Here is a 44,656-nt window from a genome sequence, read left to right as displayed (position 1 = left end):
AACCAATATTTTTTAGTGAAGTATTGTTCTATAATTAAAGAAAATTATATTTATAAAAAGGCATTTAAAACCTAACGCTTTAATCTTGCCATGACTATATTTGAGGTAAGATGATGCCCCCTACTAAGTCATTTTTAATGTGATGAAAAAGTCGGTTTATCAAAAGATAAATGCAAAACTAAGGACAGATTATGATAACGGAAGAGCACGTTTTGGCTTGTATTGATGGTTCAGCGGTGACTGGCTCAGTCTGTGATTATGCCGCGTGGTACGCAAGCAAACTGGACATCTCAGTAGCTTTATTGCACGTGAGCGACGTAGCAGCTTCGGTCAGACGCGATTTATCAGGTGCTATTGGCATTAATAGTCGCCAGTTTTTGCTCGATGAGTTATCGGAACTCGATGAGCAAAGGGCGCAAGTGGTCAACAATTACAGCAATGCCTTGGTACAAGATGCAAAAAGTCATATTCAAAATGGCTTTCAAGACATGAAGGTTTGCATTTATCAACGCCGCGGTAAACTGCTGCCAGCGATTGAGCATTTTCAGGAAAAAAATCGCGCCATAGTCATGGGACGGCGCGGTGAGGACCATAAAAACAGCCGTATCAATATCGGCAGCCAAATCGAAACGGTGGCCCGCGCCTCGAACATACCGGTGTTGATTTGTTCAGAGAAATTTAAAGAGCCGCAGTCATATATGGTGGCATTTGATGGCAGTAAAACGGCGATAAATGCCATACACGTGCTTGCAAAGAGCAACCTGTTAAAAGGCTTACAAGGTCATATCGTCATGGTCGGCCATCATAACGAAGCCTCTAAAAAAAGCCTTGATAACGCGGCTGCACACTTACAGGCAGCTGGTTTTAGCGTCGATACCCATCAGCTCTTAGAACTTGATGCCGTTGAAGGCTTACTCAGCTTTCAATTTAAAAATAACATCGATATCATCGTCATTGGTGCTTATGGGCGCTCTAAGCTTCAGCATTTATTTTTGGGCAGTACCACGACAGAAATCATTGCCAGCACCTTATCGCCTGTTATTTTGGTACGCTAAACAGTTGAAGTCATAGATTTTAATATCACTAATTTTACTTTTATTAACTTCATTAAATGCTCGTCTGTTTCAATCAAATTTCATTCATAAAAAAAGCAAGACATCTCGTGCCTTGCTTTTTTACTTTAATCATTCAATGACTATGTAGCTTTATTTAGATTAATTTGGCCGGATTATCTGGCCAGCTAATCAAAGTGGAAACCTGCACCGATTGCACCCCCTACGTTACCTTGGGTATCCGCTGTGCCGTTTAACTTCATGACCCAGCGTCCATCGTTAGACATTTTAGAGAAGCCAATCGCGACGGCACTTTCACCGTTGAATGTCGCGATACCGCCACCTATCATAGGTTTACCGATGATATATGCTTGTGGCAATGAAGACATGGCCATCGCTGCCGAGATACCGGCGTTGGCGTCATCTTCGACTTCGCCAATTTTATAGCCAAGCTCATTAATGCTGCCGCCTAAACCTCTAGTAACGGCCTCTAACTGCCCGTAGTTCACAGCGTCTCTAGGCGCCATGCCATCCGCCACATTTGTCACCTTGGTACCAGCGGCATTGATACCAGCGGCAGTCATGCTAGGTGCAGTCTCGGTATTACCTGCATAGATACCAGCGGCGGTCATACTTGGGCCATTTTTAATAGTCACACCACTGTTATTAACCGTCGTATTGCCGGTCGTGACGCTTTCTACATTAATATTACCGTTCAAATCAAACTTGATGCTACTGCCTTCGGCGGTGGTCTTGATGTTATTACCGCCTTTGAAGCTCATAACACTACCATCACCGATCGGTTTATTGATGACAGCACCGCTATCGGCTCCAAAGTTAAGACCAGCATCAATTTTGTCCGTGTTGGCTTTGATGTTGGTGGTATTGGTGCTGATATTCGCAGTATTCGTTGCGATATTGGCCGTGTTTTTGGTGATGTTGCTGGTATTGGTTGTAATATTGGTCGTATTGGTTTGAATACTTTCAGTCATTACCGCCTCGCCACGCTTGATAGAAGCAATCGCACCATCAATACTAGCTTGGCCAGTACCTCCAATATTGCTATTGGTAAAGGTGCCAGTTACAGGATCATAGGTCGTGTTGCCACCTATGATACTACTAATACCTGCACCTTGAGCATAGAGCTGACCGCCGTTGATAGCGTCCTTGCTATTTGCCGCAACTTCACCATTCACAACGTTTGTAACCTTAGTATCAGCAGCGTTAATGCCAGCTTTTGTGACACTAGGCCCCCCTACGATAGTGAGGCCTTGGTTATTTATAGTGGTATCGCCTGTTTGTACACTATCTATCGCAATATCTCTATTCAAATCAAAGGTCATATCATTTGGGTCAACAGCTCGGGATACTCGACCAACACTGCTAGCAGCGGCCGTTCTAGAGATCTTGATATTACCATCTCTACTATTTAGATCAAAGGCACTTCCTTGCTTCACCATAGTAGCTTCATCATCTTGTGCACTTAAAGCCCAACCTTTATCTAACGCAAAGGTTGCAGCACTTAACTGTCCAACAGTTGCAGCGTCAGTAGGAGCAAGACCAGCAGCGACGTTTGTGATTCTATTAAAGCCGTTGTTCAAACCACCAGCGCCTAGAATAACAGTTCTACCGGGCTCATTACCTACAAAGGTGAAGCCGGTGTTATTCATGATACTATTGCCCATTTGCATCCGGCCGTCGTCGCCTAAGTTCAACTGATTATTGAGCTTAACTTGGACGCCAGTTGCCGATGCAGTGGTAGTGATATTACTATCACCTGTCACATTGATGGTGCTTCCTAAAGCAAACTGTTGATCATTGGCGCTATTGCCATCACCAATCTTAATGCCGAGGGCGATGGCATCTTTGTTGGTTTTAATACCAGCTGCATTGGTTGAGACATTGGTATTGGTCAACGAGAGCTGATCAAAGTTTACAGCATCTTTACCTGTGGTTCCTTGTGCCACGTTAGTAATTTTATTATTGCCGTTATTTAAGCCATTGTTGGTCAGCGCTACTTGGTCATTATCACCACGATATAGGGTAATACCAGCATTATTGACTTGTGTATTTCCAGTAGTCAGGCTACCTGTATTACCAAGATTAATATCCTTGGCCAATCTGACGGTTAAAGTATCTTTCCCATTGGCCGTGACACTAATGTTTTTCGTTGCTGGATCAGCATTGATAGTATCGCCGCCTTTGACAGTGAGAGTCTCACCAAGTTTACGGTTAACAGGGTCACCACTATCACCACCGAAACTTAAGCCTTTATCAATGGTAGTATTGGCTAGATTTAACTGTTTAACGTTAACCGCATCTGTATCTTGCGTACCGGCTAGGACATTCGTAATCTTATTACCGCCATTGTTTAGGCCAGCGCTACTGAGTACGACTGTTCGAGCTACAGTTGGGGCGACTATGGTCATACCGTCTTTGCTGACTGTGGTATTACCCATTTTCACGCTGCCAGTCTTACCAAGATCAAGGTTGTTATTTAAATCAACCGCAACCTTACCATCGATAACTTTGGTTGTGATGTTATTGTTAGCGCCAACCACTTCAACCTGATCACCAAGTTGTTTGACTACCATCTGACCGTCAGCAGCTTTTAAGCCAAAGCCTTTATTAACCTTAGTATTGGTTTTAAACAACTGGCTACCATTGACCGCATCACTACTGTTTTCACTGATGTCACCTTCAGCGACATTGGTCAATGTCACAGGTGCAGTTCCACCGCCACCTAGGGTGACACGGGTACGAGCTGAGCTGTCGTATTGTACTGAGTTGTTTGCTTTAACTAAGCTGTCTTTAGTATCTTGGCTTAAATCAACGGTATAGTCAGTGATGTTGTCGCCTACGTCATTACCATTAACTGTTACTGCTGATGAACCTGCCGCTGCTGTTGAGCCTTTGGCATTGACGGTATAGATGTCTTGGCCTTTATCACCGACAGTTTTCTCAACGTCAGCAATGTTTGTACCGGCTTTTACTTCTGTTCTAGATCCGGCTGCAGCACTCTTAACATCACCGATGTTGGCCGCGTTGGTGAGCGTTGTGCCACCACTAAGAACGCCAGTTACTTGTTTGTTGCCATTATGTAGACCGGCGTCCGACAATCTAACCGTATTGCTAGGACTACCAGTACTTAGGAAGGTGAACCCATTTTGGTTGACTAAGGTGTTACCAACTCTTAACCCATTGGTATTTATCACGCTACCACCAATGTTGGCACTATTAAGACCGGTTAAGTCTTTGGCAAGTTTGACGGTTAGAGTGTCACTGCCATCAGCAACCACACCAATGTTATTCCCAGAAGCAAGCTTCGTCGCATTACTCTCACCACCTAAAACATTAAGTGTCTGGCCAAGAGGACGTTTGACAGTTGTACCTGTGTCACCATCGAATTTGAGTCCTAGGTTAACAACACTTGATACGCCGCCTTTTAATTGAGACACGTTCACCGCATCACTGTCGGCACTACCCGCTGCAACATTGATGATCTGACGAGTTCCTTTTTCACCACCAGGACCTACTGACACCGCACCAAGCTCCGCTCTTCCTATAGTGCTATTAATAGCAGTAAGCGCATTTCCTGTGGCGCCGCCTGTATAAGCAGCAATACCACCTCCAGCACCAGCACGATCAGCCACTGACCCAGCTCCTATTGCCACTGAACCTTTTTCTCTTGCTGAAGCGGCCACGCCAAAGGCAGAAGATGCTGTACCAAATGAGCTTGAATGGACGCCAACGGCTGTAGATAGATCACCTCCAGACAACGATTTTGAACCAATCGCAATTGAGGCGGCACCTGCTGATTCAGTGTTTATATCATACTTATTTGTCTCAACAAGGTTCTTATTACCAGAGTAAGCTTTGAAACTGGCATTAACTGTCCCAGCATTGAGGTCACTAAGTATGTCACTATCGATGTTGGTTTGAGAAGCTGCATCTAAGTCATCACCACCAATGGCGATAGATGATGCACCGAGTGATTGAACGTTGGCGCCAATGGCGATAGATTGTTGACCTTTTGCAATAGTGTGCTTACCAGTGCTGCCTACACTACCAATAGCAATGGCTTGTCCACCTTCTGCTTTAGCATTACCCCCCATGGCCATGGCATTTGCACCAGTTGCACCCAAGTTATCAGCATTACCGACCGCGTCGGATTTAACACTGTAGTACTTGGTCTTGTTAGCTGCAACTGCTGTGTTTAAATCTACAATAGACTCATTGGTGGCATGCAACTGGCTACCATTAATCGCATCAGTACTGGCACCGTTAACACGTCCAGCAGCAACGTTGATTATCTGGCGCTCGGCACCAATTGAACCAACACTAACCACGCCTTTCGCAGCAGAGCCTTGACCTGCATAAGTGTAAGTTGTCCCATTAATCATAACCCCAGTTTCAGTCGTAGCAGCACGATCAGTAGATAAGTTACCCAACACAACACTATTATCTTGTGTTGTGCCAACATTATTACCTAGAACAAAACTATTGTTATTAGCAATATTGTTGTTGTTACCAATCGCATAACTACCTATACCACTGACAATATTGGGGTCGCCAAATGCACCTGAGTTGTCGCCAGTTACTTTACTACCTGTGCCCATAGCGATACTATCTTTACCGCTTGCCTCAGCGCCGTCACCGATAGCCACGCTCGACTCACCACCAGCCTTAGCTAGAACGCCGATACCTGTGGCATTTTTGCCAGCAGAAATAGATCCACGTCCAAGCGCCATGCTACTGTGGCCTTGAGCTGAAGAGTTAGTACCTACTGATATGCTGTTTTTACCGATCTGTCCGTTCTGGATATTGCCGGCATTATTACCAATGGCTACTGTCAAATCATTACTGATGCCAGCGCCTGCACCAGAACCTAGAGCAAGGTTATACTCACCTTTAATATTTGAACCAGCACCGTTACCAAATGCTGAGTTGACTTTACCTTCAACGTAGGCTCCAGCGAAGTTACCAATCGCCGTATTTCTGTCGCCCTTAACAATGACACCGGCATTAGCACCCATCGCAACGTTAGCACTACCAATTACATTGTTACCTGAGAATGCACCAACAGATGTATTGGCGTGACCATCAACTTCACGACCTGCACGCTCCCCTAATGCTGAGTTAGAGTTTCCATAGACATCTTTACCAGCAGCTGCACCTATCCCAGTATTTTGTCCAACGATCGTAAAGGGATTATATGCAGGCTTACCATCGAATGTAGTTCGTGGCGTAGAGTCTATATTTGAACCGGCATCGACTCCTAAGGCGGTGTTACCGTTAGAAAGTACGTTTTGGCCAGATCGATTACCAACCGAGACTCCTTCCGACTGAGTTGAACCAACACCAGCGTTTAAACCTACGGCTACTGTTGTCATGCCAGCTGCAGAGGCATTCTTACCAATTGCAATGGCGTCTCCACCGCTAGCACCTAAGTTGTCTTCGTTAGTGCCACCTGTAGAGTGGATACTGACATATTTAATTTTTCTTGCTTCTGCAGCTGCTGCTACAGTCTTTAACTGGCTAACGTTCACTCCGTCTGTGTCAGCAGCACCCGCAGCAAGGTTAGTAATACGACGATATACAGATCCCCCTGTATACTGTCCGGAACTATCACCACCTATCGAAACTTCACCAACTGCATTCTCGCCTGCAACAGCAATACCCACAATAGGTCTATATGCCTGCGCACTTAAATCACTGTCGCCTGCGACAGCCATTGCACCTAAAGCAACGTTAAAAGCTCCACTAGTTACTTTTGAGTCATCACCCAAAGCGACGTTACTGGTCGGTAAGAAGCTTAAACCTGGCCCAGCATCAGCATGCATACCAACTGCTAACCCACCATTACGAACAATAGCACCCGACCCGACTGCAGTACCATTTTTTGCATCAGAGTTAGCACCTAAGGCTAGAGTGTTAGGTCCTTTAGCCTTTGCTGTTTTACCTATTGCAGTAGAAGCCGTTCCACTAGCACCAAATCCGAATGTAGCATCTGCGATAGCGCCTGAACCAATTGCAATGCTGTCCAAACCTTTAGATAAAGTCTGTTGATTAGTTTGGTATTTAACACCTGGCTGAGTAGCACCTGTACCCTGCGCACCATCAATATCTGCAGAGCCAATAGCAATCGAACGGTACCCTTCTGCTCTAGCAGAATGACCGACTGCTAAAGAACCTTTGCCGGTAGCAGACGCTACGTTACCAATCGCTTGTGCAAAGTCAGCGGTTGCTGCAGATTGACGCCCTAAAGCAAGAGAAGTATTTCCTTTTGCTAGAGCGGCTGGTCCAATAGCAACAGCTGCTACATTTTCAGATTTTGCTTGGATACCTACAGCAATACCTAAATTACGTGAGGAAGCGTTCATCCCCAATGATGTGCCCGCTTCAGTTGCTCTTGCTCCCGTACCAACTGCTGTAGAATTAAAAGCTGTAGAAATATCAATAGCTAAATTGTCAGGATTACCTCTTTGGTAAAAATTTACTGCTGGATCAGCTGATAAATCTGCAACAGAATTACAACCAACTGCGACACTGCCAGTTTTACCTGCAGACGCATTAGTACCACAATTAGTTACTCCAGTATCTACTGCACCACCAACACCAGTTACCGCAAACACTTGCGGTGACATCGTAAGTCCAGCCGCCATTAACCCCAGCCCTATAGCGGTCAGTCGAAAAGCATTTGTAGATGAAAGATTGGATGTGGTATTGATAGTAGCGTTTGCGCTCACGCTAGATTTTGACGATTTACCACGCGCTTTGGCGTACTCAGAAACTGCCATAAAACAGTTTAAAGACGCATTCCATATCACTTTATAATTCCGGTTCATAGCATGTACTCCCTTACCGACTCATCAGATTTGAAAATCAAAGTTAAAATCCATGTTTAGAGAGTTAATACGACAAGATAAAACGGGTTATAAATTAATAGGAACGCACAATACATTTAGAAATGTTACTCAGAGCTATACTTAAGAAATAGTAGGTCTCGTTTTGTAAAATCATTATAACTCTCTGTATATGATTATTAATGAATATAGAGAGAGTAACAATGCCGTTCGTCGGAGATTTACTACCGTTCGTCCGATATATTCATAATTTTGAATATAAACTAGATGGTAAACTTCTCTTACTGATTTTTTCTTATTAAAGCTTGTCCTCCATGCTAAAAATAATCATCTACATAGGCTAAAAATGGCTAGATAATATCTCGAGATTATCTGTACTACTTCCTTTATTCGACTGCGATTTATCTCATATTCATCCTCGTTTTTAACATGAGGACATATCCTAATCGTTGTTATTGAACAGGTAACACAATCTGCACCACCAAGCCTTGAATACCGTCTTTGCGGTTATAGACATTGATTTGACCTTTATGAGCGATGATGACCGCATGAACGATGGCCAATCCCAACCCATAGCCACCTGTTTCCCTGTGGCGAGCACTATCAAGGCGTACAAAGGGCTGAAAAATACGCTCTAAGTCTTTTTCTGCTACCCCGCCGCCCTCGTCTGTGATGCTAATTTGAATGACATCTCCTTTATTTTCGCCCCTTGTTTTTGTTACTTTAGCGGTGACAGTAAAGCCTGACGATGTGTGCATAAAAGCATTTCGAATGATATTTTCAAGGGCGCTATGCAACTGTTCTTGATTACCAAGCACAGTTAAAGACGCATCAGATGACGATGATAAAGCATCTGGCGGCGTCCATTGCCAGCGCACATCTTTATGCTGAAACTCAAAACAAACGTCTTTGCCAATTTCGGTGATGAGATCAACCACGTCTACAGCATCACTCTCTAAATTATCGATGGTATATTGCTGCATTTGCAGAGATTGAATATGAATGATTTGCTCAATCAGCTCATTCATGCGTGTCGACTCTTTATCGATACGGTCAAGGTAACGGCTAGCATCGGGTGCAAAGTCACGCGTCAGTTCAGTAGCCACATCAAGGCGCGCCAGTGGCGAGCGCAGCTCATGCGAGATATCACTGAGCATCTGCTTGCGCGCAAGCTCACTCTCAGCCAATCGAGTCGATAATAAAGCCACATCTTTTGCCAATAAACCTAGCTCGTCAGAGCCCAATGTTGATAACTGCGGATTGGCTTGATAATCGCCGTCGATCATACGGTGCACGGTATCTTGAACTCGACCAATGCGCTGCGTCAGCGTACGACTGAGCCAAAAGCAGACCAACACGCTAAACAGAATAATGAGAAGCAAACGCACGGTAAAATTACCGCGTTGCAGCGCCAAGACATCAGCAAAACGCAGGTGCGGGCGCAATTGTATAATGGCCGTTTGCCCGTCTGGCAAATCTACGGTGATATCTGCCAGTTCTGGGCGATTATTAGGGTCAAAAATTACTTCTCTATTCGGCATCGCTGGATGCAGGATTGCATTAATAAAAGAGGGCTTTTCGTAGGCGCTATCATTTTTATCATGATGCGCTCTACGATTGCCAGAAATGGGATGCGATGGTAAGTCACGCTCTACTTCCTGCCCGTTTGTTTGACGCTCTTCTCTATAACGATAACGCGGAAAAATAATGGCGCCCTGCGCATCATAGATTCTGATTTGACTCATCAGCCGTCGGTCTTGCCGGTAAAGCTGCCTGACGGCCAATAAATCACCCGCTTGTAGCGCCGCAACCACTTCTTGCCGCTTGAGTAAAAGACTGTCAATTTGTACATCCATCCGAGCACTTAACTCTTTGCCATTGAGCCGACGTTCTACCATGACAGAGATGATAGAGGTGATGAGTACCGTCAATAATAGACTGAGAAATAGCCGCCAAAATAGCGTGATTCTTGGCTTGAATGTCGAGGTAAGCATCGATGCGTCCGTCATTACAGCACCAGCTGATAACCTTTACCACGAATCGCCTTGATAGGCTCGTCATGAAAAGGTTGCAGTTTTTTACGCAGGCGCGATACATGCACATCAAGGCTGCGATCAAACGGCTGCAACTCACGCTGTAAGACATGTTGTGACAGCCACGCTTTGCTGACCACCTCGCCTTTTTGTTTAAGTAACGCCACCAACAAGTCAAACTCTGTTCCTGTGACTTGTAACTCAACGCCATCTATTTGACAGATACGCTGATTTTGGTCCAAATGCAGGCGACTCTCTGGCAGTGGCGTGTGCTCGGAGGTGGCCGCACCCGATACGGTAATACGGCTACGTTTAATCACTGCGTTAATACGTGCCAGCAGCTCACGCGGATTACAAGGTTTGGTAATATAATCATCGGCACCAAGCTCCAGCCCAATAATACGATCAATCTCCTCACCTTTTGCCGTCAACATAATCACTGGAATATCGCTAATCGCTGGTAGCTGACGCAGGACACTGAGCCCATCTATCTTTGGCATCATAATATCGAGCACCAATAAATCATAAGGCGCACTATCATGCATGGCTGATTTTAAGCGTTCGATGACCGCCTCGCCATCATGCACACAGTCACTTTGGATGCCATGATTATGCAAATACTCTTGCAGCAGTTGGGTCAACTCTTCATCATCATCACCCAATAAAATATTTGCCATCCTCCTCCTCTCCTTTCTACTTTATTGCTGTTCAGTCAAATGATTCTAAGCATGCCATAGTATGGCTGATATTATCAGGCAAGCATCCATCAATGCGCCACAAACGTTACCTTTCTTAATATTTCATAAATGTTCGCAACTTCTAGCTGTCGTATGATAGCGGCTATCAGCAACAAATACTGATGGCAATTAATGATTCATAGTGGCTATCCGGGACACTTGCTAATCATTAATTATCAGATAAAAAACCTCTTTTCGTAATAATTAACGTTTGATCCATAATTTAAGGTAACTATTAAGGTAATGATAATGAAAAAATTAATCATAGGCTCAGTACTCGCGATATCTAGCGTCTTAACGGTTACAGGCTGTACCAGTGTCAACGCCACCACCGATACGACGTCAGTAACGCCAAAAACGACCAACATGCAAAAGCAGCATAAAGTTGGCATGAGAGGCCCTATGTCGCAGTTGGATTTGACAGCGACGCAGCAGGCACAAATCAAAGCTATTATGCAAGAAAAATATAGTGGCAACAAAAAAGATCGTAGCAAATATCAAGCAGAACGCGCGCAAATGCAACAACAAATGCAAGCGTTGACCAATGCCAAAACTTTAGATGCCGCAGCAGTTAACCGCCTAGCCGATCAACAAGCGGCAAAGACCAAGCAGCGCGTTATTGAACGCGTGCAAACTGAGCATGCTATCTCGCAAGTACTAACGCCTGAACAGCGTCAAAAAATGGCACAATTAAAATCAGAAAGAAAAGCAAAAGGTCATCATGGTTCAAAAAACCGTCAGATGCACAGCAAACACCAGCAGTAAGGTCAGTACTGGCAGTAAGATGTGTCATTAACGGCCACTCTTAATGAAAAATATTATATTTAAAAGATATATTCTAAAAAACGCATCGGTTAACCGGTGCGTTTTTTTTATTGTTTCTATAAGTACTTCACTCATTTAAATGGACTATAAACCTAAAATTTAGCGCCCGACACTTATTCTACCGAACCAAAACGCTGTTGATACATTGGTAGCATGTTAAAGAGCATTTTGCCCATTGCGGTACCATTACCTTGACGATAATACTCGCCAAGCTCAGCGCTATATTCTTTTAAATCAATGCTGTTATTGGCGGTTGGTATCTGACTGTTACTCGGTAAGTTGGGAAACGCCTTATCTTGAGCACGGATAGGCATATATTGCGTAAGGGCATCGACAATGAGACTGCTCTTTTTTGTGGTTTCCATACTCAACTCACCATTTGACTCACCACTTGTTTCATCACTGGCATCGGTTGATAGGTAATGGCGACTGTGCTGCCATTGCAATTGACCGCCTTTACTAAAACCGTATAGTTTTTGCACAGGCAGATTTGCAGCTGCAGATAAAGTCGGTGAGTGTGTTTCGAGTAAACCTGTTTCTTGTGTTCTCAGCATTTTATCATCAGCAAAATCTTTCATTTTTACTAAAACTTGTTTGACCATCGATTTACTGGTGATTTTACTGTCCGTAGGATAAAGGTCATCTTGCGTATCAGAAACATTTTGGGTTATCAGCTCAGGATATTGCTGAGTGATGAGTTTATAGAAGGTGCCCATATAGTCTTTATATGCCTGTTCATCGCTCGCACTACTTTGGACACGGCGAATGATTTTGGCACTATTGAGCATGGGTGCTAGCTGCTTTTCAGGTAATTTGGGTGATAGCGACGTCAAAATATTTGGGGCAATAAAATCAAACTGGCTCACATCAGCTTTGACATAGATGCTGTCTTCTGCTTGAATGTGGCTTTTTATTACGGCACGACCAAAATCTTTCGGTAACGTACCATCATCAAGGGCTATTTTTAGCCATTTATTTTGCCATTTGGTGCCCAACTTATCATCGGCCAGCTTTGATGTCAGCAAAGCAAAATTGTCCGCCCACAGATAGAGGCTACCAGTTTTAAAATCGATATAAATAGGTTGATTGATACTACTATGATGGTTACGCGCCGAATACTGCACACTACCCAGCATGGTAAACTTGCCTGCCAGCGGCTGATAAACACCCTGCGCATTCATAGATAATGGCTTTAGCAGATAAGCATCCAGTAATTGCGATTTTTTGATATCTAGTGTAGATTTTTTGCTGTCATATTCATTAAATAGCTTTTGGTAATAAGGTGAGATGGTAGCGGCGCTAGCAGAATCTATAGCAGATGATGCTGACACCGCGACCTCGGCCGCCGCGTCTACCACGTCCTCCGCTGCTTCCTCAACGCTATAAGCCGTACTATCATAGTGGACCTCAGCCCATGCTTCATAGGCTGCTGAGCAGGCTAGGTACGATTGCTTAAGTGCCTCACGCTGGGGCGCGTAATCAATCGACGCAACCTCTTTTTTCTGTGCTTCTGCCTTTGTTAATAAGGCTGCATAAGCTTGATCGTGATTATCTTCGCAATAGCTATCAACATCGTCTGATGCCACCAGTTTTGTGCTATCGATAGCTGTAAATTGATGCTCATTACTAATCTCAATATTACTATGATAAGCAAAAGACTGGCGGCGCTGCTGTTGTAATGCGCTGGCCAATGCGTTTTTTGCAACGCTTGGCGCATTATCTGCCTGTAAATTTTTTGATTGACCAAGATTGTTAGATACATTGGTAAACTGGCAAGCCGTTATCAATAATGTACTGGCAACTAATGTACTAGAAACCAATGCACTAGAAAATAAAGAGCTTATCGTCATCATTGATTTAGAGCACAAGGGATTTATCTGCTTTGCTGTATTAATGGATAAGGCCACATTTAATTTTTTCATTTTCTCTATCCTTGAAAGGCGTTATATTTTGCTAACCGTTATATGTTGCTAAGCGTTGGGCGACGATGATGGATACTGAAAATATATCAGCGTATCAGCGCCTATCATCAAACGAGGGGCTTAAAACAAGGTGTCTTCTGCTGTGTCTGTGGCATCATCATCAGCATAATCCACACTTTCCTCAGTTACTCCTGCCTCAGTTGCTTCCACATAATCATAACGCGCATAACGTGCTTTCTCTAACCTCTCTTTTTGCTGACGCTGTGCTGCAAGCCAAGCATTGCCATCGATAGCGACCGGTGCCTCTGCGCCAAAAGACTGTGCCAACAATGTCGCTAATGGGTGTTTATTAAAGCTGGCATTATCATAGCGCGTCTGATTCAAGACCGTGTTTTGTGAACCAAAAAAGTCACTGCCGATATTGGTTCGTTGCTGTTTTGCCAATAAATGGTCTGAGCCATCTAAATAATAGTAATTAATATGATTAAAAGAAATAGGACTCACCGCTTCTATCAGCTGTAGCAATCCGCCAACATCTGCACTTTGATAGCCTTTGTTATATAATTCCATCTTAGCAATCGCAGCTTTCAACACATGATCATCAGGATAGTTTTGTGGATTTTGGTCAATATGCTTTTGCAGCGAGCGTGAGATGTTTTTAAATATTTTGCCTATCATCTCGCCGCTTTGACGACTGCCAAAATAGACTTTAACCGCCCTATCAGCGCCTACCTCTTTAGCAAACTCATCATCCCGTATATCTACAGCACTGAAATATTCTGGCTCTAATTCCGCCATACTGTTTTGTACGGCGTTAATGACCGCATCATAAATAACGCTTGGCGGTATTTGAGCAATAGAAGTAACCGCTTCAGGTAAACCAAAATTCACCGTATGGGTAGTCATTTGCTCGGGTAACGGCGTATGCTCAGGATTGGCTAGCGCCAAGATAGGCATCAATGCCGATGGATCGATCGTCGCTGCCCCTTTGTTAAAATCAAGAGCAAGCGGTAGTTGAATCGATGAATGGATGGTCGGCGCAACATAGTCGTAGCTGTAGACACTCTGTAGCTGCTTTTGTTTGGGCTTATAATGACTGACGCTATTGAGAGTCAGGTATTGATAATGGTAGGCATTCATTGCCTGAACTTGTTCAGGGGTACGGATAAACATATTGATAAGATTGGTCATTAACCCCGGATAAGCACGAACAGCGTTTTCATCTTGAATACCCTTTGCCGTTTTACTGGCTTGCATGTCTTCATAGTTACGTAACCAATCTTTTGATTTGACGCGACTTAAATTAGATAACAAACCACCAGCGTCGCTCTCGTATGGACTATCATCTCTCTGATTGCCGTATTCATTGTAGCCATTCTCGTCATAGCCCTCTGTATCGTAACCATACTTATCGTGACCATATTCATCATAACCTTCACTATCATAGCCATATTCGTCGTAGCCGTTTTGATCATAACCTTCCTCATCATAGCCATTTTGATCATAGCCATACTCATCGTAATGACGCTCTTCTTCGGCAGTGCGCGCAGCGACGGCGGCAGCCACCGCTTCAAAGGCAGAATCGCCACTATAAACCTGATCGTTATCCTCAATATCATTATAGCCGTCAATGTCTTCTTCGACCGCCGCCTCATCTGCTTCTGCTAGATTTTCATACTCATTAATATCTTCATCAGTAGCACTGTTATAAAGATACAGCTCGAGCAATGTTCTAAAAAAACTGCTTGAGCCAGCGTCAATACTATCGGCTTTAATATAGGGAGTTGAATGATAATTAGCCTGCGATACTGACACGTGCTCCGTCGCTAAATGCTGACGAATAGCGCTCAGTAGACGTACCTTAGCTTGCACTTCTGGGTTTGGGCTTTTAGTTTGGTCAAATAAACGCTGATAACGTTCAGCATTCTTATCCAATTTGCTATTAAACATTTTGCCCTGAGTTTGGTTTTGCTGAGTATCAGCAATACTAAAATCTATGCCTGTCATGGATAAATTGGACTGTGATGATAAGCCTGTCGTCGTTTGACAACCCATTAACGTCACGGTGGCACTTACAGCAGTAAGCGTATAAAGCACGCAGACAGCAAACTTAGTAGAAGACTTTTTATAATTTGTGAATGATTGAGCTACCAAGCTTTGAAAATGAGGCAGCAAGGTGCGTTTAGAAGAGCTAAGCGATGACATAAAAATCCCTTTATCCAAGCTGACAAACAATTGTGAAGGCAGTATTAAGGCTGCTATTTATAACACAATATATTACAGATTAGTAACGCAAAGGAATTATTTTCAGCAAAAATGATAAGCTGCTTAGATAAATATTGAAGCGCTCTCAATTCTCTAAAAGCTAATGCATTGTTGTTATTGCAAAAATTAAAAAATCGCCATCAAATATGCTCTTTCTGTATACAAGGGTCTTTACCACAAGCAAATATGCGCTTTATAGTTTTCATTAATAATGTCTAAGCCTTTGGTACAATCTAAAATTTGACGATTGGTTTATTCATAATAACCTCTAGAGATTTTGCTAAAGTAAAGCTCATAACAAATTTTCGTTGTCATACAATGATGAATATTTGCATTATTTTTAGTTGAAGCAATTTGTGTATTTCATGAATAGCAAGCACAATAAGACCTTATCTTTTTATCTACGTAAAAAGGAATTTACGATGCGCCAATCACTCTCAAAAATCCATCAAAACGTTCACGGTGATACTTCTCGTTATAAAACAAAAATCAAAACTGCTATCTTATTGATAAGCAGCACTCTATTAATTTCTGTCTCTGCTTATGCCGCAGAAACCAAACCTACGACCGCAAAAACCACTATTAATCCAACCTCGATTAATACCAGTGCGATTAATTTAGCGATTATGGCTGATAATCCGACTGTATTGTCCGAGACTCAGCGCATTACAAAATCGAAATCCTCTACTCTAGCGCCCACTACCGCCACAGGCACAGCCGTCGTTAGTGGCGAGACAGCCAAAACCGATCAAGCTATCTATTCTCAAGACGCCATTCATCACCCTGTTTGGGCAAAGAACGGCATGGTCGCCACCCAAGAAGCCCTCGCCTCTGATATCGGCTTAAAGATTTTAAAAGATGGCGGTAATGCCGTTGATGCCGCTGTCGCCGTTGGCTTTGCGTTAGCCGTGACGTTGCCGCGTGCGGGCAATATCGGCGGTGGCGGTTTTATGATGGTCTATGATGCCAAGCAAGGCAAAACGGTTGCACTCGACTATCGCGAAAAAGCGCCGAGTAGCGCCTCGCGTGATATGTATCTCGATAAAGACGGCAATGCGGTCAGTGATTTATCCCGCTATCATGGCTTAGCGGTTGGCGTGCCGGGCACCGTAGCAGGCTTGCTTAAAGCGCTAGACGATCACGGCACCATGAGCCGCGGGCAAGTTATGGCACCAGCGATTGCACTGGCAGAAAACGGTATTGAAGTCACCGCTGGCTTGTCCGAATCATTAGAAGCGTTGAGTGACCGTTTACAAAAATGGCCAAGTACCAAAAAGATATTTTTTAAACCAGATGGCAGCGCCTATCAGCCGGGTGAGCTACTACGTCAACCGGAGCTGGCAAAATCTCTGAAACTGATTGCGGCAAAAGGGTCTGATGGTTTTTATAAAGGCGAAACCGCGCGTAAATTGGTCAAAGCCGTCAATGAAGCAGGCGGCAATATGAGCTTGCAAGACTTAGCCAATTACAGGGCGATTGCTCGCGTGCCCGTTAAAGGCGATTATCGTGGTTATGAGATTGTATCCATGCCGCCGCCGTCCTCTGGTGGTATCCATATCGTGCAGATTTTAAATATCTTAGAAGGCTATCCACTAAAAGACTACGGACAAAACAGCGCGCAAACCATTCACTTGATGAGCGAGGCGATGCAATTAGCGTATGCCGATCGCGCAGAATATTTGGGTGATTCTGATTTTATTTATGTACCTGCCAGCGGCTTAACCTCACAAGCTTATGCCGATAAATTACGTAGCTTAATTAATCCTAATAAAGCCACGCCAGCGGCAACCATTAAAGCCAATAACCCACTACCATACGAGAGCGATCAAACCACACACTTCTCTATCGTCGATAAAGATGGCAACGCGGTGGCCAATACTTATACGCTGAATTTCTCTTATGGCACAGGGCTTGTCGCTGAAGGTACGGGCATCCTACTCAATAACGAGATGGATGATTTTTCTGCGAAACCCGGCGTGCCCAATGGTTATGGTTTAATTGGCGGCGACGCTAATGCGGTCGAGGCCAATAAACGCCCGTTGTCTTCGATGAGCCCGACGCTGGTATTCAAAGACAGCAAACCTTATATCGTTACCGGCAGCCCCGGTGGTAGCCGCATTATTACTACCGTCACGCAAGTCATCTCCAACGTCATTGATCATGATATGAATATCGCTGAAGCCACACACGCGCCGCGTATCCATGACCAATGGCTGCCCGATGAAATTCGTATCGAAAAAGCCTTAAATGTTGATACGATTAAAAAACTAGAATCAATGGGACATAAGGTAAGCCCGCAAGCAGCGATGGGTTCAACCCAGTCGATTATGATTACCCCAAATGGCGTTTATGGTTCTTCTGACCCACGTATAGTCGATGCCGCGGTAGTGGGTTATTAAAGTTTGATAGTTTGTTTTAAAAGTTAATCTTTTAAAAACGATAGCAAATAACGCCGTTCTCTAGCCTTTATCTTGTCCTCTATTCTTTATGCTTAACCCTATAGAGGGCATTTTTGGCTAAACTCACTAAAACTGTTTAATCCTGATTAAACTTGCTTTTTCTACCCTCGCCCTCTCTCTTATACGTTTGAATCGGTGGCTGTCTGCGCCAAATAATGCTATTATTGACGACCAGCTTTAAAAGCTCAAAATATCAATTTTCGCGTCCTATCACTTCTTAAAAAACCATAAGGCATTGATAATAAAAAATTTATTATCATACAGCTTATTCCCTTTTGATTGCACCAGTAAGAGTCTTCTATGGCATTTGTACACCTTGGTATCCACAGCGAATATTCCATTACCGATTCTATCGTGCGTATCAAGCCGCTAATTAAAGCCGCGGCGGCGGACAATCAGAGCGCGCTGGCATTGACCGATTTATCCAACCTTTATGCGACGGTGAAGTTTTATCGTGCCTGTTTGGGCGCTGGTATCAAGCCGATTATCGGCAGTGAAATCATTATGGATAATGAGGACACGCGCTTGGTGCTACTGGCGATGGACAATGAGGGCTATCAAAATATCACCCGTATCGTCTCTCTTGGCTTTACCGAGGGACGCGCCGATGCTGCCAATCATGGGGTGCCAGTCGTTGAGCGTCGCCATGTTTTAGAGCACGCCGCTGGTGTCATCGTTTTATTTACCGAAAAATCCGATGTCGGCCAAGCGCTCGTTAGTTCTATGCCAGAAAAAGCTGACGAGCTGCTGACAGAATGGCAAGCACAGTTTGATGATCGCTTATATTTCGCTATCAAGCGCACCAATCGCTCGGGCGAAGACGCTTTTATAAAAGCGGCTATTCATGCCGGTGCCAAGCATCGTATTCCTATTATTGCTCACAACGATGTGCGCTTTTTAGAGCAAGATGATTTTGACGCTCACGAAGCGCGCGTTTGTATCGCAGGCTCGTATGTCCTTGCCGACCCCAATCGTCCACGGCTGTATTCAGATGAGCAGTATTTAAAAACCCAGCAGGAAATGACGGCGCTGTTTGCTGATATTCCGCAGGTCATTGATAATACCTTACGTTTAGCCACGCGCTGTAATGTGACCTTGACCCTTGGCATTAATGTCCTACCTGAATTTCCCGTGCCCGAAGGTGAAACGATTGAATCGTTTTTCCGCGCAGAATCAATACGCGGTCTTAATCATCGATTGGATAAGCTCTTTCCGATTGAAGCACGTACTGACAATTGGAGTGAATTTCGCCAAAAGTACGATGAGCGCTTAGAATATGAGCTTGAAGTTATCTTATCGATGGGCTTCCCAGGTTACTTCTTAATCGTCATGGACTTTATCCGCTGGGCAAAAGCCAACGGCGTACCGGTTGGACCCGGTCGTGGTTCTGGTGCCGGCTCGCTGGTCGCTTATGCGCTTAATATTACTGACCTTGACCCGATTCACTACGACTTACTCTTTGAGCGCTTCTTAAACCCCGAACGTGTCTCTATGCCCGATTTCGATATTGACTTTTGTATCGAAGGTCGTGACCGCGTGATTGATTATGTGGCGCAAACTTATGGCCGTGAAGCAGTCTCGCAAATTATTACCTTTGGTACCATGGCAGCAAAAGCGGTGGTACGAGATGTAGCGCGTGTACAAAGCAAATCATACTTTTTGGCCAATAAAATTTCCAAATTGATTCCAAAAACCCCAGGAATTACGCTTAGCCAAGCTCTTGAGCAAGAGCCGCAGCTAAAAGACTTAATCTCTAATCCCGATAATATGGACTATGAAGATGCCATTGAGATTTGGGAGATGGCGATTAAGCTCGAAGGTGTCTGTCGAAACGTCGGCAAACATGCAGGCGGGGTCCTAATTGCCCCGCATAAAATCACTGACTTTAGCGCGATTTATTGTGATGACGAAGGTCACCGCGTCAGTCAGTTTGATAAAGACGACGTCGAAGCGGTTGGTTTGGTTAAGTTTGACTTTTTGGGTTTACGTAACTTAACGGTGATTAACGCCGCGGTAGAAAACATCAACCTACGCCGCGCCCGCGAAGGCAAAGAAGCTCTAGTGTTAGAGGACTTGCCCTTAGATGACAAAAAAGCCTATAAGCTGCTGCAAGAAGCCAAAACCACGGCTGTCTTTCAGTTAGAAAGTATGGGTATGAAAAAATATCTATCAAAATTACAACCAACCAATATCGAAGACGTCATTGCCATGTGTGCGCTCTATCGTCCGGGTCCACTCGATGCAGGCATGGTTGAGATGTATATCGACCGTAAGCATGGCCGCGAGGAAGTCATCTATGACCATCCTAACCTTGAGCCAATTTTAGAAAATACCAACGGTGTTATTGTTTATCAAGAACAGGTGATGCAAATCTCGCAGGTTATGGCTGGTTACAGTTTGGGCGGCGCGGATATGCTACGCCGTGCCATGGGTAAGAAAAAACCTGAGGAAATGGCCAAACAGCGCGATATTTTTGTCACGGGTGCGACCGCGCAAGGCATCGATGAAGCGACATCGGGCGGCGTCTTTGACTTGATGGAAAAGTTCGCCGGTTACGGTTTTAACCGCTCGCATTCTGCTGCTTATGGCGTCCTTGCTTATCAGACTGCTTATCTAAAGCAGTACTACCCTGCCGAATTTATGGCGGCGGTACTGACCTCTGATATGAACAACACTGATAACGTGGTGTTCTTTATCAATGATTGCCGTGAAAATTTTGGTTTGACCGTCGTTAATCCATCGGTAAACCGTAGTGAGTGGCATTTTGTCGCCGATACGCCGACCAATATTATTTATGGCTTGGGTGCGATTAAAGGTGTTGGTGAAGGGGCGGTTGAGTCTATCGTTGAGGCGCGCCGACGTGAAGGACCGTTTAAAGATTTATACGACTTTTGCCGCCGCGTTGATATTAAAAAAGTCAATAAACGTACATTGGAAGCCTTAGTCAGTGCGGGCTGTTTTGATGATTTTGCGGCGACCTTACGTCCAGACTTGCCAAGCGACGAAGCTTACGAGATTCGCGGGGCGCTGATGAGTCAACTGCCAAGCGCCGTACAAGCTGCGGAACAAGACCGCCAAAACAATGAGCTTGGCATGATGGACTTGTTCGGTGAAATGGATGGCGTGGTCGCAGCCCCGCCACTGATCATGACACCAGAGCTGATTTGGGGGGATAAACATCGCCTGAAAGCGGAAAAAAATACCTTAGGTTTATACTTAACTGGACATCCTATCGATGAATATCGCGATGAGCTTAAACGTTATACCTCCGGCGCTCGCCTCGATAAGCTGGCAGACACGGGTTATAACGGTAGCTGCTACTTTGCGGGTTTGATTATCGATATAGCCAATTTCGGTACGCGTAACGTCATCACTTTAGACGATGGCACCTCACGTCTAGAAGTCAGCTGTTATGCCGAGCGCTTTAATCGTGTCAAAGAGCAGTTGAAGATTGACGAAGTTGTCGTCATTAAAGGCAGTATCCGTGAGCGTGACGGGCGCATTTTTGCCCGCCTTGATAATGCCATGAGTATGGTTGACGCGCGCCTGCGTTGGATGAAAAAAATTAGCATTAAAGTTCACGGTAGCGATATTAATCTGCTCACGCGTATGCAGCCTTTGCTAAAATCCGCTCAAGCAGACATCATACCAGCGCCGCGCTTGTCTTATAACGATGAGCAGGACGAGCAAGGTAATAATGGTGGCAGTGGTAACAGCGCTTATGACCCAGCGATGGGTGGCAGCTTATACGATGAAAACGGCAATGATTTATTAGCGTTAGAAAATGACATGCAGCAAGATGCGCTGCAAAACGGCGGCTATGCTAATAATGCCCTTAGCAACACCGATGCTTCTATTAATGATAACTGCTTGCCGCTTGGGCTGAGCATTTATGAAGAATACGGTATTGCCAATGTCGGGCTATCTGAGCATTGGCGCATCTACCCTAACGATGACAATTTACAGCAATTAAAGAGCATGGTTAATGAAGACAATTTACATTTTCATTATAGCTAATACTTTGATAGTAGCTAATCTGAGCACTTTAACTTTTAAAATATTGGACACATGATTATGACTGAACATCCTAACAATACAAATACGCAAACTGATGACGAGATTATCAACGACGAACAGTTTGATGATATGCGTGAGTTGTTAGAAGAGGACTTTGTTGATTTGATACAAGTGTATTTTACTGACAGTCACGAGCGCATTGTCAAACTAAGACGCGCACAACAAGAGGATGATAACGCCAACGGTTATGAGCTTGCTCATGCGCTAAAAGGTGCCAGTGCCAATTTGGGCGCAACTCAGTTAACTCGCCTTAGTAGCCAATTACAAGAAGCGTGCCGCGAGCGCCTTATTGGTGACCAAGCTGGATTAGTTGAAGACGTCGCCGTAGCATTACAACGGGTTGAACAAGAAATCAAACAAAGACTGGGGCTATAATGCGTAACGACTCTGCCTCAACTTTGATGCCATCGAAAAAATTAGCGCCTTCAACCGCCCGCCATACGGTAAGCGATTATCTGTCTTGCTTACAAATTGTCATGGTCAATACCACTTTACCTGCCAATATTGGCTCAGCGGCGCGCGCCATGCACACTATGGGTCTATCGCGTCTGACTATCGTTGACCCTAAGCTACCCATTGATGAAACCAGTATTTCGCATGCGGCAGGCGGTAGTGAATTATTAACGTCAGCCGCCATAATGCCGACGTTAGAATCGGCGATAGCGGATTGCCAGCTGGTATTTGCTGCTAGCAGCCGTAGTCGTCACATGCCGCGCCCTGTTGTCACGCCGACGCAAGCGGCCAACATCATGTTTGACTTTATCGATAAGCAAACTGCGCTTGATTTAGCAAATAATAGTGAAAGCCCGCAATCGAATAAAAAACCTAACATAGCCATCTTATTTGGCCGTGAAGACCGCGGTTTGACCAATGAAGAGCTGGCGTACGCCGATTACCATATTCAAATCGATGCCAATCCCGCTTATCCGGTGCTCAATGTTGCCTCTGCCGTGCAAGTGATTGCCAGCTTTATCTTTGCGTATGGGCAAACCCATGCTCAAACAGCGAATGCAAGCTCAGATGATTTAAACCCAGTTCAACCCATATTAGACGTGCATTTACGTCAACAATGGGATGAACCCGCCATCACCCAGCAGCAGCTGCAACAGCTCGTTCAGCGTACCACCGACTTGATGGTTCAACGCGGCTTAGCAGACAGTGAACATTTAAAATCCTTGCCAGCGCGACTGTCGCGACTTGGCTCACGCGTGCAGCTGGATCAAAAAGAGTATCAGCTATTAAGCGCACTGATTGCTAAGCTTAGCAAACATTAGAAAAATGGTTTTATCATTACGTTTTTAGCGCCATTTAGCATTTATTTGCGGGACTTGTCTTTGAACAGATAGAAGCCTGAGCCACACAGATAAGACAACACTGTATTTTACAACTCAAAGCTGTTATAACTTTAAAATATGTCATTGTGATTTTTCTGACACTATTTTCCCGACAGTATTTTTCTGACAATCGATAGGACGCTTTATGTCATTGCCAACCTCCTTGTTCAAATCGCTTGCCCGTATCAAAAAAGACCTACAAGAAGATGTCGAAGCGGTATTCAATCGCGATCCTGCTGCGCGTAATAGCCTAGAAGTCATCTTGACCTACCCTGGCATTCACGCCCTGATTTTACATCGCGGCGCGCATTGTCTTTGGCAAAATGAGCAAAAACTGGCGGCGCGCGCCGTCTCTTATGGCTCGCGTATCATCACTGGCATTGAGATTCATCCTGCCGCCAAAATCGGCAAGCGTTTTTTTATTGACCATGGCGTCGGCGTAGTGATTGGCGAAACGGCTGAGATTGGCAACGACGTTACCCTTTATCACGGCGTCACCCTTGGCGGCGTTTCATGGAATAATGGCAAACGTCATCCTACTTTAGAGGACGGAGTCATTGTCGGTGCTGGTGCTAAAGTATTAGGACCATTTACGGTTGGTAAAGGCGCTAAAATCGGCTCAAATGCAGTGGTGGTCAAACCCGTACCCGCAGGTGCAACGATGGTTGGTAGCGCCGCCCGTATGATTTCAGACCATCATGACGAAAAAGGCAATCCTATTACAACCAAAGTACAAGACGCCAAACAACAAGAAAAAGCCGCGCAAGCAGGTGCAACTGCCAACCAGCAAGAAACAGACCCTACTTCTAATACTGCACGAGCGACGGCGTTTCAGGCTTATGGGATTGACCCTTCTTCACAAGACCCAGTGGCTGAAGCCTTTGCTAAAATGCTCGAGCACATTCAACAATCAGAAAATCGACTCGATCAACTACAAGCGGCCATGTGCAAGATAGACCCAAACTTTTGCAAAAAAGAATACGATAAACTGTGCTTAGAAGACTTAGATGTGATCGGTCGTGCTGATATGGATGCAGCTGGCACTGAGCAGAAGTAAATTACTCGCTAGCTTGGAGATTAAATAAAAAGAGAAATAGCGCTTTAACGACTAACTATCGTCAAAGTATTCTAAAAACGCGACGGTATTGCTGATAGCAATTTTTTGTAGCCTCTGTCTGCGCAGGCACAGCAAGCAAGAAAAATTGATATTAGCAGTGCGTGATGTCTCTATAGTACTTTTTTCTCACTATAGTTAACAGACAACATTTATAAAAATGACGAGTCAGGCTGGGTCAAAAACTCTATTTCCTCGCTACTTGACACCCGTCCTAAAATGTCATTACGATGCGGATAACGGCCAAATCGATCGATAATTACTTTGTGTTTGAGCTCAGCATCTATGGTGTCTGCATTGGTATATTGTTTAAATAACTTTTCTGCTTGCTGATGAATCAGTTTTGATTCACTGTGCATATAAGGCATCAATACAAACTTACGTTCATCCACCGTTTCAAGCGCCTCTAATACTCCGGCAGCTACCGCCTCTTGCGCAAGTACAAGGCACATCGCATCTTGGGCAAAAGCCGCTGGCGTATTACGGTAAATATTGCGCGAGAACTGGTCTAATATAATAATTTCTGCTAAGCGCCCTTGTATGCTGCTACGCCACGCATAAAACTCTGCCGCCGCTGCTTGCTCAAGTATATCGCTGTAGCGCTCTATTAATAACTTATCAAACGCTAAGTCTTTTTCAAAAAACTTCTCACTACCTGCCTCATTAAAACAAAAATCCAATATATCGTTGTACATCGTTTTCTCACTATCATGATTTAAAGCTATGCTTTAAAAGCATTGTTTAAAAGATAAAATATGCAGTCAAGACTATATAACTGTTAATGAATATTTAGTCATTTTGTCTTATACTCTTTTATTATTCATAATTAAAAAAAGGCACTATCATGGCGCGTTTACAAGACAAAGTTATCATCATCACGGGCGCAGCTCAAGGCATGGGCGAAACTCATGCGCGTTTATGTATGGCGGAGGGTGCTAAAGTCGTCTTGACCGACATCAATTCTGATAAAGGCGATGCCTTGGCAAAAGAGCTTGGCGCTGATGCGCTATTTATCAAACATGATGTCACCAATGAAGATGATTGGGAACAAGTCGTTAAAGAAACACAGGTAAAATTTGGTCAAATCGATGTCTTAGTAAATAACGCGGGTATTACCACGCACAAATCTATCTTGGATACTTCTTTGGAAGACTATCGCAAGATTTTAGAGATTAACCAAGTATCGGTCTTTTTAGGCATGAAAGCGGTTATTCCAACCATGAAAGCCGCTAAGCAAGGCTCTATCGTCAATATCTCATCGATTAACGGTTTGGTTGGCGGCGCTATCGGCTATACCGATTCTAAATTTGCGGTACGCGGTATGACCAAAGCGGCGGCATTAGAGTGCGCACCTCATGGCATTCGCGTGAACTCCATTCACCCAGGTGTCATCGCTACCCCGATGATTATGCAAGGCGATACCAAAGATGCAGTTGAAGCTTTTGCCAAAACCATTCCGATGAGACGTGTGGCGCAGCCCGAAGAAGTCAGCGGTATGGTGCTATTTTTAGCGTCAGATGAATCGAGCTACTCAACAGGTGCAGAATTTATTATTGATGGTGGTTTGACCGCGCAGTAAGAATTTTTGCGCCAAACCATGTGAATTAGATAAAAGCTGGGTAGTACCCAGCTTTTATTTTGAGATTTTTTAAGAAAATAACAAGCCTTAGAAAACTTTCACTTATTCTTAATAACAGCTCAGCCACTGCATTTAACTTCTTCAAAGCCCACTCAAAATCAACTCTTCAACCCCTGCCCTTTCATGGGCCTTAAATGGATAACGATCTGCCATGATTATCCATTTTTTGCTTAGGCTATTTTTTTTATCGTCTAATTTTATTAATAAAATATCAATATCCATAGTGACTATTTTTATAGGATATTTTATTGATTCAGAGCAACGCTGTCTACCGCAATCACTTTCAAGTCTCTTAAAGCTTTGCTGCAACTGCTGCAGGGTCATAGCAGATGTAAGGGTTAAATAAACACACTGATTGGTATAGTCAGGTTTTGGTAGCTCAGGTGTCGCGGTAAAATCAGGATTTTGAAATGCCGTTGATAGCTGTATTTCACCTAAAGCCGCAAGCTGTTCTCGAGCGCGTGGTAAGTATTTCTCAGCTTGATAATTACTACCGAGGGCGAGCAGCACTGCCGATACAGAATGCGTTTGCAGCTGTTCAGGCGCGCACTGTTTTAAGTCTTCAAGATTCAAATTAGTCAGATTTTTATGCATTATTAGATTGGCTATTGTCGTTTGCCACTGACTCAGTTGCTGCTACTTTAGCATAACGGGTGATCTGCACCCCGACCGCATCCGCTTGCTTGATAGCAGTGGGCTTGGCAACGCTTAATGTTATTTTATGACAGTTGTATTTTGCCAGTAGCTTATCGGCGATTTGACCAGCCAAATGCTCAAGCAACTTTGCTTTAATCGCTTGGCACCATGCGCTCACATCATCGCAGACCGCTTTGTAATTGAGCGCATCATTAACATCATCTGACACAGCAGCTTTACTAATTTCCGTCTCAAGCGCTATGTCAATCAGGAGCGGCTGCGTAATAGCGCGCTCCCATGCATAAACACCAATCACCGCCTCTACTGTTAAGCCTTTGACAAATACCACATCAGATTCGGTATGAAACATGCACTTATCCTTATTTATTATGCTTTTATTTTAAAACGATTTTACGATAAAGCCTCTTCACGTAGGCGCGCAGCTTTTAATACTTTACTCGGTCTATGGCGCCACAAGTCAATGCTAAATAATAATAGCCCAAGCCAAATCAAACCAAATACCGCCAGACGATGTAAATCAAAAGGCTCGTTATAATAGAATACCGCCAAGAAGAAAATAAAGGTCGGGGTCAGATAATTCATAAAACTTAGAATACTAAAAGCAACCATCTTAGTCGATTTATTAAACAACAATAATGGTATCAGCGTAATCGGACCTGCCAGCATCAGCAGCCAAATGTTTGAGGTAAACCAAAAACTTAACTGACTACTCACCACGTCAGCTTGCCAAAACCACCATAAACAGATCGGTACTAACATGGTGGTTTCTACAAACATGGCATCGACCGCCGTGAGCGGTGTTTGGCGCTGGATGGTGCCGTAAGTACTAAAACTAAAGGCTAAAATCAGCGATATCCATGGCAGGCTACCAATCATAACGACTTGAATCAGCACCGATAATAGCGCAAAACCAATAGCAACCCATTGCAAGGGGCGCAAACGCTCTTTAAACAAAATCATCGAGAGGGCCACGCCAACCAACGGCCCGATAAAATAACCCAAACTGGCTTCAAGAATGCGGTCGTGGTTGACCGCCCATACATAAGTTAACCAGTTGGTAGCAATAATCAACCCCGATATAAAAGAAAATGCTATCCATCTTGGGTTATGTTTTAGCGTATCAATCCACTGCCAGCGCTTGGTCAGCACCAATACTATAAGCAAACAGGCAAAGGTCCATATAATGCGGTGACCGATAATCTCGGTCGCATCATAAGCAGCGAGCTGCTTAAAGTATAAAGGAAATGCACCCCAAATAAAGAACGCTGTTAGCGCGGTGGCAATACCGCGTCTGGTGGTTTGAATAGGAGCAACGGGTTTTTTGACAACATTTTGAGTGGCCATAAGACGATACAACTTTTTAGAGCAAAGCGCGCCCTTACCTATTTTTAAACCATTATCAAATGATAAAAGTAAGGGCGCCGGGTTACTACGTAGAGGGTAGAAAGTAAAAAGCAATGCGTTGATACCAACTAAGTATCAACACATTGCTCACGACAACAACTATTATTAAATAAATTTTATAACAAGTTTAAAAATTTAGCTTTTGGACTTTAACAGATCCAGAAGATAAAGCTTTAAATTTTAGAAGTTAATAATATTTTTTTCAGGTAAATAACAACTTCAATATTAAGCCGCTCCATTATCGACCTTGATAGACATACCGATTTGATTGGCAAGCTCAGCAAATCCTGGGAAACTGGTATTGACGGTTTCAACGCCTTCAATGGTAATCTGCTTCGCTGCACGTAAGCTGGCAACCGCAAAGCTCATGGCAATACGATGGTCATGATGCGAGGTGATATGCCCGCCGCCAAAGACAGGCTGGCTGTTATTCACTTCATTAACGTTACTGCCCTTACCTTCGATGCCTTTACCTTCAATAATCATGCCATCTTCAGTCACCGTACAATCAATGCCTAGCGTTTGTAGACCGTCTGCCATCACGGCGATACGATCTGACTCTTTCACACGCAACTCTTTTGCACCGGTTAACACCGTACGACCTTGGGCACAGCTGGCAGCGATAAACAATACGGGAAACTCATCAATCGCTAAAGGTACTAAATATTCTGGAATCTCGATACCTTTTAGGCTTGAGCTGCGAATAGTGATATCAGCGACTGGCTCGCCGCCGACATGGGTTTCATTGCTTAGGCTAATATCAGCATTCATCAATTTTAAGATATCAATGATACCTGTACGCGTCGGATTGATACCGACTTGCGTTAGCGTCAACTCGCTACCTTGACTGATGGCTGCGGCTACCATAAAGAATGCGGCTGAAGAGATATCAGCAGGAACGGCGATATCGCCGCCTGTAAGCGTGCCGCCACCTTTGACGCTGACACGATTGCCATCAACTGTCACAGGATAACCAAAGGCTGAGAGCATACGTTCGGTATGATCGCGGCTAACTTCAGGTTGAATAACGGTCGTGGTACCTTCTGCCCAAAGTCCCGCCAATAATAAGCAAGACTTAACCTGTGCAGAGGCAACTGGCATATCATATTCCATACCTTGGAGCGGCTCACCAACATTCGCACGACCCGTAATGCTAAGCGGTGCGGTACCATTATGACCGGTACTTTGAATGACGGCACCCATTTCACGTAATGGTGCGGCCACACGTTCCATCGGACGCTTATTTAGACTGGTATCGCCTGTCAATACACTATCAAATGACTGCGCTGCTAATATACCGGCAAGCAGGCGCATACTGGTGCCTGAGTTGCCCATATATAAGGGCGTTTTGCTTGGTTTTAGACCGTTCATACCGACGCCATGAATGGTTAATTTACCTTTATCAGGGCCTTCAATACTCACGCCCATATCACGAAATGCTTGCAAGGTAGCCAGCGCATCCTCTCCTTCCAAAAACCCTGTGACGTTGGTGACACCTGTGGCAAGGCTACCAAGCATGATACTGCGATGCGAGATAGATTTATCACCAGGAATAGTAATGGTGCCAGAGACGGTGTTGCTAGGAGTAATACTATAAGAAGCTGACATGGCAGAAGTATCCGTATAAGGGGTGCTGGCTAACATATGGCCAAAATGTCGCCGTGCGGCTTGCGCGCGGCCCAAAAGCCCCATGAGGGCGGTCGAATCTTTATCAATGATAAGCTGGCGCATATTCTGTAGATAAACGCCATACTCGTCAAGAGCGCTTATAATCGCGCTTTGGTTGGCAAAAAATATATCATGCCACATTTTAGGGTCGCTGGCGGCAATACGGCTAAAGTCGCGAAAACCGCCTGCGGCATAGCGAAACATATCTAAATTGTCATCATGACTTGCCAGCTGTTCAACCAAATTAAACGCCAGCAGATGCGGCAGATGACTGGTATGTGCCAATATTGCGTCATGACGTTCAGCCGCCATCGGCATGACCGTCGCACCAACTGCTTCCCATAACTGCCGCAGCTTAGCAATGGCGCTATCATTAGCCGTTGGCAGCTCGCAGATAATCACGCTATGATTGACGAATAGAGTGGCGCGCCTGGCATGATAGCCTGAATTTTCCGCCCCAGCAATCGGATGCGCAGGGACAAACCCCGTTGGTAGCGAGCTAAAGACCGCTTTTGCCGCCTCAATGATATTAACCTTGGTACTACAGACGTCGGTAATGAGGCAATCAGCAGCAAGCTGTCCGTTATCCATCGCGGTTTTGATATCGACAAACACAGCCTTTACCGCTTGCACTGGCACGGCAATGATAATTAGGTCGCTGCCCGATACCACTTCACTTAAGACGGCACTACCCGCATCTAGCAAACCATATTCCATGGCTTCATCGATGCTTGGTGCATGTCGATCAACCGCCACCAAGCGCGCACTTAAACCAAGGTCTTTGATGGCTTGGGCAAGACTCGCGCCAATCAGCCCTAGACCGATAACACAGACTTGCTCAAATAATGGCGGCTGAGTATATATAGACGATTGCATATGATTGTTTTGGTTGGTTATGGGTTGATTGCTTAGGTTTTGATTACTTATATTTTGATTGCTAAGATTGTTTTGCTGGCGACTCACGGCGTTTCTCTTTCAACAAACCAGCATCAGTAGGCATAAAACATACTGATATCGGCGTCGTAAAATTATTTTATTTTTTGTTTAAAATAGGGATAACTACTTTTTTATTAATCTTCAGTCAATATTGAGCGCAAGGTATCAATCAGGCGCATATTATCTTCTGCAACCCCTACCGTAATACGCAACCAATTGGGCAAACCATAACCTGCTAATGGACGCACTATCACGCCCTGCTCTAGCAATGCTTGATAAATGGCAGCCGCGTTTATGTCTTCCATCTCAACTTCTATTTCAACCATGATAAAGTTGGCATGCGACTTAATAAACCCTAGCCCCAAAGCATCAAACTGCTTTTCTAACCAGCGCATTTGCTCTTGGTTATTAAGTCTTGTTTTTTCAATAAAGTCTTGGTCTGCAAGCGCAGCATTGGCAGCAGCTAAAGCGACTCTACTAACGTTAAAGGGCTGACGAATGCGATTGAGTAAATCGGCGACAGCGACTGAGCTTAGCGCATAACCAACACGCAAACCTGCTAGCCCATAGGCTTTTGAAAAGGTACGTACAATAACCACATTCTCAAATTCATCGAGCAGCGCTCTATTATTACTCTCAGGACTATATTCGTTATAGGCTTCATCTAATACCACCAACACTGAGCTTGGCACACTAGCGACAAACGCACGTAACTCTTGCTGCGTAAGCTGCGTACCCGTTGGGTTATTAGGATTGGCGATAAAGACCATTTTGCTATTAGGATTGTCCGCTACCGCCTGACTCATCGCCTTTAAATCATGACCAAAACGATTGGCTGGCACTTCCACGCCTTTTGCGCCTTGCATTTTGGCCAGCATCGGATAAACGATAAAAGCATACTGACTATAAATAATCGCATCATCGACGCCAGCAAAACTACGCGCTAAGATATCAAGCAAATCATCAGAGCCATTACCTAAAGTAATCTGCTCAACACCAACATCGTTAAAGTCAGCAAGTGCTTGTTTGAGATAATAACCATTGCCATCAGGATAACGTGCCAGCTGACCCAGTTGCTCGGTAATCGCAAGCGTGACATGCGGTGAGCAGCCCAGTGGATTTTCATTACTAGCAAGCTTGACCACATCTGAGACACCGTACTCGCGTGTCAACTCTTCAACCGGCTTGCCCGTCTGATAAGGCATTAGCTCTAAAATACTGTCATAGGCCGGCACTAGCGGTGATAAATTTGACTCTGTCGACTGAGATGACTGCATGATTTATCCTTGGATGTGATATGGCATTTACTGTTGATGAATCCCTACTGTTAAAACCATTCTATTAAGCCAGCTTTATAGCACGGCTTTTGGATAAGAACCGAGGATACGCAAATCTTTGACCAATGGGCGGATATCCGCAATTGCTGCACTCACATTTGCGTCTTCGATGTGGCCATCCATATCGATAAAGAACACGTAAGCCCATTTATTTGGACGTTCAGGACGGGTTTCGATACTGGTCATCGACACGCCATGATAAGACAAGGGCTTTAAGATTTCGATCAGGGCGCCCGCTTTATCATGCGCTGAAACCATAATTGAAGTTTTATCTTGACCCGATGGCGCAATCGCTTCGTGACCGATAATTAGGAAACGCGTGGTATTACTAGGATTGTCTTCGATATTTGAATACAGCTTATGTAAATCGTACTCTGCCGCTGCCACATCACCGGCGATTGCCGCTGAATGCCATTCGTTTTTGAGACGGCGGGCCGCTTCACCATTGCTCGATACCGCCACACGCTCAACATTTGGGAAATTAACATCGAGCCAATGACGGCACTGCGCCAATGACTGCTGATGTGAGTAAATACGGCTTAAGCCATCAATTTTGGTGTGTTCAGCAACCAAAAAGTTCTGATGAATAGGTAGCTCAACTTCACCGATTATCTTTAAGCTAGAAGATAAAAAGCCATCTAAGGTATGGTTAACCACGCCCTCTGATGAGTTTTCAACTGGTACCACACCATACATCGCCGTACGCGCTTCAACTTCACGAAAGACGTCAGTAATAGTATTTAGTGGCACAGTATCGGCAGCTTTACCAAAGTGCTTTAAAGCGGCGGCATGGGTAAAGGTGCCGACAGGGCCCAAAAATGCAATACGCTGCGGTGCTTCCAAGTCAAGGCAGACTGACATGATTTCGCGGAACAAACGCGCCATTTTTTCATCGGCGATGGGCCCGGTATTGCGCTCCATCACCGCCTTTAACACTTGCGCTTCACGCTCAGGACGATAAAAAATAGGATTGGTTTTTTCGGTATCAGGACTATTGGCAACGTGGTCTTTTTTTACCGTCGCTACTTGCTGCGCCAATTTGGCACGGTTATTAATGAGCGTTTGAATTTCGCAGTCAACTGCATCAATACTTTGGCGCAATGTGTTTAAAAACGCTTTATCAGTTGCAGCCCCATCAACACTTGCAGGGGTTTGGCTTAGATTGTCTACATTTTGCTCTGGTGACTGCTCACTCATTACCGCCCATCCTTTTTCTAATATTATTGCTAAAGTTATTGCTAAAGTTTATGACTGTTGTCTACTAGCTAGGTAACCTGCTTATTTTAATAATAAATGCTCGCTTAGTTCTCATGTTTAGCGAGCCAAACAGTGGATCGGCTCTACTATAGCAAAAACTATCGACAGTGCCCATTCGTAAATACGCGCAAATAAGCAATTTGCCATAAATCTTAGCACAGTTATGCACGATAAACGCTATACCCTATAAAACTATCAGGCTACAACCGTCCAAATATATGATACAGTTTAAAGATAGCCGTTAAATTCACCATACCGCCATGATAAATCGCTTTATCAATGAAAATTCATAAGCAACTAACTGAAATAACCAATCTAAATAACACGGCTAAATAAAAACATCAAAACGTAAATTAATCATAGGATATCTGATGAGCGCATTACAACAGCTTCGCACCATGACCACTATTGTCGCTGATACGGGCGACCTTGCCGCCATTGCGCGTCTAAAACCCATCGATGCCACGACCAATCCAAGCCTTATTACCAAAGCGCTGATTCATCCGGACAATGAAGCGCTGATGTCAGAAACCATGAGTCGCCATCGCGGTGATGTCGATGCAGTGATTGATGAATTAACCGTTCAAATCGGCTGTAATATTTTAGCATTGATTGAAGGTCGCGTTTCAACCGAAGTCGATGCACGCTTATCTTATGACACTCAAGCCACCATTGATAAAGCGCTCAGCTTTATGGAAGCCTACCAAAAAGCAGGTATTGATTCAGAGCGCGTCTTAATTAAGATGGCCGCAACGTGGCAAGGTATTGAAGCGGCGCGTTACCTTGAAACGCAGGGAATTCACTGCAACTTGACGTTATTATTCGGTCAGCATCAAGCGATTGCTTGTGCCGATGCGGGCGTGACCCTAATCTCGCCTTTTGTAGGGCGTATTTTAGACTGGCAAAAACGTCAGCAAAACCGCCAAAATGTCCCTGCTTCAGATGATATGGGTGTGCAATCGGTCAAGCTTATTTACCAATACTACAAACAACATGGCTATAAGACCCAAGTGATGGGCGCAAGTTTCCGCTCGACCGAGCAAATATTAGCACTGGCTGGTTGTGATCTATTGACCATCGCGCCCAATCTGATTGATGAGCTGGCAGCCATGGATGTCGAAGTGACACGCCAACTGTCACCAAGTATGTCAATGGATTTGCCCGACATGGCGAAGGTCAGCTTAACCCATGACGAGTTCAGTGCCGCTTATCAGCAAGATATCGTCACCCAAGACTTATTACCCAAGGGTATCGATGGCTTTATCGGTGCGCGTGATGAGCTTGCGCAAATGCTCGCGGCGATGCGAGATTAACTGCGATATTTATATATTTTATGCGTTTGCCTGCTAATCACGAGTGCTGAGATTGTCTCAGTATGAACCCCTTGTCATAAAAGTAATTTGCCTGCTTCTATCAAGTTGGCTATGATAAGCGACTTTATATAACAACAAGCAAGGCTCGATTATGAAACGGCTAGCAGTGATATTAGCAGGTAGTACGCTTGCAATGAGTGGCTATGCGGCAAACTGGTTAGAGGTCTCAAAAAGCCAAACTGGCTCTATTTTTAGCTTGGATGTGGATTCTATCGAACGCTCAGACATTCATATTATTGATGAAAAAGAAGTCGAAAACATTACTGTCTCGATTCGTAGAACCTATCCTGCGCCAAAGGATAGCGCAAAAGACGCTAAAGAAAATGAGGCGAAAGCAAAAGAGAGTAAAGACAAAGGCGCTAATAAAACAGTGAAAGAAACCAGCATTCATCATAGCGACCAGCAATGGCTTATCTCATGTAAGGACGCAAGCTACTATCAGCGTGCTTACGTCAATTATGCAGCTGACGATAAAGTATTAAAATCTTGGCAATCTGATAAGCCGATATTAACGACCAAAGACTTTAAGCTGACCAAACCAAAAACGATCAGTCGCTTGCTCGTCGAACAAGCGTGTAAAAGTTATCAGCAAGCTAAATAGCGTAAAGTAAAACGAATTAAGACAAACAAATAGCATTAAAAAAAGCGCGCTGAACTATAATTATCCAGCGCGCTTTTTATTATGCTAAAACCATTTCTCTAAGCTTTTAAAACGGTATAAATAGGTACAGGAAACTCGCCATGTAAAGCAACTAAATCTAACAATACCAAGGCGCCAACCACCGTATGCTGTGCAGATTTACAAAGCTCATAAGCGGTCATCAGCGTGCCGCCTGTCGCCAAGATATCGTCGACCAATAATACCCGCTCAGGCGGCAAATTATTTTGCATCTCAAGCGTGTCTTTGCCGTATTCTAATACATAAGCTTTATTAGCAACCGGCGGCGGTAATTTACCGGGTTTACGCAGCAAAATCATGCCTTTACCCAAACGTCCCGCCAGCAAACTGGCAAATACAAACCCACGCGCTTCTACGGCGCCTAAGCAATCCACTTCATCAAGCAAACCTTTAGGCAAAACCGCCAACATCTCATCAATCACCGCATTGATATGACTGCGTAGTAACGGTGTAATATCATAGAAATCGATACCAACTTTTGGGAAGTCTGGTACTGTGCGAATGATTTGCCAAAATGGATGGTCAGTATTGAGCATATTAGATGAATCGGTTGTGGTCTTAACTTCAGCTGATGTAACGGCGGCATTCGCGCTCATAGTAACCCTTAACTTATAAAACTTAAATAATGATATGACGGTGGTAAATGAGGTAGGTGATAAATGAGATGACAATCGCTAAAAATAGCGGCGAGAATTATAGCATAATCGGCTTTATCGTGACGGCAAAATCGGCAATGACAGCCCAGCTAAAACCTTGAAAGTGACGCATAAGCACTTGATAAAAGCTGGTGAATCTCAATATACAAGTGTAAACTTAACTATGAAAATAACCGCTATATGCTAAACTACGTGCGTTTTTACATGCTAAATGTTGGCTAGAATACTTAATAATTGCTTTAAAAACGCCAATTAATCTAATTAACGCCACTGGTAATAGCAAAAACGCTGGTAAAAGAAACATTGGTAATCGTAATACTGGAAATAATCGATAGGACTATTTATGAAACGTTATGAATGTATTGTCTGCGGCTGGATATACGACGAAGAGCTTGGCTGCCCTGAAGAAGGCATCGCGCCTGGTACCAAATGGGAAGACATTCCAGACGACTGGACGTGCCCAGAATGCGGCGTTGGCAAGCTTGATTTTGAGATGCTCGAATTTTAAGCCAACGACCATCTAAATAGGATACTTCATGACAGAATCAAACCCCACCAATCACACAAACGCGTCTGTAAATTCAGAAGAAACCGACAATGCTTTAGTGCTTAATGACAAAATGACGAATGATACAGTGCTCAGCTCTTCACCATCTAATTCTTCAGCACTTAGCGCTGCGATAATCGACTCTCCAACAATCGATTACCCGACGCCTGAATGGCAAAAGTTTGGCGATCATGCTTGGTATCCGTCTGATTTGAGCGAGCATCTTTATCAATCGATGATCGATATCGGCGATGGCATTGAGCTGTGTGTTGAGGCAGGTGGTGATCCCAAGAATCCGCCGTTACTTATGATTATGGGGCTTGGCTCACAAATGGTGTTTTGGCCCAATAGTTTCATAAAGCGCTTTATCGATGCCGGTTTTTTTGTAATTCGTTTTGACAATCGTGATATCGGCTTGTCGTCCAAAGTACAGATTGATGGTTTGCCGCGTATCAGCCAATTAAAAATGATGATGCGTCTGCAAACGGGACTGTCGAATAAAGGCGCGCCGGTTGCTTATAATTTAACCGACATGGCAGAAGATACGGCGCGTTTAATCAAAGCCTTAAAGCTTGGTAAAACGCATCTGCTTGGCGCTTCTATGGGCGGGATGATTGCGCAAATCGTTGCCGCGCGTTATCCAAGTTTGGTACAGCGCATGGCCTTGATGTTTACCACCACCAATCGTGCTTTTTTAAAGCCGCCCAAACCCAAGCAGTTATATACCCTGATCAACCGCCCTGAGAGCCACTCTGAGCGCGATATCGTACGGCATAGCGTCTGGTTTATGAAAACCGTTGGCACACCAGGGCACGTCAATGTGCGCATGGTACGTGACATCGCCAAGATACGTTATCAGCGTAATTTTCATCCGCTTGGTACGGTACAACAGCTCAATGCTATCTTAGCTTCTGGCTCGATTAGCAAATATAGCAAACAAGTTAAAGCACCGACGATTGTGCTGCATGGTAGCGCTGATGGTCTGTTACCCGCCTCACAAGGTCGAGTGGTTGCAAAGACCATTCCTAATGCAAGCTTTCATTTAATCGAAGGTATGGCACACGATATTCCCGAATACTATCAGCCCTATATGGTCGATTTAATTAGCAAGCATCTATTAGACAAGTAGTACTTCAAGCTTAAAATTAATGATCATTAAGTATAAAAAAAGAGTGTCAGAAAGATGAATGATCTATCGCTCTGACACTCTTTTTTCGCCGGCAAATTTAAGCGTGATATTAAATGATAAGTCTTAAGTATCAATCACATCCAATACTATCACCCTCTTTATCAATACACATTTTATTGCCATTTTCTAAATTGCCAATCCAAGCTTTGCCATTCGTAAATACAAATGCAGGTTGGTCTTTATAATGATCGCTCGCATTCACACCGTTATTATCAAAGCGAAAAGGAATCACTAATTCACCGCCTAAATTGACAAAGCCCCATTCATTATCGATACGCACGCCCGCCAAACCTTCAGAAAATGGTCGCACTTCATCGAAAGAATAGGTAATCATAGACACATTATTATCATCAACAAAACCCCATTTGCCGTCTTGTTGCCGTGGCTGCAAGGTGGTAAAACTACGGGACGGTGGCAACTTTTGCGCAGCTTCATTGCTGCTAACAAGTGTACTTTTCGAATTTTGACTAGCAGCCTTGCTATTTGGGTCAGAGGTAGGTTTGCCGTTTTTATCCAACCAGCTGATAGCTTGATTTTTACGTACGCGCGTCATGCCGCTACGATAATCGTCAATATCACTAATTGCAGCGGAAAATGGTATGACTGTCTTGTTGGCAGTATCTACAACCCCATAATGACCGTTTTGCTTGACCACAATGCGACCTTCAGAGACGGGACGCGCCCAACTTTGTCCTTCTTTGAGCATATCGTACATCGCAGGAATAACCTCGCGACCTTGCATATTGACGTAGCCCACCCGACCATTACGCAGCACTGGTAGCAAGCCGCCCGATATTTTGTCAGCATCTACTCTTTGATAGCGGGTTAAATCAAGCACACTTTTGCCTTGCTTATCAATCAAGGCAACTGGTGCTCCGTAATCTTTTATGGCTAAAAAATAGCCGCTACTAGAGGTACAAGAGACATTTTTATAATAGCTTTTGGGTATTTTGCAGCTGGCGGCTTGTGCATTTGACATCCCAAAAAACGTAGCAGCTATGGCGCTCATGACAAATAGACGCGCAATGAAACTGCGACGTGGCAGCAGTGTAGATAAGAAGTCTATTTGTCGTTTCGATATAGAACGTTGCAGCATAAGCAAACCTAGGCTAAAAGTAATAGAAGCACTGTAAATATATGGTGAGTTCATTGTAAAAACGATATAGCGGAACTGTCATAGATTTTTTGAAGCCTCTGGAGAGCAAAGCGCACAACAAGCGAGGAAAATTTACGACAGTTTCGCGCAAAAATATCATGTCTTTATTTTATATAAAATTCACTATATTAAGTTAAGTATTTGAAGAGTATCACTATTTTAAAACAGGATGTGATTCAAAATACAAATAGATGATAGAGTAACAAATGGCAGCTTGTGCGCCAATGCTATTACTGTAAGAAGGTGACCGCTTTATTTATCTATGGTGAGTGATAAGTCATTATAAAATAAATTGCACCAAAGCATTCCAATTCAAGAGCAAAACACTGACAATATGGCTTGTCTATACAAATCAACTCTTTAGCAAACCACACTTAAAAAGCATTTTAAAAAAGTAACATAGTAATGAGATAAGGATATTGCATGGCTATCGCCTCTTCACGCTCCGCCGCTACTGGCTTGGTCATTGGTTGCGTTATTTTTGGTTTGGGCAGCTTAATTGTCGCCCATGTCGATATCGGTGGCTGGGCAATGTCATTTTGGCGACTGGCTATTTCTGGCGTGGTGTTTGCTATATTGGCTAAAATGACAGGGCAACGACTTCCGCGCTCAAAGCGTGCTGTTTTTTACGGTCTATTATCAGGCGCGTTTTTAGGACTCGATTTAGCGCTATGGCATGAGAGTATTTATGCGGTCGGTCCCGGTATCTCAACCTTACTTAATAGCTTGCAGATTTTCTTTTTGGCGGCCATTGGCTTTTTATACTTTAATGAGCGCCAATCTATTTTGCAGCTCATCAGTTTATTTTTAGCCATGCTAGGCGTGGCAATGATAGGTAGCCCTGAGTTTGCGCAAAATACCGCGGCGACTTGGGGGTTCGTCACGGGTATTGTTTCAGGCGCTATGCTTGCCGCGTCGATGACCTTTATCCGTAAAACCCATGATACTGAGCCAACGCCGATATTTATGCTGATGCAGCTGGTGAGTATCGGCGGCGTCATAGCAATGATTCTGCCAATGTTTATCTTTGATATGGGTAATATCTTACCCAATACTTGGTATGAGATTGGTTGGATATTGATTTATGGCACGGTGATGCAATGCTTGGCGTGGGGGCTTATCGCCTACTCGATTCCTAAGCTGTCTTTAGCATTGACAGGGCTGCTCTTATTAACCGAGCCCATTGCGGCCTTGGTGATTGATTATAGCTGGCTTGATAAACCGATTAATACGCTGCAATGGAGCGGCGCGCTATTGACGATGTTTGCCATTTATTTAGGGTCGTTAAAACCTAAGCCACGCGCACTACGCCGTTATCGCTTTTTTGCCAGATTTTATAAACGAAATTATAAATAAAGCGGTAATGAATAAAAGTTATAATAAGTAAGAGCCGTAATAAGTAAAAGCCACAATAATCATTGTGGCTTTTTTTACGATGAACAAATCAATCTTTTTGACGGTTAATCTTTTTGTCGATTAAATAAAGCATTCAGTACAATCGCCGCTAAAGTCGCGGTGCCAATTCCGCCTAAATCAAAGCCGCCTAGATGCAAGCTAAAATTACCCGTACCCATAATAACGGTAACCGCGGCAATGATTAAATTGCTATTTTTGCTAAAATCGATATGACTGTCTATCCAAATTTTTGCCCCAGCAATGGCAATCAAACCAAATACGACGATAGAGGCGCCGCCCAATAAAGCCGCCGGTATGGTCTGAATAATAGCACCAAACTTTGGCGACAAGCCGAGCAAAATAGCAACCAAACCCGCTATCACAAAAATCGTCGTGCTATAGACTTTGGTCACGGCCATGACACCGATATTTTCTGCATAAGTGGTCACCCCTGTGCCACCAAAGCCTGCTGAAAACGTCGTCGCCAAGCCATCAGCAAAAAATGCTCTGCCCATATAAGGCGTCACGCGCGCTTTAGTCATGCCTTCGACTGCTTTAAAGTGCCCTAAGTTTTCGGCAATTAAGATAAAGGCCACGGGCGCAATCAAAATAATCGCACTCATCTCAAAATGCGGCGTATGAATACTTGGCAGACCAAACCATGAAGCCGCCGATACATTGCTAAAATCAATCGGTACGCCATAACCGAGTATATTGGTCGTAACAAAATAAGCAATATAAGATAGGATTAAACCAACCAGCAACAACAGACGGCGCAGCATACCGCGGGTAAATACTGCAACCCCACTGATAAGCAATACCGTCAGCGTCGCCATCCATGCATCAAACTGGTTGGCAGACACCCCTTGAATGGTCACAGGCGCTAAATTTAGACCAATAATCATCACAATAGCACCGGTGACAATAGGCGGCATCAAACGCTCAATCCAGCCTGTACCCGTCTTCATTACCAACAAACCTATCAAGGCATAAATGATGCCGCAAGCCATGATACCGCCCAAGGCGACATTCAGATTGTCATTGAATCCCACACCCGCATAAGCAGTAATCGCAATCACAGGACCGATAAAAGCAAAGCTTGAGCCCAAATAACTGGGCATGCGCCCGCCAGTAATGATAAAAAACATCACCGTACAGATACCGGACATCAAAATGGCCAAATTGGGGTCAAACCCCATTAATAATGGCGCGAGCACGGTCGAGCCAAACATGGCAAACGTATGCTGCACCCCTAATAACACACTCTTGCCAGGCGGTACATATTCATTAATGCCGACCGGATCGCGATCCAAGTTGCCCTTATAAGGACGCCACGTTGGAAACCAACGACCATTATCAAAGTCTGGATTGTGCGGATAACTCACCGCAGCTGTATCGATACCAGCCGCTGCTAATGCATTATGAGGCTCTGAGTGATTGCTCTCCGGTGCTGGAGCGTGAGGTTCAGGTGTTGTCATGCGCTGTCCTATTTGAGCTAAGAAAATACCAATCAGCTAAAAACTGTTAAAAAGCCACTGTAAAAATACAACTGTGAATTGAGTCAAAACGATAATAGTGAAAATATATTTCCTTACAGTAAATATAAATCGCTACATAAATAGCATTAAAAAACATGCTCGACTGTTTGCGCCATTCTCTACACTATAGTGATGGCTGAATTACAGGATGTTACAAGGATATTGGTTGCGAGCATGATAACGGAGTTCTATGATAAATAAAAGTTATTATTCAGCTGCCTTGTGTCCGCTTATACTGACAGGTATTCATAGATAACGTCGCAAATTTTTAAATGCTTAGCTTTTTTATTTAAGTAAACATCTAAAAAAACGCTCTGTATCGTCATAGTACGGTATTTATCAGAGGTTTTTGGACGGCTATCTATTATTTTTTCACCCCAGTACTAAGCCCCTTCTACAACAGACGCTGATGCACTGACAATTTCTTGGTATTTTTATGATTAGTGTTTTCGACTTATTTAAAATTGGTATTGGGCCATCAAGCTCTCATACCGTTGGGCCTATGGTGGCAGCCAACTTATTTTTGACGTCATTGCTTAAACAAAGCGCATTGACAACGATTAAGAATATTGAAATCGAGCTTTATGGTTCTTTGGCTGCTACTGGTAAAGGGCACGCAACTGATACGGCGATATATTTAGGCTTACTTGGCCATACGCCAAGCACCATTGATACGCGCTTAACGGATCAATACTTGGCGCCTATTTTCGCGGACAAGCTGCTTAATTTGTCTGGCAAACATGTTATCGAGTTTGACACCGAGCGTGATGTGTATTGGTATGATGATACGGTATTGCCTTATCATCCGAATGCTTTGACCATCCGCGCTATATTGACCGATGGTAGCAAATATCAGCAGACCTATTATTCGGTTGGCGGTGGCTTCGTGATTAACGAAGATGACGCCAATAATCCCGATGAGGACCATGCCAGCCCAACGATTGATATCGTTCCCTACCCTTTTAATACTGCCGCAGAGTTACTTGAGCAGTGCCATAAGCATGGACTAAGTATCAGCGAGTTGGTACTTGCTAACGAATGCCATTACCGCGATCAAGCAGATGTTTTTAGTTATTTAGATGCTATTTGGCAAGTGATGCAAGACTGTGTAACCCAAGGCTGTAAAAACAGCGGCGTTTTACCCGGTGGCCTTGACGTTAAACGCCGTGCCCACGATTTACACAATCAATTATGTGCTGAAAAAGGTCTGCCTATCGCCAAGACTGACAAGCTGGCAGCAATGGATTGGGTCGATTTGTATGCCCTTGCCGTCAATGAAGAAAATGCCAATGGCGGTAAAGTGGTCACCGCCCCAACTAATGGTGCGGCGGGCATCATTCCGGCGGTCTTGCACTACTATCGTGATTTTCTGCTTAATTATAACCAAGCTGGCGTGCGTAACTTTTTATTAAATGCCACCGCTATCGGCAGCTTAATTAAACAAAACGCTTCTATTTCGGGTGCGGAAGTTGGCTGCCAAGGCGAAGTCGGTTCAGCCTGTGCGATGGCAGGTTCGGCATTGGCCGAAATAATGGGTGGCTCGCCAGCGCAGTGTTTGAATGCCGCCGAGATTGGGATTGAGCACAATTTAGGTCTGACTTGTGATCCGATTGGTGGTTTGGTACAAGTCCCTTGTATCGAGCGTAATGCGATGGGCGCTGTCAAAGCCATCAATGCCGCGCGTCTTGCCTGCCGCGGCAATGGGCAGCATTTTGTTTCACTAGACAAAGCGATTGAAACCATGAAGCAAACAGGCGCTGATATGTCTGATAAATACAAAGAAACCGCACGCGGCGGTCTGGCTATTTATGCTGATAACCGCATTCCCACTGCTACCCGCGGTGTCAGTGTCAATTACAGTCAATGTTAATTTGACTTCCTCCCCTCTCTAAAGTGAGGGGATTCCTACTACTAGACGCTCAAGCCCGAGCGCGAGAATGTTTTTTGCCGCATTAATATCACGGTCATGAGTGACACCGCACTCGCAAAGCCATTCTCTTATTCCTAAGTTTGCTCTACCTTTCGGACTGTTTTGGCGTGAGCCACAACACGAACAAGTTTGGGTGGTGTAACTTTCATTTACCTCATCATAGTAGCAACCTGCGTTCTCGCACTTATAGGTCAGTTGCCGCTTAATCTCAAACCAACCTGCATCATAGACGGACTTGGCGAGTTTGCCCCTAGTGAATGATTTTGATTGAAGTTTGCCAATGATGATTATTTTATTAGTCTTGGTAAGGTTGGTGGTAAATTTATGAATCAAGTCTTGGCGTGTATTTTTAATCTTGGCGTGAATCGCCTTAACTCTTTGTTTGTTTTTAGCCCGCTGAGCAATGCCTAGTTTTTTAGCGTATTGCTGGGTGACTTTGGTTTTTAGTACCTCACCATTACTTGTCGTTGCTGAGTCCCTGCAGCCTAAATCAATACCAGTTTCGCCTGTACCGCACTCAATTTTTGGGTACTCTTTAATGGTGATACAGGCATACCAGTGGCCGCGACTGTCTTGCACAAGCTCACAGGTGTTGATGGTGTAGAGTGCTA

Annotated in this window: 30 protein-coding genes; 14 read left to right on the top strand and 16 right to left on the bottom strand. The window is 44.2% G+C overall.

The annotated features are described in order from the left end of the window. Positions 1–191 precede the first annotated feature (191 nt). Positions 192–1,055 carry a universal stress protein gene (locus JMX70_RS12350; RefSeq protein ID WP_201592564.1) on the top strand — a complete coding sequence of 288 codons (864 nt, stop codon included), beginning with the start codon at positions 192–194 and terminating at the stop codon, positions 1,053–1,055. A gap of 185 nt (positions 1,056–1,240) precedes the next feature. Here the strand turns inward: JMX70_RS12350 and JMX70_RS12645 are convergent, their stop codons facing one another. From JMX70_RS12645 to JMX70_RS12335, 3 genes are all read right to left on the bottom strand, one after another. Next, the gene (locus JMX70_RS12645; RefSeq protein ID WP_201592562.1) at positions 1,241–7,900 is read right to left on the bottom strand and encodes a YadA-like family protein; all 6,660 of its coding nucleotides are present in this window, start codon (positions 7,898–7,900) and stop codon (positions 1,241–1,243) included. Between the two features lie 470 nt (positions 7,901–8,370). Further along, positions 8,371–9,912 carry a sensor histidine kinase gene (locus tag JMX70_RS12340; RefSeq protein WP_227671268.1) on the bottom strand — a complete coding sequence of 514 codons (1,542 nt, stop codon included), beginning with the start codon at positions 9,910–9,912 and terminating at the stop codon, positions 8,371–8,373. A gap of 14 nt (positions 9,913–9,926) precedes the next feature. Further along, positions 9,927–10,628, bottom strand: coding sequence for a response regulator transcription factor (locus tag JMX70_RS12335; RefSeq protein WP_201592550.1), 702 nt, complete (start codon positions 10,626–10,628; stop codon positions 9,927–9,929). 309 nt (positions 10,629–10,937) lie between these two features. On the opposite strand from JMX70_RS12335, the gene JMX70_RS12330 reads away from it, so the two are divergent. Further along, on the top strand, positions 10,938–11,453 hold the full coding sequence (locus JMX70_RS12330) for a Spy/CpxP family protein refolding chaperone (RefSeq protein ID WP_201592549.1): 516 nt from the start codon (positions 10,938–10,940) through the stop codon (positions 11,451–11,453). A gap of 173 nt (positions 11,454–11,626) precedes the next feature. Here the strand turns inward: JMX70_RS12330 and JMX70_RS12325 are convergent, their stop codons facing one another. Both JMX70_RS12325 and JMX70_RS12320 read right to left on the bottom strand, forming a co-directional pair. Beyond that, a complete protein-coding gene (locus JMX70_RS12325) occupies positions 11,627–13,435 on the bottom strand; it encodes a hypothetical protein (protein ID WP_201592547.1) in 1,809 nt (602 codons plus the stop codon). Positions 13,436–13,555: 120 nt separating this feature from the next. After that, positions 13,556–15,640: a hypothetical protein gene (locus JMX70_RS12320; protein WP_201592545.1), complete on the bottom strand. Its 2,085-nt coding sequence runs from the start codon at positions 15,638–15,640 to the stop codon at positions 13,556–13,558. A gap of 482 nt (positions 15,641–16,122) precedes the next feature. On the opposite strand from JMX70_RS12320, the gene ggt reads away from it, so the two are divergent. From ggt to cysE, 5 genes are all read left to right on the top strand, one after another. Beyond that, positions 16,123–18,099, top strand: coding sequence for a gamma-glutamyltransferase (ggt, locus tag JMX70_RS12315; protein ID WP_201592542.1), 1,977 nt, complete (start codon positions 16,123–16,125; stop codon positions 18,097–18,099). Between the two features lie 360 nt (positions 18,100–18,459). After that, on the top strand, positions 18,460–22,176 hold the full coding sequence (dnaE, locus tag JMX70_RS12310; protein WP_201592539.1) for a DNA polymerase III subunit alpha: 3,717 nt from the start codon (positions 18,460–18,462) through the stop codon (positions 22,174–22,176). 57 nt (positions 22,177–22,233) lie between these two features. Further along, complete coding sequence (locus JMX70_RS12305; protein ID WP_200662024.1) at positions 22,234–22,611, top strand: Hpt domain-containing protein; 378 nt, start codon at positions 22,234–22,236, stop codon at positions 22,609–22,611. Between the two features lie 26 nt (positions 22,612–22,637). Beyond that, positions 22,638–23,510 (top strand): RNA methyltransferase, encoded by an 873-nt coding sequence (locus JMX70_RS12300; protein WP_406947883.1) that lies wholly within the window; start codon positions 22,638–22,640, stop codon positions 23,508–23,510. Positions 23,511–23,754: 244 nt separating this feature from the next. Next, positions 23,755–24,627, top strand: coding sequence for a serine O-acetyltransferase (cysE, locus tag JMX70_RS12295; RefSeq protein ID WP_406947882.1), 873 nt, complete (start codon positions 23,755–23,757; stop codon positions 24,625–24,627). A gap of 209 nt (positions 24,628–24,836) precedes the next feature. Here the strand turns inward: cysE and JMX70_RS12290 are convergent, their stop codons facing one another. Beyond that, the gene (locus JMX70_RS12290; protein WP_201592522.1) at positions 24,837–25,379 is read right to left on the bottom strand and encodes a DUF924 family protein; all 543 of its coding nucleotides are present in this window, start codon (positions 25,377–25,379) and stop codon (positions 24,837–24,839) included. Between the two features lie 149 nt (positions 25,380–25,528). Between JMX70_RS12290 and JMX70_RS12285 the strand changes: the two genes are divergently transcribed. Next, a complete protein-coding gene (locus JMX70_RS12285) occupies positions 25,529–26,263 on the top strand; it encodes a glucose 1-dehydrogenase (protein ID WP_201592519.1) in 735 nt (244 codons plus the stop codon). Positions 26,264–26,404: 141 nt separating this feature from the next. On the opposite strand, the gene JMX70_RS12280 is transcribed toward JMX70_RS12285, so the two are convergent. The 6 genes from JMX70_RS12280 to pheA form a co-directional block, all read right to left on the bottom strand. Further along, entirely contained in the window at positions 26,405–26,917 is a 513-nt protein-coding gene (locus tag JMX70_RS12280) for a 2-amino-4-hydroxy-6-hydroxymethyldihydropteridine diphosphokinase (protein ID WP_201592517.1), read from the bottom strand. Next, positions 26,910–27,329: a dihydroneopterin aldolase gene (gene folB, locus JMX70_RS12275; RefSeq protein WP_201592515.1), complete on the bottom strand. Its 420-nt coding sequence runs from the start codon at positions 27,327–27,329 to the stop codon at positions 26,910–26,912. The genes JMX70_RS12280 and folB overlap by 8 nt, the downstream gene beginning before the upstream one ends. Before the next feature lie 41 nt (positions 27,330–27,370). Beyond that, positions 27,371–28,324, bottom strand: coding sequence for an EamA family transporter RarD (gene rarD, locus JMX70_RS12270; protein WP_201592505.1), 954 nt, complete (start codon positions 28,322–28,324; stop codon positions 27,371–27,373). Between the two features lie 285 nt (positions 28,325–28,609). Then, positions 28,610–30,928 (bottom strand): bifunctional prephenate dehydrogenase/3-phosphoshikimate 1-carboxyvinyltransferase, encoded by a 2,319-nt coding sequence (locus tag JMX70_RS12265; protein WP_201592571.1) that lies wholly within the window; start codon positions 30,926–30,928, stop codon positions 28,610–28,612. Between the two features lie 194 nt (positions 30,929–31,122). Beyond that, entirely contained in the window at positions 31,123–32,265 is a 1,143-nt protein-coding gene (gene hisC, locus JMX70_RS12260; RefSeq protein WP_201592503.1) for a histidinol-phosphate transaminase, read from the bottom strand. A 75-nt stretch (positions 32,266–32,340) separates the two neighbouring features. Further along, the gene (gene pheA, locus JMX70_RS12255; protein ID WP_201592501.1) at positions 32,341–33,522 is read right to left on the bottom strand and encodes a prephenate dehydratase; all 1,182 of its coding nucleotides are present in this window, start codon (positions 33,520–33,522) and stop codon (positions 32,341–32,343) included. A gap of 431 nt (positions 33,523–33,953) precedes the next feature. Between pheA and JMX70_RS12250 the strand changes: the two genes are divergently transcribed. Together JMX70_RS12250 and JMX70_RS12245 are read left to right on the top strand one after the other, a co-directional pair. Further along, positions 33,954–34,895 carry a transaldolase gene (locus JMX70_RS12250; RefSeq protein ID WP_068406916.1) on the top strand — a complete coding sequence of 314 codons (942 nt, stop codon included), beginning with the start codon at positions 33,954–33,956 and terminating at the stop codon, positions 34,893–34,895. Positions 34,896–35,046: 151 nt separating this feature from the next. Next, positions 35,047–35,556 (top strand): hypothetical protein, encoded by a 510-nt coding sequence (locus JMX70_RS12245; RefSeq protein ID WP_201592499.1) that lies wholly within the window; start codon positions 35,047–35,049, stop codon positions 35,554–35,556. A 98-nt stretch (positions 35,557–35,654) separates the two neighbouring features. On the opposite strand, the gene JMX70_RS12240 is transcribed toward JMX70_RS12245, so the two are convergent. Then, positions 35,655–36,230 carry an adenine phosphoribosyltransferase gene (locus JMX70_RS12240; RefSeq protein WP_201592497.1) on the bottom strand — a complete coding sequence of 192 codons (576 nt, stop codon included), beginning with the start codon at positions 36,228–36,230 and terminating at the stop codon, positions 35,655–35,657. A gap of 403 nt (positions 36,231–36,633) precedes the next feature. Here JMX70_RS12240 and JMX70_RS12235 point away from each other — a divergent pair, with 403 nt between their 5' ends. Together JMX70_RS12235 and JMX70_RS12230 are read left to right on the top strand one after the other, a co-directional pair. After that, on the top strand, positions 36,634–36,798 hold the full coding sequence (locus tag JMX70_RS12235) for a rubredoxin (RefSeq protein WP_068406924.1): 165 nt from the start codon (positions 36,634–36,636) through the stop codon (positions 36,796–36,798). 274 nt (positions 36,799–37,072) lie between these two features. Further along, positions 37,073–37,966, top strand: a complete 894-nt coding sequence (locus JMX70_RS12230; RefSeq protein ID WP_265089137.1) for an alpha/beta fold hydrolase — start codon at positions 37,073–37,075, stop codon at positions 37,964–37,966. Positions 37,967–38,096: 130 nt separating this feature from the next. On the opposite strand, the gene JMX70_RS12225 is transcribed toward JMX70_RS12230, so the two are convergent. After that, complete coding sequence (locus JMX70_RS12225) at positions 38,097–39,122, bottom strand: WG repeat-containing protein (RefSeq protein ID WP_201592494.1); 1,026 nt, start codon at positions 39,120–39,122, stop codon at positions 38,097–38,099. Between the two features lie 483 nt (positions 39,123–39,605). Here JMX70_RS12225 and JMX70_RS12220 point away from each other — a divergent pair, with 483 nt between their 5' ends. Continuing rightward, positions 39,606–40,538, top strand: a complete 933-nt coding sequence (locus tag JMX70_RS12220; RefSeq protein ID WP_068406930.1) for a DMT family transporter — start codon at positions 39,606–39,608, stop codon at positions 40,536–40,538. A gap of 104 nt (positions 40,539–40,642) precedes the next feature. Here JMX70_RS12220 and JMX70_RS12215 read toward each other — a convergent pair whose 3' ends face one another. Next, positions 40,643–42,055 carry a solute carrier family 23 protein gene (locus JMX70_RS12215; RefSeq protein WP_227671266.1) on the bottom strand — a complete coding sequence of 471 codons (1,413 nt, stop codon included), beginning with the start codon at positions 42,053–42,055 and terminating at the stop codon, positions 40,643–40,645. Positions 42,056–42,551: 496 nt separating this feature from the next. On the opposite strand from JMX70_RS12215, the gene JMX70_RS12210 reads away from it, so the two are divergent. After that, complete coding sequence (locus JMX70_RS12210; protein WP_201592491.1) at positions 42,552–43,985, top strand: L-serine ammonia-lyase; 1,434 nt, start codon at positions 42,552–42,554, stop codon at positions 43,983–43,985. An 18-nt stretch (positions 43,986–44,003) separates the two neighbouring features. On the opposite strand, the gene JMX70_RS12205 is transcribed toward JMX70_RS12210, so the two are convergent. After that, on the bottom strand, positions 44,004–44,656 hold a 653-nt coding region (locus JMX70_RS12205), incomplete at its 5' end, for an RNA-guided endonuclease InsQ/TnpB family protein (RefSeq protein ID WP_201592488.1).

The organism is Psychrobacter pulmonis, assembly GCF_904846465.1.
In the GTDB taxonomy this organism is placed as follows: Bacteria; Pseudomonadota; Gammaproteobacteria; order Pseudomonadales; family Moraxellaceae; genus Psychrobacter; species Psychrobacter faecalis.
This window is presented reverse-complemented; position numbering and strand designations above follow the sequence as displayed.

What these genes read in the sequence shown, in the direction of transcription:
- JMX70_RS12330 (WP_201592549.1), top strand. Translation starts at nt 10,938, where the DNA reads ATGAAAAAATTAATCATAGGCTCAGTACTCGCGATATCTAGCGTCTTA.
- JMX70_RS12290 (WP_201592522.1), bottom strand. Translation starts at nt 25,379, where the DNA reads ATGTACAACGATATATTGGATTTTTGTTTTAATGAGGCAGGTAGTGAG.
- JMX70_RS12280 (WP_201592517.1), bottom strand. Translation starts at nt 26,917, where the DNA reads ATGCATAAAAATCTGACTAATTTGAATCTTGAAGACTTAAAACAGTGC.
- JMX70_RS12350 (WP_201592564.1), top strand. Translation starts at nt 192, where the DNA reads ATGATAACGGAAGAGCACGTTTTGGCTTGTATTGATGGTTCAGCGGTG.
- pheA (WP_201592501.1), bottom strand. Translation starts at nt 33,522, where the DNA reads ATGAGTGAGCAGTCACCAGAGCAAAATGTAGACAATCTAAGCCAAACC.
- JMX70_RS12335 (WP_201592550.1), bottom strand. Translation starts at nt 10,628, where the DNA reads ATGGCAAATATTTTATTGGGTGATGATGATGAAGAGTTGACCCAACTG.
- JMX70_RS12305 (WP_200662024.1), top strand. Translation starts at nt 22,234, where the DNA reads ATGACTGAACATCCTAACAATACAAATACGCAAACTGATGACGAGATT.
- JMX70_RS12230 (WP_265089137.1), top strand. Translation starts at nt 37,073, where the DNA reads ATGATCGATATCGGCGATGGCATTGAGCTGTGTGTTGAGGCAGGTGGT.
- JMX70_RS12325 (WP_201592547.1), bottom strand. Translation starts at nt 13,435, where the DNA reads ATGAAAAAATTAAATGTGGCCTTATCCATTAATACAGCAAAGCAGATA.
- JMX70_RS12225 (WP_201592494.1), bottom strand. Translation starts at nt 39,122, where the DNA reads ATGCTGCAACGTTCTATATCGAAACGACAAATAGACTTCTTATCTACA.
- JMX70_RS12215 (WP_227671266.1), bottom strand. Translation starts at nt 42,055, where the DNA reads ATGACAACACCTGAACCTCACGCTCCAGCACCGGAGAGCAATCACTCA.
- JMX70_RS12220 (WP_068406930.1), top strand. Translation starts at nt 39,606, where the DNA reads ATGGCTATCGCCTCTTCACGCTCCGCCGCTACTGGCTTGGTCATTGGT.
- JMX70_RS12250 (WP_068406916.1), top strand. Translation starts at nt 33,954, where the DNA reads ATGAGCGCATTACAACAGCTTCGCACCATGACCACTATTGTCGCTGAT.
- folB (WP_201592515.1), bottom strand. Translation starts at nt 27,329, where the DNA reads ATGTTTCATACCGAATCTGATGTGGTATTTGTCAAAGGCTTAACAGTA.
- JMX70_RS12245 (WP_201592499.1), top strand. Translation starts at nt 35,047, where the DNA reads ATGAAACGGCTAGCAGTGATATTAGCAGGTAGTACGCTTGCAATGAGT.
- JMX70_RS12645 (WP_201592562.1), bottom strand. Translation starts at nt 7,900, where the DNA reads ATGAACCGGAATTATAAAGTGATATGGAATGCGTCTTTAAACTGTTTT.
- JMX70_RS12240 (WP_201592497.1), bottom strand. Translation starts at nt 36,230, where the DNA reads ATGAGCGCGAATGCCGCCGTTACATCAGCTGAAGTTAAGACCACAACC.
- hisC (WP_201592503.1), bottom strand. Translation starts at nt 32,265, where the DNA reads ATGCAGTCATCTCAGTCGACAGAGTCAAATTTATCACCGCTAGTGCCG.
- ggt (WP_201592542.1), top strand. Translation starts at nt 16,123, where the DNA reads ATGCGCCAATCACTCTCAAAAATCCATCAAAACGTTCACGGTGATACT.
- JMX70_RS12210 (WP_201592491.1), top strand. Translation starts at nt 42,552, where the DNA reads ATGATTAGTGTTTTCGACTTATTTAAAATTGGTATTGGGCCATCAAGC.
- rarD (WP_201592505.1), bottom strand. Translation starts at nt 28,324, where the DNA reads ATGGCCACTCAAAATGTTGTCAAAAAACCCGTTGCTCCTATTCAAACC.
- JMX70_RS12340 (WP_227671268.1), bottom strand. Translation starts at nt 9,912, where the DNA reads ATGCTTACCTCGACATTCAAGCCAAGAATCACGCTATTTTGGCGGCTA.
- JMX70_RS12265 (WP_201592571.1), bottom strand. Translation starts at nt 30,928, where the DNA reads ATGCAATCGTCTATATATACTCAGCCGCCATTATTTGAGCAAGTCTGT.
- JMX70_RS12235 (WP_068406924.1), top strand. Translation starts at nt 36,634, where the DNA reads ATGAAACGTTATGAATGTATTGTCTGCGGCTGGATATACGACGAAGAG.
- dnaE (WP_201592539.1), top strand. Translation starts at nt 18,460, where the DNA reads ATGGCATTTGTACACCTTGGTATCCACAGCGAATATTCCATTACCGAT.
- JMX70_RS12300 (WP_406947883.1), top strand. Translation starts at nt 22,638, where the DNA reads ATGCCATCGAAAAAATTAGCGCCTTCAACCGCCCGCCATACGGTAAGC.
- JMX70_RS12285 (WP_201592519.1), top strand. Translation starts at nt 25,529, where the DNA reads ATGGCGCGTTTACAAGACAAAGTTATCATCATCACGGGCGCAGCTCAA.
- JMX70_RS12320 (WP_201592545.1), bottom strand. Translation starts at nt 15,640, where the DNA reads ATGTCATCGCTTAGCTCTTCTAAACGCACCTTGCTGCCTCATTTTCAA.